Raw genomic sequence first — 56,283 nt, forward strand, 5'->3', positions numbered from 1 at the left:
TCTCCCACGGTCTGTACTGTTACAGCAGTCAGATGCGAACTGTTCGTCCCACCACCCCTTCAAGTCTAACCATACAAGCGAGTTTGCTCGCGAAGACGGCATTTCAGCCACTGAAGACTCAGCGGATATCCCGGCCTCTTCGCGAGCAAGCTCGCTCCCACAATCCGTAGGTCGCCAGATACATCGGCGGAGTTGGTATGTTTGACGAGCGCGCGCTTGCCCGTGAATGCAATCTGCCTGCTGCCATTGATGTCGACTGACTCACCGCGAATCGCGGGCCACCGCGCTCCTGCAGAAGAGTGGCATGCCGCGCGCGCTCATTTGCGATAGTTCAAAATCACCAGCGTCAACACCCCCGCGACGATCCCCCAGAACGCCGAACCGATGGAAAACAGCGTCAGCCCCGACGCGGTGACCATGAAGGTGATCAGCGCGGCTTCGCGCTCTTTCGGCTCGTTCATGGCCACGGTCAGGCCGTTGATGATGGAACCGAACAGCGCCAAGGCGGCGATCGACAGCACCAGTTCCTTCGGAAACGCCGCGAACAGTGCCGCCAAGGTCGCGCCGAACACCCCCGCGATGGCGTAGAAAATCCCGCACCAGATCGCCGCCGTGTAGCGCTTGTCGCGGTCTTCGTGGGCGTGGGGGCCGGTGCAGATGGCAGCGCTGATGGCCGCGAGGTTGATGCCGTGGGCGCCAAAGGGCGCGGTGATCAGCGAGATGATCCCGGTGGCCGTAATCAGGGGCGAGGCGGGGACCTGATAACCGTCGGCGCGCAACACCGCAACGCCCGGCATGTTCTGCGAGGTCATGGCGACGACGAACAGCGGAATGCCGATGCTGATGGTCGCAGCGATGGAGAACGACGGCGTGGTCCACACCGGCATCGCCACTTCCAGGGCGAAGCCGCTGAAATTCAGCAGGCCGAGCATGCCGGACAGCGCGACGCCGACCAGCAAGGTGACCAGCACGGCGTAGCGCGGCGAATAGCGTTTGACGATCAGGTAGGTGAAAAACATGCCCAGCACCAGGCCAGTGCGGTGTTGCGCGGCGACGAAGATTTCGCTGCCGATCTTGAACAGAATGCCCGCCAGCAGTGCGGCCGCCAGTGAGGTGGGCAAGCGCTTGACCAGCCGTTCGAAGCTGCCGGTGACGCCGCAAATGATCACCAGTACCGCGCTGGTGATGAATGCGCCGATGGCTTCCGGATAGGCAACGCCGCCGAGGCTGGTGATCAGCAATGCCGCACCCGGCGTCGACCATGCCACCGTGATGGGCGAGCGATAGCGCAGCGACAGGCCGATGCTGCACACCGCCATGCCCATGAACAGCGCCCAGATCCACGAAGAAATTTGCGCCGAGGTCAGTCCGGCGGCCTGACCGGCCTGAAACATCAGCACCAGCGAACTGGTGACGCCGGTCATCATGGCGATGAAGCCGGCGACGATGGCGGAGGGCGAAGAGTCGGTCAGCGGTCGCAATGGCGCGAGGGGCACGTCAGTCATGCGGGTCTATCCTTGGCGCAGCGGTTGAACAGAGCTGCCAGCCTATACGCAGTGGTCATGCCCCGTTGCAATACAGCCATCGGCGCAATGGTCGGCACAGTTTCGGCCGCGGTCTGCAAACCGGCGGGTCAGCCGCGGGTCATCGTGTTGCCCAACGCCTGATTCACCGCCATCCAGCCATCCACCGCGTCTTGCCCGGCTTCGGCGAACACCCGTTGCAGCAGCTTGACCTGCTCGCGGCGCAGAGACTCTTCAAATTTGCGTCCCTCGGCGGTCAGCTCCAGCAGGCGCTTACGTTTGTCGTCCTCGGGCGCAACGCTCAGTACCAGCTCCATCTCAATCAACTGCCGCAGCGGCGTGTTCAGCGCCTGCTTGCTCACCCCGAGCTTGCCGAGCAATTCCTTCACGCTCAGGCCAGGGTAGCGAGCGATGAAAAACACGATGCGCTGGTGCACCCGACTCAGGCCACGACGGTCGAGCATTTCATCGGCCTTGGCGGTGAACGCCTGGTAGCCGAAGAAAAACGCTTCCATGGCAATTTGCTGGGTGGATGAATTTTTAAGGTCAAGCATATTGACGTATCCGTGTGCGGCATCGTAATTTCGGTCAACCAGTTTGACGTATTCCCCTTTCTTTCCGCCAGCGGTGATCCCATGCCATTTTCCGAACGCGTTACCCGTTTGAAGAGTTCACTGATTCGCGAAATCCTCGCCGCCGCCCAGCGCCCGGAGATGATGTCCTTCGCGGGCGGCTTGCCGGCCGAGGCCATGTTGCCCAAGAGTGAATGGGCTGACATGCCGAGCAGTATCGGCCAGTACGGCATGAGCGAAGGCGAGCCGCAGTTGCGTGAGGCGTTGGCCGCTCAAGCGCGGGCGCTGGGCATCGATTGCGACGCGAGTCAGGTGATGATCGTCAGCGGTTCCCAGCAAACGCTGGACCTGGCCGCCAAGCTGTACATCGACAAGGGCACCGAGATCCTGCTCGAAGCGCCGACCTATCTGGCCGCACTGCAGATCTTCCAGCTGTTCGGCGCCGACTGCCTGACCGTTCCGCTGCTCGCCGAAGGCCCGGACCTCGCAGCGCTGCGTCAGCGCCTGGAACAGCACTCGCCGTCGTTTGCCTACCTGATTCCCACGTTCCAGAACCCGTCGGCGGTGCGCTACAGCGAAACCGCGCGGGATGCCGTGGCGGCGTTGCTCGACGAGTTTGGCGTCACCCTGATCGAAGACGAGCCGTACCGCGAGCTGACGTTTGACGGCGGCAGTGCCCGGCCCATCGTCAGCCGCCTGAAAAAAGCCAGCTGGATCTACACCGGCACCGTGTCGAAAACCCTGATGCCGGGGTTGCGCGTCGGCTACCTGATCGCCACGCTGGACCTGTTCCCGCATTTGCTCAAGCTCAAGCAATCGGCGGATCTGCACACCAATCGAGTCGGCCAGTGGCAGGCGTTGCAGTGGATCGGCAGTGAGCACTACGAGCAGCATCTGCTGGAGTTGCGCAGCTTCTACCGCACCCGTCGCGATGCGTTCGAAGCCGCGCTGCAGCGGCATTTCGCCGATCTGGCGGAATGGAACAGTCCCCAGGGCGGCCTGTTTTTCTGGCTGACGCTCAAGCACAAAATCGACACCCGCACGTTACTCGACAGCGCCCTGGCGCAGAATGTCGCGTTTATGCCGGGCGAGCCGTTCTTTGCCGATCCGGACGCGAACCCGGGTTACCTGCGGCTCAATTTCAGTCACATCGACCCCGAGCGCCTGGACGAAGGCTTGAAACGACTGGCCGCCGTCATTCGGCACACACAGCTTTCACAGGCGGCCTGATACATTACGCACACGCACGACCGGCACGACTGACGGCACACGATTGAGGGGAGAGGGCTGATGTACAAGGTTTACGGCGATTACAACTCGGGCAACTGCTACAAGATCAAGCTGATGCTCAACCTGCTCGGCGCGGAATACGAGTGGGTGCCGGTGGACATCCTCAAGGGCGAGACCGAAACCGAAGCGTTTCTGGCGAAGAACCCGAACGGCAAGATTCCGGTCCTTGAGCTCGAAGACGGCACCTGCCTGTGGGAGTCCAACGCGATTCTCAACTTCCTCGCCGAAGGCACGCCTTACCTGCTGACCGAGCCCCGCCTGCGCACGCAAATGCTGCAATGGCAGTTCTTCGAGCAGTACAGCCATGAGCCGACCCTGGCGGTGGCGCGCTTCATTCAGTTTTACCTGGGGATGCCAGAGGATCGGATGGAGGAATACCACTCTTTGCACCGGCGCGGTAACAAGGCGCTGAAAGTCATGGAGCAACAGCTGCTGCGCACGCCGTTTCTGGTGGGCGAAAACTTCTCCATCGCCGACATCGCGCTGTACGCCTACACCCACGTCGCCGATCAGGGCGGCTTCGACCTGACGCAGTTCCCGGCGATTCAAGCCTGGCTCGCGCGGGTCAAACAGCAACCGGGTTACGTCGGCATGCTGGACTGACTTCAGCGTTGTTCACTTATAAGGAGATGAGACATGCAGTACAGGATGATCGCAGTCGGGATGCTCATGGCGCTGGGCATCGGCTGCTCGGCCCAGGCTCAGGACTGCGACGCCAATCAGGCGTCGATGAACCAGTGCGCGAGCCAGGAATACAAAGCGCTGGACGCCGATTTGAACACCCAATACAACGCGCAGATGGGCTACCTGAAGACCCCGGCGCGCAAGAAAGCCCTGCAGGATGCGCAGAAGAAGTGGATCGCGTTTCGCGACGCCGATTGCCAGTATCAGGCCGGCAAGCGGGAGGACGGCGGGAGCATGTGGCCGCTGACTCAGGCGCAATGCCTGTCAGCGCAGACCAAAGTGCGGGTTGAGCAATTGAAGGCGTATACGGCGTGTCGCCAGGAAGGCTGCCCGAAGTAACTGCTCACTTTTTAGGCTGCCTTTGTGGTTTTGACACCACGTTGGCCCGCCGATGACGCAACTCCTGTAGGAGCGAGCTTGCTCGCGAATATGGCGGTACATTCACTAAATCTTCAGCGATTGAAACGCCGCCTTCGTGAGCAAGCTCACTCCCACAGGTTTTGAGGAATGGCCGAGAGGATGAGTTGACCCCGGATCCCACAGGTTTTGCGGAATGGCTGAGAACTGAGTCGACCCCCGATCCCACAGGTTTTGCGGAATGGCTGAGAACTGAGTCGACCCCCGATCCCGTGGGAGCGAGCTTGCTCGCGAAGAGGCCATTCAACGCACTGAATTTCCATCGGCAGGCACGCCGCCTTCGCGAGCAAGCTCACTCCCACAGGTTTTGCGGGATGGCTGAGAGGGTGAGTTGACCCCGGATCCCACAGGTTTTGCGGGATAGCTGATAGGGTGAGCCGACCCCCGATCCCGTGGGAGTGGACTGCATCAAACCGCCGAGAATCGCTTCTCCAGGTAATCAATGATCACTTTCGATTCATACATCCACACCGTCTGGCCTTCTTCCTCGATCCGCAGGCAAGGCACCTTGATCCGGCCGCCGCCGCTGAGAAGCGCCTGACGATCGGGCTCGTTGTTCTTCGCGTCACGAAGGGCCACAGGCACATTCAAACGGCGCAGCGCCCGGCGGGTCTTCACGCAGAACGGGCAGGCGTGGAACTGATACAGCGTCAGCGCTTGCGCCGACGCATCGACGGCAGCCTGGGCTTCGGGAGAACGCTTCTTTTTGCTCGGCCGCGTCAGGAAATCGCCCGCGATTACGAGCTGGCCGAGACCGACTCTCACTGCTTTCATCAACACGCTAAAACCTCACTCGGCGGCACGAACCGCCAGACAGCCTCAGCCTGATGCTGCGGCCTTCAGGACGCCGGGATCACTTGATCAGGCTGAGAAACTCGGTGCGGGTCGCAGCGTTTTCGCGGAATTCACCCAGCATCACCGAAGTGATCATCGACGAATTCTGCTTCTCGACGCCGCGCATCATCATGCACATATGCTTGGCTTCGATGACCACTGCCACGCCCAGCGCGCCGGTGACCTGCTGAATGGCTTCGGCGATCTGGCGGCTGAGGTTTTCCTGGATCTGCAGGCGACGGGCGTACATGTCGACGATGCGCGCGACCTTCGACAGGCCCAGCACTTTGCCGCTCGGGATATAGGCGACGTGGGCCTTGCCGATGAAGGGCAGCAAATGGTGTTCGCAGAGCGAATACAACTCGATGTCCTTGACCACCACCATTTCGCTGTTGTCGGAGCTGAACAGCGCACCGTTGGTGACTTCTTCGAGGGTTTGCTCATAGCCGCGGCAAAGGTACTGCATGGCTTTGGCTGCGCGTTTCGGGGTGTCGCGCAAGCCTTCGCGGGAGACGTCTTCGCCGAGTTGACCGAGGATGGCGGTGTAGTTCTGTTCCAGAGTCACAGGGGTGTGTTCCGTGTGGGTTCAAAAAACGCAGGGTTGCGGGCCTGCAAAGGCGCACATAGTAGCGTAGCTGGACGCGCAGGGGTACGGCAGGCGGCCGAGACGCCTGCGGCATGGCGCCGCCGTGACTGTGTCAGCCGACCTTTACCCAACCTTTACCGAGGGGATATGTCGGAATGTGTCGGCTTGATGTCTGAAGTAACGGGTGACAGATGCCCGGATGAAGAGAGTGCTTATGATGTTTAGCCGAATCGCGAAAATCGCACTGGTGATTGCCCTGGCGTCGTCGGTTTCGGGGTGTTTTTTCGGACCGGGTTGGGGCCGCCACGGCGGTGGCTGGCATGAACACCGCTATTACGACGGTGGCCCATACGATGGCGGACGGGGCGGTTACGGCCCTGGACCTGGACCTGGTTACTACCGCCGCTGATTTTTACTGATCATTTGACGCATGAAGCACAGGCCGCGAAGGGAAGACCCATCCCTCGCGGCCTTTTTGTTGGGTGCAAGTTTCGTATCAGGCTCGATACCTGATCGGTACCAAACCACGACGCGGATTCGCAGGCTTGTGCTGTCAGAAGCAACAGGTGATGAATACCTGTGATCAAGCCCGCTTTAAGAGAGAAATCGAAATGTTGAGTCGTATAGCGAAAGTCGCGATGGTCATCGCGGTGATGTCGGCCATGTCCGGATGCTGGCCATTCTGGGGCCCGGGCGGGGGAGGCCACGGCGGTCACGGAGGCGGTGGTGGCGGTCACTATGAAGGCGGTGGCCCGGGTGGCGGCGGTGGCGGTGGCGGCGGTCCTGGCCCGCGTTGATCGGATAAGCGCTTAATGAGCGGTGGGAGCGACCGGGGGTGTCGCTCCCACAAGGACTGGTAGGCAGACGCCTGCCTTACTCGTCACGTCCTTCCATCATGGTCCGCTTGAGGATCACGTACACCGCGCCTGCGCCGCCATGCTTGGCGATGCACGAAGCAAATCCCAATACCTGCTGGTGCTGACGCAACCACGTGTTGACGTGGCTCTTGATCATCGGCCGCTTGCCGTCCAGCCGCACCGCCTTGCCGTGGGTAATCCGCACGCAGCGCACTTCCAGCTTGGCCGCCTCGGCGAGAAATTCCCACATCGTCTCGCGCGCCATTTCGACGCTCATGCCATGCAGGTCCAGGCTGCCTTCAAAGCTGATCTGCCCCAGCTTGAGCTTGCGCATCTGGCCTTCCTGCACCCCGTCACGGGCCCAGTACAGCGTGTCTTCAGGGCCGACATCGATCACGAACTGGTCTGACAGACCATCAACGGTAATCGTCGCATCGGAGCGCACGGTGGCCGCCTGACGCAGCTTGGCCAGGTTCTTACGGTCGGTTTTGGGTTTTCCTACGTCCGCATGTTCAGTCTTGATGGGCTTTACGCCGCGAATCTCACTTCTGAACAGGGAAAAATCGTCGTCTTGCATGGTGGTCTCCGCGAAGGGGGCCAGTTTAACCGCGTCACGCCAGAATCGGCGCGACTATCGATGATCAGGGCTTTCGATGATTAAACGGCAGCGGATGACGCGAAGGTCAGTCGTGCTTCTTCATCAGGTGGGGAGACATGTTCAGTTCGCCGGCACGACGGCGGCGGCGGCGACTGCGGCGCCAGAACCAGATGCCGACATACAGCATCAACAAACCGACGATGACTGTGACCGCAGCGCCCGCTGGACTGGCGTTGAGTTCGCCCAGTGCGACGGGGTTGCCGATCAGGCTGGCAACACCGGCCATTGCCAGCAGCACGCCAGCAGTGGCCAGAACGGCCGACATCGCTGCAATAATGCGCATCCGCCAGCTGCCCTGGCCCTTGGGGCGCAGGCGACGGGCATCAAAACCATCGGATATTTTCATTCCGATTTCCTCTATGGGTATCGGCGCTCTGACCCGCACAGCGTGGGGGTGGTTCCCGCCTGGCCAGGTTTCAGGGGCATTACGAATCGATTACGGATAGGCGGTCAGGTGAACAGGGTTAACCCCGCCTGACGACTGCATTTGTACGCCTTTTCTTCAGGAACTGCCGGAAAATGATCCGCGCGAGGGGCATGCGCAGTCAGCTCGTTGCAACAGCTCCTGTCGAGGGAGGATTCAGATCAGGTCTTTGGTCAGCGCCAGTTTGGCGAAGTTGTCGTTCATGATTGCCATCTCCGCCTGCTGCACCAGCTCGGCCTTGATAACGCCGCTCGGCGTCGGCAGATCGCGGGTGGCGCAGGCGTCCTCCACCAGCGTGCAGCGAAACCCGTAGTCCTTGGCCGCGCGCACGGTAGTGCTGACGCTGGAGTGGCTCATGAAACCGCACACCACCAGATCCAGCCGGCCACGGCTCTCCAGCAGGCTGTGCAGCGTGGTGCGGTCGTCGGTGGAGACGGTCCCGTTCAGCGCGTTCGGCAGGCGTTTTTCGATGATGATTTCGTCACCCTGCGGCTGCAGTTCAGGCACGAATTGCCCGCGCTCGCCCTGGGGATCGAACATTCCGCCCACGGTGCCCAGATGACGCACGTGAATGATCGGCGACTTTGCTGCACGGGCGGCAGCGACCAGTTTGACGATGTTGTTGATGGCGTCCTGAACGCCGGTCAGGGCGAGAGGGCCGCTGAGGTATTCCTTCTGCGCATCGATGATGATCAGGGTGGCATTACTTAATGTGGCCGCTGCGTATTCACGGCCACTGAGTTGAAACATGGTCTTGGGACCAGTGTTTGAAACAGACATCGGGGGCTCCTTCGAGTGGGGCTTTTGCCACATTGTCCACTGGCAGAGCGATTCTGTGAATCGCCATGCTCACAGACCTCGCTTTTTTGCCGGGCTTCAAGCCGTCGAGCAGGTCGCGGTTGCTGTCATAGTGCCTGCAAAACGAGGTAAAGACTGTGGAAAGTTTTGCGCGAGGCCGCTGCACCCGGTGCGGGATCGTTTGTTCCGTGGATGGCTGATAGAATCGCCCGTCGTTTTTTCAAGGAGTCTGCCGTGATCACTTCCCGCCTGCGCACCCTGCGCGATCATATCCGTTGGGCTGTCAGCCGTTTCCACGGGGAAGACCTGTTTTTCGGCCATGGCACCGACAACGCGTGGGACGAAGCCCGCCAGTTGGTCCTCGGCGCCCTGCACCTGCCGTGGGAAATTGCCGACAGTTACCTGGACTGCAACCTTGAAGACGAAGAGCTGGTCGCGGTGCAACACCTGATCAAGCGACGCATCGAAGAGCGTGTGCCCACGGCGTATCTGCTGGGTGAAGCGTGGTTCTGCGGGATGTCATTCATCGTTGATGAGCGCGTGCTGATTCCGCGCTCGCCCATCGGCGAACTGATCGAGCAGCGGTTCGCACCCTGGCTGGCCAGCGATCCGGCGCGCATCCTCGACCTCTGCACCGGCTCCGGCTGCATTGGCATCGCCTGCGCCGACGTGTTCCCCGACGCTGAGGTGGTGTTGGCCGACTTGTCGTTCGAGGCGCTGGAAGTGGCGAATCAGAACATCGAGCGCCATGGCGTGGACCAGCGCGTGTACACCGTGCAGGGCGATGGTTTCGACGGCCTGCCGGGCCAGCGTTTTGACCTGATCGTGTCCAACCCGCCGTACGTCGATGCCGAAGATTTCGCCGACATGCCTGACGAATACCAGCACGAACCCGAGCTGGCGCTGGCCTGCGGTGACGACGGCTTGAATCTGGTGCGGCGCATGCTGGCCCAGGCCGCAAACCATCTGAACGAGAAGGGCTTGTTGATCGTGGAAGTCGGCAACAGCCAGGTTCACGTCGAAGCGCTGTACCCGGAAGTGGATTTCGCCTGGCTGGAATTCGAGCGTGGCGGCCACGGCGTGTTCATGCTGACAGCCGAGCAGTGTCGCACTCATCAGGATCTGTTTGCAGCGCGGGTCTAGTCAGGCAATCGGCGGACCTGTTCCCGGCTAAAGCCGGTCCTACTGACCGCGTGCAACCGTAGGACTGGCTTTAGCCGGGAAGGCGTCGGCAGTCACGCCGCAAATTTGATGGCGAGCAGACAGGCCTCTTCCCGGCTGAAGCCGGTCCTACAGACCCTTGCTACGGCGTCTTTCCGACTTGACGCCGGGTCACCGGTGCGTCGCAATCCAGATCAGCAGGCCGGCCTGAAACACGGCGAAGGTGACCAGGCAGGCGATGGTGAAGCGCAAGCCGGCGTCGTCCCGGCGGTATTTGCTGACCTTGTCTTCGGACTTCTTGATCGTGACGTCCTGTTCCTGAATCCTCTGTTCGGCCTGTTGCAACATCTGCGCGGCGTCGAGGATCTGCACGATCTGGATTTTGTCGGCGTTCCAGGTGTTATTGAGGTTGCCGACCTTGGCGTCCTTGATGGTTCCTTTCAGGTGCTGAGCATCGGCGTAGACGACTTCGAAACCCTGGGTCTTGAGGAAGTGATCGCGACGCAGGCGCGTGTCCTCGTTGAGCGCATCCTTATTCGCCAGCGCGACGCCTTCAATCTTGTACGCGGCGCATCGTTTCTGCGCCCAGGCGATGCCCTGGGCCAGCATGAAACGGCCCAGCCCACGGTTCCACGGATCGATCTGCAAGCCGGACGCCGGGCCCACGCGAACGCTGCGATTGGCATGATCCACCCAGATATCCAGACAATTCTGTTCTTTGCGGGTCTTCTGCCCCGGCAACTGATAGGTCATGCGCAGCAGGCTGAACTCCTTGCTGTGGCGCTCGGCCTTGCCGAACTCGACGAAGCGCAGCGGGCGGGCGCCGGTGGCGCGGTCGGTCGGCAGGGGCGCCAGACGCAGCATCGAGAAGTGCTCCGCGTGCACTTCTTCCCACAAGACAGGCGCGGCGACCTCGCCTTCTTTGGCATCGGTCGGCTCGACCGCGTCGGTTTGCATGGTTGCTTCTGTCATCACGGCGATCCTGTTATCGACATTGCCCGGCACATGGCACCGGCACACGATGCCAGCAGACAGCTATCGGCCGTTTCTGACGAAGCTAAAGGGATCGTGCGTCGACTTCCGCGTCGACGAGAAGAGCACCGGCCTCAGGCGGCCGGTACCGAGTCGAGAAATTTCAGGATGCGGTCGGTGACTTCGCTGGCCAATGGCAACTGCGGATCCTTGTAGGACGCCAACTGCCGCTTGATATCCATCGGCACGATGCGCAGCACGTGGTTCATGCCATCGATGATCGCCAGTTGCGAGTCGGGTTTGGCCTTGTGCAGCAGCTCGGCGTCGCCCACGCCCACTTGCATGTCGTTGCGGCCCTGAATGATCAGCGTCGGGATTTTCAATTGCCCGAACGCCGCCGTCGGGTTCTGCCGGAACAACGAAATCAGATAAGGCTGCACGCTTGGGCGGAACACCACCTGAAGGGGTTCGGGCACGTCGTTGTCGGTCTTGCCGGCCTTGATCTCTTCGATCAGTTGCTCACTGCGCGCCAGCAGCGGAGGAGGGAGGCGATCCTGCAGTTGCTCGCGGACCACTTGATCCACCGGGCGACCGGTGCCGGCTACGGAAATCAACGCGACGGCGCCCGCACGTTCTGCCGCCAGGGTGGCGACCAGTGCGCCTTCACTGTGGCCCATCAGAATAAGAGGGCCCAGGCGCGCGTCGGTCTTGAGTTTGGCGGCCCAGGCGACGGCGTCGTCGACGTACTTCTCGATGCTCAGATCGCGCTCGTCCGGGGTGGCAGGGCGACTGGCCGCGACGCCGCGCTTGTCGTAACGCACGCTGGCAATGTTGTGCTTGGCGAGGATCAGGGCGAGACGCTTCATGCTGTCGTTGCGTCCGCCATCGGAATTGTTGCCATCACGGTCGGTCGGCCCTGAGCCGGCGATGATCAACACCACCGGCACCGGTTTCGCCGATTTGGGCAGCAGCAGCGTGCCGAACAGCTCGCCGGTGCCGGTGTCCAGGCTGATGGGACGCTGCAGCACGACGGGCGTTCCGGCGTGGGCGATGGATGACAGCAGGGTCAGGCTCAAGATGATCGCTCGCAGCGGCCAGAAGCCGCGAATCAGGGGTAAGGCGCTTAGCATTGCAGGACCGTCATCAATAAAGTGTCAATTGGACGCGGGCAAATGAATAAGGTTCGAGGATGAACTGCGCCATAAGCCTGCGTATACTGGCGCGCTTGAGTTTTTGAACGTCCTCGGAGCCTCCCGCATGTCCGGCAATACCTACGGCAAGCTGTTCACTGTCACCACTGCCGGCGAAAGCCACGGTCCGGCACTGGTTGCCATCGTTGACGGCTGCCCGCCGGGCATCGAGCTGTCGCTGGAAGACCTGCAGCGTGACCTCGACCGCCGCAAGCCGGGGACCAGTCGCCACACCACCCAGCGTCAGGAGCCCGACGAGGTCGAGATCCTGTCCGGCGTCTTCGAAGGCAAGACCACCGGCGCGTCCATCGGCCTGCTGATTCGCAACACCGATCAGAAGTCCAAGGACTATTCGGCGATCAAGGACCTGTTCCGGCCCGCCCACGCCGATTACACCTACCACCACAAATACGGCATCCGCGACTACCGTGGCGGCGGTCGCAGCTCTGCGCGGGAAACGGCCATGCGCGTCGCCGCCGGGGCCATCGCCAAGAAGTTTCTCGCCACCCAGGGCATTACCGTTCGCGGCTACATGAGCCAGCTCGGCCCGATCGAAATCCCGTTCAAGACCTGGGATTCGGTGGAAGACAACGCCTTCTTCAGCCCTGACCCGAGCAAGGTGCCGGAGCTGGAAGCCTACATGGACCAGCTGCGTCGCGATCAAGACTCGGTGGGCGCGAAGATCACGGTCGTGGCCGACGGCGTGATGCCGGGCCTGGGCGAGCCGATTTTCGACCGTCTCGATGCCGAACTGGCCCATGCGTTGATGAGCATCAACGCGGTCAAGGGCGTCGAGATCGGCGCCGGCTTTGCCTGCGTCGCCCAGCGCGGCACCGAGCATCGTGACGAAATGAGCCCGGAAGGTTTTCTGTCGAACAACGCCGGCGGCATCCTCGGCGGGATTTCGTCCGGCCAGCCGATCGTTGCGCATCTGGCCCTGAAAGCGACCTCCAGCATCACCACGCCGGGGCACTCGATCGACGTCGATGGCAACTCCGTCGAAGTCATCACCAAAGGCCGCCACGACCCTTGCGTCGGCATCCGCGCCACGCCCATTGCCGAGGCGATGATGGCCATCGTCCTGGTTGACCACCTGCTGCGCCACCGCGGGCAAAACGCTGACGTGCGCGTCACCACGCCGATTCTGGGTCAGCTGTAATGCCTGAGCCGCGCGTCGCCGCCGCGGTCATCTGAGCGTGGCGGCGCTTCCTTACTGGCGGCTCGCCAGCTTCTATCTGTTCTATTTCGCCCTGCTCGGGGCCACGGCGCCCTACATGGCGCTGTATTTCAGCCACCTGGGATTTTCCGCCGCGCGCATCGGCGAGCTGGTAGCAATCCCGATGCTGATGCGCTGCGTTGCGCCCAACGTCTGGGGCTGGCTCGGCGATTACACCGGCCGACGCCTGACCATCGTGCGCTTCGGCGCCATTTGCGGACTGGCCTGTTTCAGCCTGATTCTCGTCGACCCGTCCTACGCCTGGCTGGCAATGGTCATGGCCCTCTATGCGTTTTTCTGGCACGCGGTGCTGCCGCAATTCGAAGTCATCACGCTGACGCATTTGCAGGGCCAGACTTCCCGCTACAGCCAGATCCGGCTGTGGGGATCGATTGGCTTCATTCTTTCGGTGGTCGTGTTGGGCCGGATGCTGGAGTGGTTCAGCCTGGATTACTACCCGCAACTGCTGCTGTTGATCCTGCTCGGCATTATCGCCAGCAGTTGGTGGGTGCCGAATGCTCAACCGGTGGTCTCGGGCGTGCGGGTCGCGGGGGAGGGCTTTCTCAGGCAGATGATCAGGCCGGGCGTGCTGGCGTTTTATGTCAGCGTCGCATTGATACAACTGAGCCACGGGCCGTATAACACCTTTCTAACGCTGCACCTGGAACACCTCGGCTACAGCCGCGGGGTGATTGGCCTGCTGTGGGCGCTGGGGGTGATCGCTGAAGTGTTGATGTTCATGGCGATGAGCCGTGTGCTGCAGCGCTTCAGTGTCCGTCAGGTGCTGATCACCAGCTTCGTGATCGCCGCATTGCGCTGGCTTTTGCTGGGTAATCTGGCCGATCATCTGGCGATTCTGATCGTCGCCCAACTGATGCACGCAGCCACCTTCGGCAGCTTTCATGCGTCGGCCGTGCATTACGTGCAACGCAGTTTTGGCCCACGCCAGCAAGGTCAGGGTCAAGCGTTGTACGCCGCCCTTTCCGGCACCGGCGGGGCGATGGGCGCTTTGTATTCCGGTTACAGCTGGAACGCGCTGGGCGCCAGCTGGACCTTTGCCATTGCGAGTCTGGCGGCCGTGGCCGCTGCTGTCCTGACCGCCACATGTATGAAAGAGGAGCGCGTATGAGTCGCGAAGCACTGGCTCGGGAAATCATCGAAGCGGGGCAGTTTCTGTACGCCCGGGGCTGGTCGCCCGCCACCAGCAGCAATTATTCCGTGCGCCTGTCGCCGACCGAAGCGCTGCTGACCGTCTCCGGCAAGCACAAGGGCCAGTTGGGCATCGACGACGTGCTGGCCACCGACCTGGCCGGCAACAGCCTGGAACCGGGCAAAAAGCCGTCGGCCGAAACCCTGCTGCACACACAGCTTTATAGCTGCAAGCCAGCGGTAGGCGCCGTGCTCCACACTCACTCGGTCAACGCCACCGTGCTGTCCCGGCTCACTGCCGGCGACCACCTGGTGTTCGAGGACTACGAGCTGCAAAAAGCCTTCAGCGGCGTTTCCACCCATGAATCAAAAGTGGTGGTGCCTATTTTCGACAACGATCAGGACATTGCCCGGCTCGCGGACAAGGTTCAGCCCTGGCTGGATCAGCACCCTGACTGCGCCGGTTACCTGATTCGCGGTCATGGTTTGTACACCTGGGGCGCGAAGATGAACGATGCCTTGCGCCAGATCGAAGCCTTCGAATTCCTGTTCGAATGCGAGCTCAAGACCCTGTCCGTGCTCAACCGCTGATCGCTGCAGCGTTGATGGTTGCGCGCAGCGTCCCCACTGCCTGAATCAAACGCGTCGGATCGGCCCCAGAGCCGACAGACGCGGACCGAACCGAGGAAGCCCCGCAATGAGCAGTCTGTCCGTTTACCACGTGTCATCCCCCGAACTGCCCAACAAGGTCCTGACCCACCTGGAAGACATTGCTTCGACCCTGGCCGAGCACGGCGTGGCGTTTGACCGCTGGCAGGCGGCAACGCCGATTACCCCCGGCGCCAGCCAGGAGGAGGTCATCGCGGCCTACCGCACCCAGATCGACAGGCTGATGACCGAGCGGGGTTACGTGACCGTCGATGTGATCAGCCTCAACAGTGACCACCCGCAGAAGGCCGAACTGCGCGCCAAGTTCCTCGAGGAGCATCAACATGGCGAAGACGAAGTGCGGTTCTTCGTCGCCGGCCGCGGGCTGTTTACCCTGCACATCGACGACTTCGTCTACGCCGTGCTGTGCGAGAAAAACGACCTGATCTCGGTTCCGGCCGGCACCCGTCACTGGTTCGACATGGGCGAGCATCCGCATTTCGTTGCCATTCGCCTGTTCAACAACCCGGAAGGCTGGGTGGCCAAGTTCACCGGCGAAAGCATCGCCAGCCAGTTCCCGCGCCTGGAAGACTGACCAACATGACCATCAAAGCGATCCTGACTGACATCGAAGGCACCACCAGCGCGGTGAGCTTCGTCTTCGACGTGCTCTTTCCGTACGCCAAGCAGCATCTGCCCGGGTTCGTTCGGCAGCATGCCAGCGAACCCGACGTGGCCGCGCAGTTGCAGGCCGTGCGCAACGACAGTGCTGAACCTGACGCGAGTGTCGATCGGGTCATCGAGATCCTGTTGCAATGGATCGCCGAAGACCGTAAAGCCACGCCGCTCAAGGCATTGCAGGGCATGGTCTGGCAGCAGGGTTACCAGGCCGGGCAGCTCAAGGGACACGTTTACCCGGATGCCGTTGAGGCGCTGAAACGCTGGCATCAGGCAGGGTACGCGTTGTACGTCTACTCCTCGGGCTCGATCCAGGCGCAGAAGTTGATCTTCGGCTGCTCCGAGGCGGGCGATCTGTCCGGGCTGTTCAGCGGCTACTTCGACACCACCTCCGGGCCCAAACGTGCCGAGGCGTCCTATCGATCAATTGCCTCAAGCATCGGGCATCCGGCGGAAGCGATTCTGTTTCTGTCCGACATCGTCGAAGAACTCGATGCCGCGCAACAGGCCGGCATGGCCACCTGCGCACTGGTGCGCGATGGCGGAGAACTGAACGGGCACATCAACGTGAGCAATTTTATGGCGATAGAGCCCAGCGCTTTCTGACGCATCAGGTGTGATGAAAACCGACGGCCGATGTCTCTGACATTGGCCGTTTTTGTATCCAAATGCGGAAAAATGTAAGTTGGTTTTTGTTCGTTTGTGGGAAGTTGCTTGTTTCACGGTCAGGCATGCCTGTTTGTTTTCGACGCTGTGTTTAACCCTCCTCGACTGTGTAACCCTTCGCCTGTCGCACCCTGACAGCTTTTGAATGCGCCTCGTGCGGTCGTGTTGACGACAGCACCTGACGCCGTTTTCAGCTGCCATGCATAAAAAATCCAAGGGGCATCAGGGCTGCGAATTTGATGGTTTTAAACGGGAGGGGAACATGAAAAACGCACAGACAGGGACGCTGAGTCCGTTGATACAACAAATGGTCAGCAGCATCACTGAACAGGACGGCGATGCGGCCATCGCCAACGCACTTGACTGGCTACGGGCCGAATGCCGCAGCGAACGGGCCATGCTTTATCAGTATCGCAACGGCGTGCTGCTTAGTTGCATCACGTCGAACGTCGACAGCTACTGGAAGGATCTTTATTGCCAGGGACGCCTGATGATCGAAGACCCGGTTATCCGTTGCTACCGCCACACCATGGGCTTTCTGAATTGGGAAGAGGCCTTCAAGACCTACCCGCCGTCTGCTGCCTACATGGCTGCCGTTGAGGATTGCGACCTGCTTCCGGCGTTTTCCTATGGCTACAGCAGCCAGACGCGCGCCAATCAGGGCGTCGTCACCATCTGCACGCTCAACGGCATGGAGCGACCGCTGAGCCACAACGATCGCTACCTGCTCACCAGTCTGGTGCCGATGCTTCACGTGGCGGGGAAGGGCCGACAACTGCAGACGCGGGCGCTGTCTCCGAAAGAACTGGAGATCCTCAAATGGGCGCGGGAAGGCAAGACGGCGTGGGAGATCGGGCTGATAAAAGAAGTTTCGGAGGCGACCGTGAAGCATCACTTCAAGAGCATCTACGCCAAGCTCGGGGTCACCAACCGCGCTCAGGCCGTGGGCGAGGCATTGTGTCGGGGGATCATCCAGTAGACGGAGGCCCAATGCGCGCCAGCGTCTAACGTCGCCCTCAGCGAAAAAAAGCCCAAAAAAAAACCGCGATAGCATCGACTATCGCGGGAATCTACAAGGGATGCTTCGATGAGAGTGAAACGTGCTGCTACCGGAACGCCAGGTTCCGGCTTCGTACTTATCGGGTGTGATAAGTAGGCAGATCAAAACGGTGCTGGCTCTGCAACATCGAGATAGCGGGCAGCTCGCTGGCTTGTGCGGCCAAGTCGCGACGAATCGCGCTGATCACCCATTCCAGTTGTACTGGGGTGTGCAGTTGAGCGTAAGACACGCAGCGGCGGATGTTGGTGCCTTCTTCATTGCGCAGAGTCAACAGAACGCCACCGTCCGGACGCGGCTGGGTGGTGACTTCGAAATCGGAAAATACGGATGCGAATTTTTCTTGGATGAAAGTCATGTCTAGAGGCTCCATTGCTCATGGGATAACAGGCTTGGAATGACTAGTGCAGTGACTGTGCCAGCTTTTGACGTTAAATAAATTTCAATAAAATCAAGGGTTTATAGGTTTTTCAAAAATTCTGCTTCGTGCAATTTGCATGAATGCCTCTCGTGCATCCTGCAATTTACCGGAGTGGGGGGTGGTGAAGGGGTGCTGCGGGGCGGGAGTCGGGCTTTGCGGACATAACTGAGACAGCGGTATCCGGGATTTATTTCGTTTTGTTGCGAAATTTTCTCGCCGGGCTGTCAGCTGGCGCTATCGGGCTCATTGAAACTGATCGTTTGGCGCCGGTTGATGAAGCTGGCATCGTTGGTGTCATCTGCGGCGGCGCTATCGACGGTGCGCATGAGCGATGGCGTCATCAGTGGAACTACAGGCTTTGTCCACGGCTCATAGATTGCCTGGCCCGTGAATCGCCGCATCCTTTGATTTTGTCCCGCGCAATGCCTTGCGCTACTGGAGTTAAGAAATGTCAGAAGCCCCCACCACGCCCGGTTCTGCCACGCGCATGACAGACGAAGAGGCACTGGAATTTGCCGAGCAGGTGTTCGACCGGGCTCGTGCTGGTGACGCCCCGATGCTCGACCGGCTGCTGGAAAACGGCTTGACCCCCAATCTTCGCAACCATAAAGGCGACACGCTGTTGATGCTGGCCAGCTACCACGGTCATCAGGACGCAGTGCGGGTGCTGCTCAAGCACAAGGCTGACCCGGAACTGCGCAACGACAACGGCCAGAGCCCGATCGCTGGCGCTGCGTTCAAGGGCGATCTGGAAACCGTGAAGATCCTTGTGGAAGGCGGCGCAGACGTCGAAGGCGCATCAGCCGACGGCCGTACCGCATTGATGATGGCGGCGATGTTCAACCGTACCGCGATCGTCGACTACCTGATCTCCAAAGGTGCCAACCCTCACATCCAGGATGCCAAGGGTGTCACCCCGCTGATGGCCGCGCAGACCATGGGCGCGACCGAGACCGCCGAACAGCTCACACGTCTGGGGGCGTAAGCGATAGAGGCGCGCAGCATTTCCAGCTATCCTGCGCGCCTGTTTTCCAGCCCCCGGACGATCTGCCATGAAAGCTTCACTCATCGAATTCATCAGCAAGATCAGCTCCGGCTGCATGAGCGATGAAGAAATCGAAAAAATCGCCGACGAAGCCGCCCAGGCTTACGCCGACCCCGACGCATTTCTGACCGCCAACCCCGACATCAATTTCGACGACACCTTCCCGATCCCGCTGGGCGAGTGGGTCGTCATCGGCAGCCTGCCTGATACCGTCTTGCTTCAGGCTGATACCTATCCTGATCTGCTCACCGAGATCATGGCGTCGTTCGGCCCCAACGTGCCGTTCAACATCAAGCCCAAACAGCTGACCAAAGCTGAACCCCTGGCCGCGCTTAACCGAATTCAGATTCAGCTTTCCAGCATGAACAAGGACATGGGCGGGTATGTGCTGATGGACATCAGCGAGCCGCTGGACCACGTGTTGCAGACGGTGCTGGTCTACGGCGCTGACGTTGAGCGGGTCATGGCACTCGGCGTCGAGCTCGGCATATTGGTAGAGCCCGCGCTGGAGGCGCTCAAGGCGCAGGTTTGATCTCCGGCACCGCGTTTTGCTGCGCCAAGAAATATCCCTGCCGACCAATGGAACCCTGATTGCAACCCGCCACTCTCAAGTGAGCAAGCCTTCAATTAGGAGCAACACCATGGGTTCTACCTTCAACGGTCTGATTGGCCTGATCATTCTGGCGCTGGATATCTGGGCCATCATCAACGTGCTGAAAAGCGGCGCGGAAACCGGGAAGAAAATCCTCTGGATTTTGCTGATCGTTATCCTGCCGGTGCTGGGCCTGATCATCTGGGCAATCGCTGGCCCGCGTGGCAACGTGCGTATCTAGTATCGCAGCAAGGCTTCAGAACACATGACGCCCGACTGGCCTGGCCCGTCGGGCGTTTTTGTTTTGCCAGATCACCCGCGCCACCACGACATTCGACCTGTCATGCTCCGCGACGTAGAATGCGCGCCTTCTTGTGGGCGGCCTGCCGTCCTGTCATCAGTAGTTATCGGGGACTCCATCCATGAGCGATTATCAAGAAACGTTGTATGAAGGCTATGGCCAGCGCTTTCGCATGGAAAAGATGCTGCATGAAGTGCGCACCGAGCATCAGCATCTGGTGATCTTTCAGAACCCGCGCATGGGCCGGGTCATGGCGCTGGACGGCGTGATTCAGACGACCGAAGCCGACGAATTCATCTATCACGAGATGCTCACCCATGTGCCGATTCTGGCCCACGGCCGCGCCAAACGTGTGCTGATCATCGGCGGTGGCGATGGCGGCATGCTGCGCGAAGTCGCCAAGCACGCGACGGTCGAGCACATCACCATGGTCGAGATTGACGGCACTGTGGTCGAGATGTGCAAGGAATACCTGCCGAACCACTCCAAAGGCGCTTTCGATGATGCGCGTCTGAACCTGGTCATCGACGACGGCATGCGCTTCGTTGCCACCACTCAGGAAAAATTTGACGTCATCATTTCTGATTCGACGGACCCGATCGGGCCGGGTGAAGTGCTGTTTTCGGAAAACTTCTATCAGGCCTGCCATCGCTGCCTCAACGAAGGCGGGATTCTGGTCACGCAGAACGGCACGCCGTTCATGCAACTGAGCGAAGTGCAGACCACGGCAGGGCGCATGAATGGCCTGTTCGCCGACTGGCATTTCTATCAGGCAGCGGTGCCCACCTATATTGGTGGCGCGATGACGTTTGCCTGGGGCTCGACGGATTCCGAGCACCGCAAGATTTCGCTGGATACCCTGCGTCAGCGATTCGCCGGCAGCGGCATCGTCACCCGTTACTACAACCCTGAGGTCCACATCGGCGCCTTTGCATTGCCGCAGTACGTGCTTCAGGCGATCAGCAAGCCCAGCAACTTCTGACGGCTGATGTGTTACGCAAACATGACATTAGCCAGGCGATGTCAGGTTTGCGTAACTTCTCCTTGCTCGCCAGTCATGTCACGTATACATTCCATTGATTGTTTAATGTTATGCAGGCGTGACAAATGGACGCGACGTTATTGCTCGAGCGCTTGGGCAGCCAGATCGAAGAGATGCGCAAATCCCGCGGCCTTACTCAGGTGCAGCTGGCCTACCAGTCGGGCATGACACGGCAAAAGCTTGCAGAAGTCGAAAAAGGCAGCCCGACCGTGGCGGTGAATTTCTACGCCAAGGTGCTGGCCGCGTTGAATGCCGAGATAAAAGTCGTTTCCGCCCGACGCCCGACGTTTGAAGAGCTGCGCGAGGTGTTCCAGTGAAACCGCTGGATCGTGTACGCATTTTTACCCCGGAGGGTGAGAGTGGTGAGCTGTCGGCATCTGAGTCCGGCGACTACCTGTTTCGCTACGGCCTGGACGCCAGCCCGGCGTCGCAGATCAGCCTGACCATGGGCGTTCGCGATGCGGCTTACGTCTCGCGCAGCCTGCATCCCGTCTTCCAGATGAACCTGCCCGAAGGCTTCGTGCTGGAGCAGTTGCGCAATCGCCTCGCCAAAACCACGCCCGTCAACCCCATGCTGCTCATGGCATTGACCGGTAGCGGTTCGCCCGTCGGCCGCGTCGCCGTGGCGTCTCCGATGATCGACGACTTGCTGGGTGGGGCGGGCCCCGTTGCAGGCAAAAGCCTGGGGCAGATACTCAGTTGGGACGGGACGCAGGATCTGTTTGCCGAACTGGTCGATCAATACATTTTGCGCACGGGGATTTCAGGCGTTCAGCCCAAGGTCATCGTGCCCGATTCGGACTTCGTTACGGACCCTAAAGCCACACTGTTGATGCCCGAATTGATCGTCAAGTCGGGGAGGGCGGACTTCCCCGGGCTGGCCGTCAACGAATACGTGTGCATGGACGCGGCGCGCAGAGCCGGCATGCCGGTACCGGAATTTTATCTGTCGGATAACCGTCAGCTGTTCGTCATGCGCCGCTTTGATCGGGACGCTGACCAGCGTGCCATCGGCTTCGAGGACATGGCCGTGCTGATGGGCCTGGGCACGGAACAGAAATATGACTCCAGCTATGAAAACATCGCCAAGGCCATTCGCCTGTTCTGCGCGCCTGAGCACGTGCGTGATTCGCTGGATCAGTTCTTCGACATCGTCGCGCTCAGTTGCATGGTCGGCAACGGCGATGCCCATCTGAAGAACTTCGGGGTGCTGTATCGCGACCCGCTGGGGGCGGACGCTCAATTGGCGCCAGCCTACGACATCGTCAACACCACCGCGTACATAAAGGACGACGCGCTCGCCCTGCGCCTGGATGGCTCGAAGAGCCTGTTCGGCTCGAGGCTCGGCATTCTGACCCTCGCGTCGACCTGCGACATCCGCAAACCGAACGTGCGCATCGAACGGCTGATCGCAGCGGTGCAGGCGTCGCTGCAGGAAAACGCCTCGCTCAACGCCCACGCACCCCATGTTTTCGACGCCATCGAACACGCCGTCGAGCGGTATGCCCAGACGTTCAAGGTGTGAGCGCTATTCAAGGCTTTGTAAGAAAATATGAGTGGCGTCGTTAATGAACGGAATTTTCACCGTTTCTTCGGGAAGATTCGCGCCGTTCCAAGGCTACCCACTGATTGAGATAAATGATTGAGCCGATCCGTCATGAAGAATGCGCGGGATCGGTGGTAAACCGCGAGGGTTCACGTAATATTTGGCCCCCGCAGCCCGGACCGGCATTTCGATGTGGTCGGGCGCACCGCTTTTTGAACCTAAACCTGAATCCAACGGATCCCACAACACATGGCCAAAACGGACGCCCCGGCGCGCGCGCCGCAACCTACCGTCAAATCGCACCTGGCCTATACGCTCCTGAGCGGCCTGGTGCTGATGGTCCTGTACACCCTTTTGCGCGTTGCGCTGCTGGTCTATAACCGCGAAGGCATCGGCGCGACGCCGGCTTCGACGTTTGTCGAGGCGTTCGGCAATGGCCTGCGATTCGATCTGCGTCTGGTCGTGTACATCCTGATTCCCCTTCTGCTGTCCCTGTTCAGCGCGCGCCTGATGGCGGCCCGTGGGGTGTTTCGCTTCTGGCTAACGCTGGTTGCGAGCCTGACCGCGTTCTTCGGCCTGATGGAGATGGACTTCTACCGTGAATTCCACCAGCGCCTGAACGGCCTGGTTTTCCAATACGTCAAAGAAGACCCGAAAACCGTTCTGAGCATGATCTGGTACGGCTACCCGGTGGTTCGTTATCTGTTGGCGTGGGCACTGGTGACCTGGTTGCTGAGCCTTGTCTTCAAAGGCGTCGATCGCGTGACCCGTCCCCGTGGCGGGTTCAACGTCGCCAGCGCCGACAACCGTGTGGTCGCGCCGTTGTACAAACGTGCCGTGGTCTTCCTGCTGTGTCTGGTGGTGGCCGTCATCGCCGCTCGCGGCACCTTGCGCCAGGGCCCGCCGCTGCGTTGGGGCGATGCCTACACCACTGACTCCAACTTCGCCAACACCCTTGGCCTGAACGGCACGCTGACGCTGATCGCGGCGGCGAAGAGCCGCATGTCCGAGGACCGCGACAACATCTGGAAAGCGACCCTGCCTGTGGCTGAAGCCCAGCAGACGGTCCGCGACATGCTGCTGACCGCCAACGACAAGCTGATTGATCCTGAGAAAGCCGCTGTCCGTCGTGATTTCACACCGCCGCCGGCCAACACGCTGCCGATCAAGAACGTCGTCGTGATCCTGATGGAAAGCTTCGCCGGCCATTCGGTGGGTGCGCTGGGTGACGAATCGAACATCACGCCTTACTTCGACAAACTGTCCCAGGAAGGTCTGCTGTTTGATCGATTCTTCTCCAACGGTACGCACACCCATCAGGGCATGTTCGCGACCATGGCGTGCTTCCCGAACCTGCCGGGCTTTGAATACCTGATGCAGACACCGGAAGGCAGCCACAAGCTGTCGGGTCTGCCGCAGCTGCTCAGCGCGCGCAAGTACGACGACGTTTACGTCTACAACGGTGACTTCGCCTGGGACAACCAGTCAGGCTTCTTCAGCAACCAGGGCATGACCAACTTCATTGGCCGCAACGACTTCGTCAACCCGGTGTTCTCGGACCCGACCTGGGGCGTGTCCGATCAGGACATGTTCGACCGTGGCGCCGAGGAGCTGAAAGCCCGCGAGGCCAAAGGCAAGCCGTTCTATGCCTTGCTGCAAACCCTGTCCAACCATACGCCGTACGCACTGCCGGCCAATCTGCCGGTCGAGCGCGTCACCGGGCATGGCACGCTGGATGAACACCTCACCGCCATGCGTTATTCGGACTGGGCGCTGGGGCAGTTCTTCGAGAAGGCCAAGAAAGAGCCGTACTACAAAGACACGCTGTTTGTGGTCGTCGGTGACCACGGCTTCGGCAACAACGAGCAGATCACCGAGATGGACCTGGGCCGCTTCAACGTGCCGATGCTGATGATCGCCCCGGGCCTGCAGGACAAGTTCGGCAAGCGCAGCAGCATCGTCGGTACGCAGATCGACATCGTGCCGACCATCATGGGCCGCCTGGGTGGCGACACCGTGCACCAGTGCTGGGGCCGCGACCTGCTCAATCTGCCGGCGGGAGACGAGGGCTTTGGCGTAATCAAGCCATCGGGCAGCGAGCAGACCGTGGCGCTGGTCACCGGCAACCGGATCCTGATCGAACCCAAGGAAATGGAGCCGAAGGTCTACAGCTACGAGTTGGGCACCAAGCCCCATGCCGAGCTGATGCCGAATGCGCCGGACGTCGCTGAGTTGCGCAAGAAGCTCGACAGCTTCCTGCAGACCGCGACCAAGAGCCTGCTGGACAACACGGCAGGGGTCAAAGACGCCAAGCCACAATGACCGCAGCCTGATGAAAACGCCCCGATACCGGGGCGTTTTTTTTGCCTGCGAATCCTTGGCTTCAGGCTGCCAACGTCAGCTGTGCGCTGACGATTCGGGTTGAACGTCGTTGCGCTGCAAGGGTCAAGATCATCAGGCCGTTGTCAGGCCTTTACTGAGGAGACATTGATGAAAGTGTGGACTATTTCGTTTCTGGACAAAGACGGTGTGCAGCAAACCCTCGATCTTGAATCCGATCACCGTCCCAGTGAAGAAGAGGCTGCGCAGCAACTCCGTCCCATCCTGTTTCCGGTCGCCAGTGATCTTGATCTGAACGACCTCGACGGTCGCACTGCCGAGCCCACCGTGAAGACACTCAAAGAGCAGAACGCGGTACAGATCATCTCCATCATCGAGGCTTCGTAAGAAGCCTGTATTTCCCGCCATCCTGCCAATTGGCAACGCACTGGCAATGGGCGTACTCTGCGATCGAGGTCGGTGATGCATCTACCCGAGTCCGCTTGCGTACGTATGCCCGTTTTGTAAAACGCACCGGCCTTGTCAGCGACATGCTTGAGTCCCGGGCGGCAGATGACCTGCCGCTACACGCCTCGCCATCGAGGGGTGTTTCGGGATAGTTGAAACTCTATCTATCGTTGCATAGGAGGACGTTTCATGAGCACAGCCTATCAAGAAGACATCAGCAGCCATGTTCTGCGCTGCATGAAAGAAGGCGGTTTCGACTTCGCACGCATTCACCCCATCGAGTTCTATGCCACCTTTCCGGATGAGGACCGGGCGCGTCAGGCTGCGGAAAAATTTCGTGGCGAGTCAGTGAATGTCCAGCTCAATGCACTGGAAGACGGTGCGTGGCACCTGGAACTGAGCAAGTTGATGTACGCAACGTACGACGGGATAGGCGACTTCGAGCAGGATTTCCAGACGGCGATTTTCGGTCTGGACGGGGAGGTTGAAGGCTGGGGCGTCAAACAGGAGCTCAAGCGCCTTCATTGAGCTGATCAACCGTCATGCGCCGAAGCGAGGCGCCGATCGTTGAAAATTGTCTCCCGCCTTCACGACCAAGTGTGGAGCGGGAGATGCACCGAGCTGAATCACGGGCAAAAAAAAGCCGCTCTCTTCGGAGCGGCGGAAAGGGAATATCGGGTGGCGTTGCCAATAAGGTTTTGAGCCAATCGCCTTGTGTGATCCGGCGGGTTGATCTGCGGTATGGGGCGATTATGCTCAGCCCCTGAACCGGACGGAAATGAACTGTCGCTATGCCAGCGATAGATTTTCAGAGTGAACGACGCTTCGCCATGAAGCGTCGGGGAACGGGTTAGGGCGCATCGTGCACAGGAATGGTGCGGACGCTCCGGCTGTTTAATTCAACCCATTGATATTAAAGCGTTTATGCCGATGGCACGGGCCTTGCGAAGGCTCTGGTGTCCATGGTGACAAGGAGTACGGCATGATCCGCACCTTTTATGACGAGATGTACGATGCGGGCGGCATAGTTCGTCCGCATTATCGGGAATTCGCCCGCTGGTTGGGTGAAGCGCCGCCTGAGTTGCTCGCTCAGCGTCGGCGTGAGGCCGATTTATTGTTTCATCGCGCCGGGATCACATTCACGCTGTACGGCGACGAGCAGGGCACCGAGCGGTTGATCCCCTTCGACACCATTCCACGGAGCATTCCGGCCAGCGAATGGCGGGTGGTCGAGCGTGGCTGCATTCAGCGCGTCAAGGCGCTGAACATGTTTCTCGCTGACCTCTATCACGATCAGCGCATCATCAAGGCCGGGATCATTCCTGCCGAACAGGTCCTTGCCAACGAGCAATACCAGTTGGCGATGCAAGGCCTGAATCTGCATCGCGACCTGTATTCGCACATCTCCGGCGTCGATCTGGTGCGTGACGGCGACGGCACGTATTACGTGCTCGAAGACAACCTGCGCACGCCAAGCGGCGTGAGCTATATGCTCGAAGACCGCAAGATGATGATGCGGCTGTTCCCCGAGCTGTTCGCCGCGCAACGCATCGCGCCGATCGATCACTACCCGAATCTGTTGCTGGACACCCTGAAGAGCTCTAGCCCGCTGGATAACCCCAGCGTCGTCGTGCTGACCCCCGGGCGCTTCAACAGCGCGTTTTTCGAGCACGCGTTTCTGGCCAGGGAAATGGGCGTCGAACTGGTGGAAGGCGCTGACCTGTTCGTGCGCGATGACCGCGTGTTCATGCGCACCACCGACGGCCCGAAAGCGGTCGACGTGATTTACCGCCGGCTCGACGACGCGTTCCTCGATCCGCTGGCGTTCAATCCGGATTCGATGCTCGGCGTGCCGGGCCTGCTGGCCGCGTACCGGTCGGGCAATGTGGTGCTGGCCAATGCCATTGGCACCGGCGTGGCGGACGACAAGTCGGTCTACCCCTTCGTCACCGACATGATCCGTTTTTACCTCGACGAAGAGCCGATCCTCAAGAACGTGCCGACCTGGCAGTGCCGCAAGCCCGAGGAGCTGTCCCACGTGCTCGCCAATCTGGGCGATCTGGTGGTCAAGGAAACCCAGGGCTCCGGCGGTTACGGCATGCTCGTGGGCCCCGCAGCCACCGCCGCCGAAATCGAGTCGTTCCGGGCGCGGCTCAAAGCCAAGCCCCACGCGTATATCGCGCAACCGACCTTGTGCCTGTCGACCTGTCCGACCTTCGTCGAGAACGGCATCGCCCCGCGCCACATCGACCTCCGCCCGTTCGTCCTGGCTGGCCGCGAAACCCGTGTAGTGCCCGGTGGTCTCACGCGTGTTGCCCTGCGCGAAGGCTCGCTGGTGGTGAACTCGTCGCAGGGTGGCGGAACCAAGGACACCTGGGTGGTCGAGGATTAAGGATGCCTGCCAATGCTAAGTAGAACTGCCTCGGATTTATATTGGATGTCGCGGTACCTGGAGCGCGCCGAGAACCTCGCGCGGATGCTCGACGTCAGTTATTCGCTGTCGCTTATGCCCCAGGACGGACGCGGGGATGGCCTCAATGAAATCGCCATGCCCCTGCTGATCACCGGAACCCTGGACGATTACCTGGAGCGCCACGGCGACCTGCACGCCGAACGCTTGCTGCACTTTTTCGCGCTGGACGCCGAGAACCCGGCAAGCATCTTCAGTTGCCTGGGTGCGGCGCGGGCCAGTGCCCATGCGGTGCGTGGGCGCATTACTGCGGACATGTGGGAAAACATCAACGCCACGTATCTGGAAATTCGCGGCATCGCCGAGCAGGGTTTGAGCCGTTACGGCATGAGCCGGTTCTGTGAGTGGGTCAAGGAGCGTTCGCACCTGTTCCGCGGCGCGACTTACGGCACCATCATGCGCAACGACGCATTCCGTTTTATTCGTCTGGGGACGTTCATCGAGCGCGCCGACAACACCCTGCGCATGCTCGATGCGCGTTATGAAATGCTCGAATTGCGCGGCCCGTCCGCCAACGCGGCGGCAGACAGTTCCGCCGCTGGCTACTATCAATGGAGTGCGCTGTTGCGCGCGTTGTCGTCATTCGAGGCGTACACGGAGGTTTATCGCGATGCACCGGGTGCCCGTCAGGTCGCCGAATTGCTGCTGTTGCGTGCGGACATTCCGCGCTCATTGCGCGCGTGCCTGGAGGAGCTGGACATCATTCTCGCCAGTCTGCCCGGGGCCAATGGCCGTCCCGCCCAGCGTCTGGCCGCCGAGCTGGACGCTCGCTTGCGCTACACCGGCATCGACGAGATCCTCGATGAAGGCCTGCATGAGTGGTTGAACGAATTCATTCCACTTCTGGCCCAACTGGGTAGCGTCATTCACACTTCTTACCTGGAGGCTGCATGAGACTCTCAATTAGCCACGAGACCACCTATCACTACGACGATCAGGTCCGCGCCAGCATCCAGTATTTGCGTCTGACCCCCCACGACAGCGAGCGCCAGCAGGTGTTGAGCTGGCAGTTGGCATTGCCGCGCCCGGTGCGTGCTCAGATCGATCCGTTCGGCAATATTCTCCACGTGCTGACCCTGGACGAACCCCACGAAGCCATCGTCATCGGTGCGCGCGGCCAGGTCGAGATCGACGAGAAGCGCGAGGCGGAACACGAGACGCAGTCGTCGCTGCCGTTTCTGCGCTTTACCCGCCTGACCGAGGCTGACGAAGCGATTCGCGCCTTTGCCATTGCCCAGACCCACAAGCGCACCGACCGCACCGCGCTGATCGATATGATGCACGCGCTCAACGAGCACATCACCTATACGCCAGGCTCGACCGCCGTCGATACCAGCGCCGCCCAAGCGTTCGCCAGCCGTGTTGGCGTCTGTCAGGATCACACCCACGCGTTTCTGGCCTGCGCCCGCAGTCTCGGGGTGCCGGCGCGCTATGTGTCGGGTTATCTCTACAGTGACAGCAGCGAACACCTGTCCAGCCATGCGTGGGCGGAGGCGTGGATTGACGACGCGTGGTACAGCTTTGACGTGACCAATCAGTTGGCGATCCCGGAACGGCATCTGAAGCTGGCGGTTGGCCTGGATTACCTGGACGCCTGCCCGGTGCGCGGCATGCGTCGCGGCGGTGGCTGCGAGCAGATGCACGCCAAGGTGGTCGTGTCGCCCTCATCGCCGATTGCTGTTCCGGCCGCTGCGAAGAAAAAGCCCGTCCCGGCGCCGATGATTCAGGTGCAACGCCAGGGTTGATCAGCCCCTAGCGGTCGGGCGTTCAGCTCGGCCGCCTTCCCACCACTTGCGCGCTAGTCGGTGCGCCAGGCAGCCACTCCCCCCGCCACAGAACAAGCCGACACTCCGCGACATAACGAGCTGATACCCGTGCGGCCGACTTTCACCCTGTATGAGACAGGAAATCAGGCTACGCCGTCGCAGGATGTTGCACGTGCCGAGCGCAGCCTGCTCAGCCAAACAACCGTGTCATGTTCGGCAAGATCAGCAGCAGCGTAGTGGCGAAAACGATGAGTCCGGCCTGACGTATTTTCGAGCGCTTGAACTTGAATTTGAACATGGTAAATGCCTTTTCTTGTTATTCCTGAGCGACAGAAACCCATATGCTTTGGTCGAGACCAAGGCGGGGGTTGGCAAAGGTGAGGCAAAAGAGCAGGTGCCCCGATCAGCAGATCGTGGACGGCGGGCGCTGGGTGAATCGATTTTGTTATGGCGCCACTGCTACTGACTAAACCTTAGAGCCCGCGTGCTGTGCGACTTAGATCATTGAGGATTATCCAGTCGAATTCTTATAACTTCGTTAGGGTTGGCGGATAGCCGTCGCTCAGATATTCGCCTGCTAGACACCTGCGACCAAAACTGCCTGCTTTCAATAGCCCGCTACCGTTCGTCCGAGTCCGAAACTTCTCACAACCAGCTACCCTGTCAATCGATCCGGTGAAAGAGCGCGCTCTGTGATATCGCTTGTGATAGATAGTGCTCCCATGACAGTTCGACTATCGGCCGGACATATAAGAAGACAGATCATCGGTTTAGCGAGGACAGCATGACCGAAGCGTTTATTTACGATGCCTTGCGCACGCCGCGGGGCAGGGGCAAGCCGGATGGCGCGTTGTACAGCGTCAAACCGGTGGATCTGGTGGCAGGGCTGCTGAAAGAACTGCAAGTGCGCAATCACCTCGACACCCACCACGTCGATGACATTGTGCTGGGCTGCGTTACGCCCGTCGGCGATCAGGGGGCCGACATCGCCAAAACCGCAGCGCTGGTCGCCGATTGGGCCGTCAGCGTGGCCGGGTTTCAGATCAACCGGTTCTGCGCGTCGGGGCTTGAAGCGGTGAATCTGGGAGCGATGAAGCTCCGTTCCGGGTTCGAGGATCTGGTGGTGGTCGGCGGGGTCGAGTCAATGTCGCGCGTGCCGATGGGCAGTGACGGCGGCGCCTGGGTACTTGATCCGCAAACCAACCTGCACACCCACTTCACGCCTCAGGGGATCGGCGCCGATCTTATCGCCACCCTCGAAGGCTTCAGCCGCGATGACGTGGACCTGTTCGCCCTGCAATCCCAGCACAAGGCGGCGCTGGCCCGGGAGCGGGGTGCGTTTCGCCGTTCGCTGGTGCCGGTCAGGGACCAGAACGGCCTGCTTTTGCTCGACCATGACGAGTTCATCCGCCCCGACACCACGCTGGAGGCGCTGGGCAACCTGCGCCCGAGTTTCGAGGCCATCGGCAAAATGGGCTATGACGCCACGGCGCTGCGGGTCTACAGCCATGTCGAACGCATCGAGCATGTGCACACGCCGGGCAACAGCTCCGGCATCGTCGATGGCGCCGCGTTGATGCTACTCGGCACCGCGCAAAAAGGTCAGGCCCTGGGACTGCGACCACGGGCGCGCATCGTGGTCACGGCGGTGACCAGCACCGATCCGACCATCATGCTCACAGGACCTGCGCCCGCCACGCGCAAAGCCCTGGCGCGGGCGGGGCTGACCATTGATGACATCGACCTGTTCGAGGTCAACGAAGCCTTCGCCTCGGTGGTGCTCAAGTTCATCAAGGACATGGGTGTCGACCCCGACAAGGTGAACGTCAACGGCGGCTCGATTGCCCTCGGCCATCCACTTGGCGCCACGGGCTGCATCATTCTCGGCACGCTGCTCGACGAGCTGGAAGCCCGGCAGTTGCGTTACGGTTTGGCGACCCTGTGCGTCGGCGGCGGCATGGGCATCGCGACGATCATCGAGCGGGTATGAACGTGGAGCACGATAACCGCTACGCCGACCGCCTTTACCCGATAACCGTTTCAGGAAGAACGACCGCATGAGCGATGCCATCCGCTACGAAACCGGCACGGATCAGATCGTTACGCTGACCCTCGACATGCCCGGCCAGCAGGCCAATACCATGAGCGCGGCGTATCGCCAGGCCATGGCCGAGACGCTCGAGCGCCTGCAGGCGGACAAAGAGGCCATCGCCGGTGTGATCATCCGCTCGGCGAAGAAGACCTTCTTTGCCGGCGGCGACCTCAACGAGCTGAGTCAGGTCGACGCCACCCGCGCCGCCGCCTTCTACCAGATGACCATGGACCTCAAGGCCCAGCTTCGCGCGCTGGAAACATTTGGCAAGCCGGTGGTGGCTGCCATTGAAGGCTCGGCATTGGGCGGCGGCCTGGAGCTGTGCCTGGCCTGTCACCATCGCATCGCAATCAATGGCGGCCAGGTCAGATTGGGCTTGCCGGAAGTCACCCTCGGTTTGCTTCCGGGCGGGGGCGGCACCGTGCGGCTGGTGCGCATGTTGGGGCTGGAGAAAGCGCTGCCGTTGCTGATGGAAGGCCGGACAATGGGCGTCGAGCAGGCCTTGAAAACAGGTGTGATCGATCAACTGGCCAGCGATGCCGATGACCTGATGGCCAAGGCGCGCGAATGGATTCTGGCCAATCCGGCGCCGATCAAAGCGTGGGATCAACCGGGGTTTCAATTGCCCGGCGGCACGCCTGCGCACCCGAAAGTGGCGCAGATGCTGGCCATCGCGCCGTCAATGTTGCGCAGCAAAACCTGGGGTTGCTATCCGGCGCCGGAGAAGATCCTGGCCGCAGCCGTGGAAGGCGCCCAGGTGGATTTCCATACAGCGGAGAAAATCGAGGCGCGTTACTTCACCGAGCTCGCCACGGGACCTGTCGCGAAGAATATGATCGGCAGCTGGTTTCAGCTCAACCGGGTCAAGGCCGCAGAGGCGCGGCCCAAGGCGCCGCCGGTGTTCAACATGCGCAAGGTCGGCATCCTCGGGGCCGGGCTGATGGGCAGCGGCATTGCCTATGTCACGGCGGTGGCGGGCGTCAGCGTGGTCCTCAAGGACATCAATCTGGCCGCGGCACAGAAGGGCAAGGATTACTCGGCGCGACTGCTGAACAAGCAGCTTGCCAGAGGCCGCATCACCGAGGCTCAGCGCGATGCCGTGCTGGGCCGTATCAAGCCGACAGGCCGCGACAGCGACCTTGAAGGCTGCGACCTGATCATCGAGGCGGTGTTCGAGAACCGCGAGTTGAAAGCTCAGGTCAGCGCCGCCGCCGAGCAAGTGGTCGTGCCCAATGCGGTGATTGCGTCCAATACCTCGACGCTGCCAATCACAGGCCTTGCCAGCGCCATCAGCCGGCAGGAGCGCTTCATTGGTCTGCATTTCTTCAGCCCGGTGGAGAAGATGCGCCTGGTGGAAATCATCAAGGGCGCGCGCACCAACGACATGACCCTGGCGCGGGCCTTCGACTTCGTTCGCCAGATCGGCAAGACCGCGATTCTGGTCAATGACACGCGCGGCTTCTTCACCTCGCGGGTGTTCGCCACCTACGCCGACGAAGGCATTGCCATGCTCGGCGAGGGCGTCAGTGCGCCGATGATCGAGACCGAGGCGCGCAAGGCCGGGATGCCGGTGGGGCCGCTCGCGGTGTCCGATGAAGTATCGTTGCGGCTGATGAGCCAGATTCGCCAGCAGACGCGCAAGGACCTGGCCGAGCAGGGCGTTGAGCTGGCCGGGCATCCGGCCGACGCGGTCATCGAGCAGCTGTTGCATGAATTCGATCGCGCAGGGAAAACCTCCGGCGGCGGTTTTTACGACTACCCCGACGGCGGACCCAAGCACTTGTGGCCGGAGTTGAAAACCCGGTTTGAGAAGCCCGACGCACAGATCAGCGGCCAGGATATTCGCGACCGCCTGCTGTTCATTCAGGCCCTTGAAACCGTTCGTTGCATGGAGGGTGTGCTGCGATCGACGGCGGACGCCAACGTGGGTTCGATGCTTGGCATCGGCTTTCCGGCCTGGACTGGCGGGGCGTTGCAATTCGTCAATCAATACGGGCTGAAGCCGTTTATCACCCGTGCCCGGGCCTTGGCCGAGCGCTATGGCGAACGTTTTCAGCCGCCTGCGTTGCTATTGGAGAAAGCCGAAGAGGGGACGCTGTTCTAGCGAAGACTCTTCGCTGTGCCATATCAAGGGTTGGGACAGCGAGGGTCCAGTTGACGACAGCGGGCGGCCACAACTGGGCCTTGCCTTGCCCCGGCCTTCAAGGCAGGCTTGAGCCCACGCATTTTCGCTTTGTCGCTTCAGGAATTTTTATGTCGTTACGCATCTGCATTCTGGAAACCGACGTACTTCGCCCGGAGCTGGTCGATCAATACCAGGGTTACGGGCGGATGTTCGAAAAACTCTTTGCTCAACAGCCGGTGCCTGCGGAGTTCGTCGTCTACAACGTCATGCACGGCGATTACCCGCCGGATGACGAGCAATTCGACGCCTATCTGATCACGGGCTCCAAGGCCGATTCCTTCGGCACCGATCCATGGATCGAAACCCTCAAGACGTATCTGCTCGAACGCTACAAGCGCGGCGACAAATTGCTGGGCGTATGTTTCGGCCATCAATTGCTGGCGCTGCTGCTGGGCGGCAAGACCGAGCGCGCATCCCAAGGCTGGGGCGTCGGCATTCATCACTACAACCTCTCACCGACCCAGCCATGGATGACGCCGGCGCTGGACAAACTCACGCTGCTGATCAGCCATCAGGATCAGGTCACGGCGTTGCCCGAAGGCGCAACGGTCATTGCCACCAGTGAGTTCTGCCCATTCGCCGCGTATCACATCAACGATCAGGTGCTGTGCTTCCAGGGTCATCCGGAGTTCATCCACGACTACTCGCGCACCTTGCTCGACATCCGTCAGGACGCGCTGGGTGAGCAGGTCTACGGGAAGGGCATCGCCAGCCTGGAAGAAGACCACCACGGCACGGCGGTGGCGGAATGGATGATGCGGTTTGTGGCGAACAAGCGGCCGGTGAACTGACATCGCGGTTGCGCTCATTTTGCAACCACGCAGGTGCATCTGCCGAACGATCAATTGTGGGAGCGAGCTTGCTCGCGAAGAGGCTGGAGCATCCGCTACATCTACGGCGGCTGAAACGCCGTCTTCGCGAGCAAGCTCGCTCCCACAGATTAAGAGTTCGTCAGTCCCCACGCCGAGCCCCGTGGGAACACCCGGTGAGTCATTGAAGATTCAATACCATGGCGCGCCAACCCGTCAAAGCCAACCCGACCGCTTGAAGCTCGCGAACAAAATCCCGCACCCGCCGACGATCACGCCCAACACCATGTAATACCCGTAATGCCAGGTCAGCTCCGGCATGTTCTGGAAATTCATCCCGTAGATCCCGGCGATGGCGGTGGGGAAAGCCAGAATCGCGGCCCAGGCGGCAAATTTGCGCTGGGTCAGGCTCTGCCGCGAGGACTCCAGCAACAGGCTGATTTCGATGGTCTGGCTGGCGATGTCGCGCAGGTTGGAGAGGTCTTCCATCTGCCGTTTGACGTGGATCTCCACGTCGCGGAAGTACGGTCGCATGTTCTTGTCGATGAAGGGAAAGCTCAGCTTCTGCAGCTCTTCACCAATCTCCACCATCGGCGCCACGTAACGGCGCAGGCGCAGCAGGTCACGACGCAGGGCGTGGATGCGGTGGATGTCGGCTTCGTTGAGGTCCTTGCGCAGCACGTTGTGCTCAAGCTCTTCCAGCTCGCAGTGAATCGATTCGGTGACCGGCTGATAGTTCTCGGTGACGAAATCCAGCAGCGCATACAGGACGAAGTCTTCCCCGTGCTCCAGCAGCAATGGCCGAGCCTCGCAGCGCTGACGTACCACCCCGTAGGACTTCGAATCGCCGTTGCGCGAGGTGATGACGTAGCCCTTGCCCGCGAAGATGTGGGTTTCGATGAAGATCAGCTTGCCGTTCTCGCGGATCGGCGCGTAGGTCACGATGAACAGCGCGTCGCCGAAGGTCTCCAGTTTCGGCCGGCTGTGGACTTCCAGCGCGTCTTCGATGGCCAGTTCGTGCAGATTGAACTGCCGCTGCAGCGTGGTCAGTTGTTCGAGGTCTGGCTGCTCAAGGCCGATCCAGACGAAATGCCCAGGCTTCGCCGCCCAGGCCGCGCCTTCGTCGAGGGAGATGTTGGTGACTTTCTTTCCGGCACTGTAAACGGCAGCGGCAACCACTCGACCCATAATGTCTGCTTCTTCTTTTAGGGAGAACTGACGCGCAGCTTAGCGCGCTCCCTGATCAGAGTCGGCGGATTTAAACGAGTTGCAGGTTTTTTCAGTGCTGTTCAGCGTCTGTTCGGATGGCAGCAGCGGACCCGCGGACCTGCGCGTCCATGCTGGCGATGCAGGTCTGCATCTGGCCGTGACAGAGCCCGATGAGCTGCGGAATGTCTTCGCTGGTCAGGCCCGCTGTCGGGATCGCGGGCAGCGTGCGGATGATCACTTCGCCACTGTTCCATCGATTCAAATTCATGCTGCGCACGTAGGTGCTTACGCAGACGGGCACGATGGGCACACCGGCCTCGATCGCCATCTGAAAAGCCCCGCGTTTGAACGGCAGTAATTCCGCGCCTTCGTTGCGTGTGCCTTCGGGGAACACCCAGATTGAAGTGTCTTTGTGCTGCAGGGTTTCGGTGGTCTGGAGAATGGCGCGGCGTGCCCGCTGCGGGTTGCCGCGATCAATCAGCACATTGCCCGCCAGCCAGAACAGCTGGCCAAAGAACGGCACCCACTTGAGGCTCTTCTTGCCGATGCAGACCGTGCGCGGCGGCACGATGTTGCCGAGGACAAACAGATCGTAATTGGACTGGTGATTACAGATGATCACGCAAGGCCTGGCGTGCTCGAACTGCGGGCTGAGCTGCGCATTCAGGCGCAGCCCGAGAATTCCCATGGCGGGGAGGGCGTAGAGGCGAGCACACAGGCGGCTGTTGTCAGGGTTGAACGGGCGGCACAAGCCAAGCAAAAGACCCAGCGCGCCAGCGACAAGAAAGTGCAGGCCCATCAACAACATACGCAATACGAACAGCATGCAAAACCCACCCGGTAGGCGAAAAGCCGCGCAGTGTACGGATGTGCACTGGAATCGGCAATCGGCCACGGGCCGGGCGGAGGATCAGGAATTTAACGGGATGTTTCAGGGGGAACGCGCCGCAGGGAATGCAGCGCGTTGTCGCGGATCCCTTAGAGCGGGATCTGACGATCCAGCTCGATGGCCCGGTCGAGGGTCTCGAGGAATTCCTTGCGCACTTTCAGCTTGGTCTGCTTGTGGGCGCGCATGTTGATCTTCTTCATCTGTAGCGCCACGGTGCGCGCGGCTTCGGTGAGTTCTTCCGGGGCGACCACTTTGTCGAAGAAGCCGGCTTGCAGCGCGCCCTTTGGGTCGAACATTTCGCCGCAGATCACCGAGCGGCCGAAGGCACTTTTACGCAGGCGGTCACGGGCCAGTTCGATGCCGGCGTGGTGCATGGTCATGCCGATTTGCACCTCGTTCAGACCAATGCTGAATGGACCCTCGACGCCGATGCGGTAATCCGCCGACAGCAGCAGGAAGGCGCCTTTCGCGACAGCATGGCCGCCGCACGCGACCACCACGGGGAACGGGAACGAAAGCATGCGCCGCGCCAGCGTGGAGCCTTCGGCGACCAGGGCCATGGCGGCTTCCGGCGACGAGGTCATGATTTTCAGATCGTACCCGCCCGAGAGAATCCCCGGCTGGCCGGTGATGATCACCACGGCGCGGTCCTGCTCGGCGCGGTCGAGTGCGGCATTGAACGCGGCGACCACCTCGTTGCTGATGGCGTTGACCTTGCCGTTGGCCAGGGTCAGCGTCGCAACGCCGTCATCCAGTTGATAGGCGACCAAATCACTCATGGAGCGAGTCCTTTTTTGTTTTGAAGTGGCGCAGACGTTACCCACCCGGCAGGGCAAGGTAAAGCGCAAAGGATGACTGGCAAGTCAGGGGGCGGGTCGCCAGGCCTGGCGACCCTGAGATCGAGCGGAGAGGGCGCGGTTAAGCCTCGACTTCGTTCAGTTCGCAGTACTCTTCCCAGTCCATATCCAGTGCCTCGGCCGCTTCCTTGTGTGCAGCAAGGCGCAACTCCTTCAACTGCTCGGGGGTTTCGGCAATGAAAGTCAGCGCCAGCTCCCAGGTCGGGATCCCCAGATTTTCGGCTTCGTCTTCGAAGGCCCAGAGGGTCTGCTGTTGCTGCTCTTTCGGGCTCAAATCCTGGATTTCAGCCTGCAACATCGGATTGGTCACGATGTACTTCGCCAAGGCAGCTTCGGTCCAGTCGTTTGCGTTCATGCGGGGGTGATCTCCTGTGGGTCGAGCTGACGTGTTGCTGTGGGTGGATGCTGAGGTGAGGGGCGATTGTGCGTGATGTAAATCACTGGCGCCAGCGGCACACGCCCCGTCGGTCGGGGTAGCCCCGCGCGCAGGCCGCCGAACAAAAAGGGCCCGCTTTGCAGCGAGCCCTCGGTCAACGGCGTCGGAATATCAACCGATCGCCATCGGCTTCTTCACATTGCGGTGTGCGTTATCACCTGACAGCGGGTGAGGGCCGTGGGGCCCATACACGCCGACCGGTTCCGGAAAGGTGCGCAGCAAGGTGATGTACAGCAGCGCCGCCAGGCCAAGGGTGATCGGCAGGCTGATGTCGATGCCGCCCGCCAGATTGCCTAACGGACCGACAAACTGCCCCGGCAAGTTGACGAAGCACAGGCCTACCGCCGCGCTCGGAAGCCACGCGCCCAGGCCGCGCCAGTTCCAGCCGTGTTCGAACCAGTAATGGCCACCGCTCTGACCCCGCGTAAACACTTGCAGGTCCGCCGGGTGATAGAAGCCACGGCGAACGATCAGGCCGAGCACCATGATGACGATCCACGGCGAGGTGCAGGTGACGATCAGCACCGCGAAGGTCGAGACGCTTTGCACCAGATTGAACGCGAAACGGCCGATGAAGATGAAGGCGATGGCCGCGATGCCGATCAGAATTGTCGCCTGGGCACGATTGAGCAGGCGTGGAAACATGCTCGACATGTCCAGCCCGGTGCCATAGAGCGACGTCGTGCCGGTCGACATCCCGCCGATGATCGCGATCAGGCACAACGGCAGAAAGAACCAGCTGGGCGAGACCGCCAGCAGGCCGCCGACGTAGTTGTTGTCGGTGATGTACTGCGGCGCCTGGGTGGCCACGATGGTCGCGGTGCACAGGCCGAACAGAAACGGAATCAGCGTGCAGATCTGGGCTAGGAACACCGACGCCATGATGCGTTTTTTCGATGTCTGGCGTGGGATGTAGCGCGACCAGTCACCGAGAAATGCGCCGAACGACACCGGATTGCTCATCGCCAGAAGCGCCGCTCCGATGAATGCCGCCCAGAAGCCCTCGCTGCCACGATTGACCGTGCCGGCGAAGCCCGCATCGAAGCCGCCACTAAACGCAAAGAGGCCGAGCATGAACAACAGGCTTGAAGCGAACACCGCGATCTTGTTGACCCACAGCATGAAGCGGAAACCGTAGATGCACACCACCAGCACCAGCACGGCGAAAACGCCGTAGGCCAACGCCAGAGTGAAGTCGTTTTCCGGCAGGCCGACCATGCGTTTGGCGCCGCCGATCAACGCATCGCCCGAGCTCCAGACCGACAGCGAGAAGAACGCCACCGCCGTTAGCAGTGACAGAAACGAGCCGACAATGCGCCCGTGAACGCCAAAGTGCGCGCCGGAAGAAACCGCATTGTTGGTGCCGTTGAGGGCGCCGAACAGACCCATCGGTGCAAGGATGATCGACCCGAGCACGACCCCCAGCAGGATTGACCAGACGCCGGCCTGGAACGACAGGCCGAACAGCACCGGAAAGCTGCCCAGCACTGCCGTGGCGAAAGTGTTGGCGCCGCCGAAGGTCAGACGAAACAGGTCGAGGGGCGCAGCGTCGCGCTGATGGTCAGGGATCTGTTCGACCCCGAAGGTTTCGATCGTGGTGGTGGGGTGAGCCATGGGATGTTCCTGCGCGCTGTCGTGTTGTTATAAGGCCGGCGCACAAGCGCTGGCCCGTTATCTCGACCGGTGAACCCGATCGTGGCATTGGCAGTGGGCGGCATTGCGACCATGAAGCAGGTAAAGCAGTGGGTTGTGCGGGCGGCAGCCTCTCAGGGCCACTCGCCATTTGATGGCACGTCCGGGCTAGCCCGTTTTCACCGACAGGTGTTCGTGGCAGGCCAGCCAGCGCGCGCCATAGTGCCGAAAGACAATGGTTTCGCGCTCGCTGAAATGGCTTTCTTCATAGCCGAAGCGGACGTGGGTGTCGACGTCGTGCATGAAAATCGCCACATCACCCTCGACGCTGATGTGCGCGTTGCGCGATTGGCAACCGAGCACCGCAAAGCCGTCGGCCTGCCAGCCCGCCCACACATCGCGGTAAGCGGCGCGTGACAGCAGGGGGGCAGGGAGGGTGTGAAAGAGGAAGGTGGCGTCGTCAGCGAATGCGGCGAAATAGGCCTCGGTGTCGTTGCGGGCGAACGCGTCGATCAGCGCTTGTGCGGCGTGTTGAACGGCGTCGTGGCGGGTGTCGGTGGAGGTCATGGCCGGCTCGTTTTTGTGATTTTGGCGATGGGGCCCGACTGTAAGCAGCTCTCACGGGGCGTCACATCGGCGCCGGTAAAAACTTAGTTCAGAAAATTGAGAAGTAATGGTGAGCGGCAAGCCTTAAGCGACAAGCCGCAAGCCGCGATTCGCGTGTGAGCAGTAAGCAGGCGGCGCAGTCAGTTTCCTGAGGACTTCATCAGGCCGCTTTTGACGGGCTGACGAACACGGCCGCCGGAAGGATCGAAGCAGGCGCTTTCATAGCGAGGGGCGACGCACGTCGAGGGCAGGCCAGGGGGAGGCGGGCGGATGCTTTGCAGCCGGTCAGCAATTTCACGCTCGTTGGTGATGATCAGCTTTCTGCGCCGGCTGACTTGCAAAATCTCGGTAGCGTTCTTGTTCAGGCGATAGGGGAAGTCGGTCTCCTCCCATTCGCTGGAAAGTCGAGACGGAGGCGGGCGCAGAGCTGTGGATTCGCCCACGTAGGTCGGGCAAGGGCTTTGGGCGAAACTGATCGCGCCGTTGGCGGCGACGCACTTGAATACGTCGGCGTGCGTCACGTCGCACAAGAGCAACGTGATGATCGCTGCGGACAATGCTGGAAATCGGATCATCGAAACCTCCCTGGATGGCGCAAGGCTACCATCCGAGAGGTGCAGTTGTCAGTGACCCTGATCGGGATCAGTGGGTTTCGTGGGCGGCTTTCTGGACTTTCGCCAACGCCAGGGCCGCGAACATGTCAGCGTCGCCCTGCAACACCTTCAGGTGATCTTCGACATGATCGGCGCTCGAGCGCGGCGCTTCGGAGTCAACCAGTCGGGTCACTTCGCACAACGCATTCGCCGTGATCCACAGGCTCTGGCGCAATTGGCTGATGATTTTCACCATGCTTTCCGAGCTGTCGAGATCGGCTTCACTCTCCGACTCCTCATGGGTCTGCATCGTCGAAAACGAGGGCAATTCAACGCGGGCCGAGGCCTCTACTCCCGTGACGACGCGGGTAATGTCCACGCCGGCGGCGGCGATCTTGAACAGATAATCCGCCCTGGGCAGTCGCTGCCCGCTTTCGTAATGCCCCTGAGCGTTGGCTTCCACGCCACCGATGGCGCCCAGTGCGCTTTGTGTCAATTTCAGACGTTTTCTTTCTTGGCGCAAACGTTTACCGATGCCATTCATCACCTTCTCCTGCGAATTCGCACCCTGCGTGTGTCTCTCGCGGGTGCGCAATGGGGGCCGGAATACGGACTGTTTTTTTGGGTGTAGCGCTAGTCGTGTACGGGAATTGAATTCATTCACACATTACGACGGGTAGACCTTAGCTGCTCAGACACCCAAATGGCGATTTTTCCGACGCTTTGCGTGGAAAAATCAACGCGGGACGATTCTAGTTATTCCGGTGGGTGGGGTCACGTGGTCGTTTGCTGGGTGGGGTGGCGCGGGGCAAGAGCAGACACATCACTGGTCTACCAGTCGATGCAGGAACTGGGGGGGGGGGCGAGCTTGCTCGCGAAGAGAAGTTTTGGCCGGAGAAGATGTGGCGGTCGACATGCCGCCTTCGTGAGCAAGCTCACTCCCACATAGACGAAATGTGTCGAGAGACACAAACAAAAATCCCCGCACGCCATAAGCGCTGCGGGGATCTTTTTAATGTGGCGGTGAAGGAGAGATTCGAACTCTCGATACAATTTCTTGTATACACACTTTCCAGGCGTGCTCCTTAAGCCACTCGGACACTTCACCGTATCTCTTCAGACGTTCAGTCTGTCGAGGCGCGCTAATGTAGTCGAAAGCTTTGGCGAAGGCAAAACTTTTTTTCAGAATTTTCATGCGGTTAAGCAAAAAGCGCGCAGCCCCTGGTGCTCATAAAGATCCGGGGCTTTGCGTTGAAGGCGAGAGCGCCGGGATCAGGCGCCGAAGCCGCCGTCGATGGTCAGGCTGGCGCCGGTGACGTAGCCCGCTTCGGGGCCGGCGAGGTAGGCGACCATGGCGGCGATTTCTTCGGACTTGCCGTAGCGAGGGACGGCCATCAAGCCCATCAGTGTTTCGGCGAAGTCGCTGTCCGCCGGGTTCATGTCGGTGTCGACCGGGCCGGGCTGGACGTTGTTGATGGTGATGCCGCGCGGGCCGAGGTCGCGGGCCAGGCCTTTGGTCAGGCCGACCAGCGCCGATTTGCTCATGGCGTATACGCCGCCACCGGCGAAGGGCATGCGGTCGGCGTTGGTGCTGCCGATGTTGATGATGCGACCGCCTTCTTTCATATGCCGCGCCGCCTCCTGACTGGCGATGAACACGCTGCGTACGTTGATGGCCAGGGTTCGGTCGAAATCTTCGAGGGTGAACGCTTCGAGCGGCGCAATGGCCAGCACACCGGCGTTGTTGACGAGGATGTCGAGGCCGCCGAACGTTCCAACGGTCTTGGCGACGGCGCTGCGGATGTCTTCGGCGTTGGCGCTGTCGGCCTTGATGGCCAGGGCTTTGCCGCCGGCTGCGATGATGCTGTCCTGCAACTCCTGCGCCTTGGCTTCCGAGCTGACGAAGGTGAAGGCCACTGCTGCGCCTTGTTTGACCAGCCGTTTGACGATCGCAGCGCCGATGCCGCGTGAGCCGCCTTGGACCAGTGCTGTTTTGCCGATCAAATTGGTGGGATGCGTCATGTCGATCTCCGATGAATGTGAGGAGTGGGTGGATGGACACAAGTATCTGTCGACGATTACCCGCGCGGTAGCCGGTAATCAAGATAGTCTGTGTAAACCGGAAGTTGTGAGTGAGTGCGATGGAGAACTTCAACAGCATCGAATGCTTCGTGCGCAGTGCCGAGGTCGGCAGCTTTGCCGAGGCGGCGCGCCGCCTGAGCCTGACGCCTGCCGCCGTGGGCAAGAGTGTCGCCAAGCTTGAGGCGAAGCTGGGCGTGAGACTGTTCCAGCGTAGCACGCGCAAGTTGACGCTGACCGAAGCGGGCCAGCGGTTTCTCGGCGAAGTCAGCGCCAGTCTCAACACCATCCAGAACGCTGTCGCCAACCTGGCCAGCGCCGAGGGCAGTCCCGCCGGCACGTTGAAAGTCAGCGTCGGCACCATGTTCGGCTGCCTATATGTGGTGCCGCTGCTGGCCGATTTTCTGCTGCGTTACCCAGCCATCACCCCCGACTGGCATTTCGATAACCGGCAGGTGGACCTGATCGGCCAAGGCTTTGACGCCGCCATCGGCGGTGGATTCGATCTGCCCCAGGGCGTTGTCGCGCGCAACCTGGCGCCCGCTCACCGCGTGCTGGTGGCGTCGCCGGAATGGGTGGACGCCCACGAAGGCATCACTCACCCGGACGATTTGCACGACTGCGACGGCATTCTGATCCGTTCGCCGCAAACCGGGCGGATCCGCTCCTGGCCGTTGAGCCATCGCAGCCATGAGCAGAGCCCGCTGCGCATAAAGGTGCGCATGACCCTGAGTGATTCCGAGGCTGCCTGCCGCGCGGCGAGTCAGGGTCTCGGCGTTGCGCTGGTGAGCATGCCGTTTGCCCTGCCGTACCTGCGCAGCGGTGCGCTGCAACGGGTGCTCCCGGAGTGGTATGTCGAGGACGGCAACATTTCCATCTATTACAGTGGGCACAAGCTACTGCCGGGCAAGACCCGTGCATTCGTCGACTTCATCATCGAGCAGTTCGCCGAACAGCAATGGGCGCAGCATTTCAGTGCCGTTTAATTAGGCAAACAATAGCTGCTGACGCAGCCCCGTAGGAGTGAGCTTGCTCGCGATTGCGGTCAGTGAGCGACAAAATATCTGTAGGTGCGCGCTTGCCCGCGAAGAGGTTCTTTCAGCAGACATTGATGTTGCTGAAAAAATGGAATCGCGAGAAAGCTCACTTCTACAGAGAGTGCGGTCACAGTGAATTCAGCGTCAAACGATCAGCAAAGCGGGGTACGCCCCTCCAGTCATGAAAGGAAGAGCAGTGGACATCCAACCGAAAGCCGCGCTGGTCCTCATCGACATGCAGCAGGGCATCAACCACCCCAAGCTGGGGCGACGCAACAACCCTGACGCCGAGCAGCGGATGCTGGAACTGCTGAGCGCCTGGCGCGACAGCGGGCGCACGGTGATTCATGTGCGGCATTTCTCCCGCTCACCGGAGTCGGTGTTCTGGCCGCAGCAATCAGGTGTCGAGTTTCAACCGGCGTTTATGCCGTGGGACGACGAAGGCGAGCTGCACAAACAGGTGCCCGATGCGTTCTGCCATTCGGCGCTGGAAGGTTGGTTGCGTGCGGACGGGATCAATCAGGTGGTGATTGTCGGCGTGGTGACCAACAACTCCGTGGAGTCGACCGCGCGCACCGGCGGCAATCTCGGTTTCGAGGTCATCGTGCCCCATGACGCCTGCTTCACCTTCGACGGCGCGGACTTCTTCGGTCAGCCACGCACTGCCGAGGACATCCACGCCATGTCGCTGGCCAACCTGCACGGTGAGTACGCGCAGGTGGTGGCGACCGAGGCTATTTTGCGCGCCTGCGCACCGTGACCGTGTTCAGAGACGGAAGCGCGCCATCTGCGCTCCAAGGTGTTCGGCCTGTTCCGACAGCTTCAGGCAATCTTCCCGACAGGCTTTGACATCGCTGACCGTTGATTGCGCCAGGTCGGCAATGCCTTGCACGTTGCGGTTGATCTCTTCCGTCACGGTGCTCTGTTCCTCGGTGGCGGCGGCGACCTGCTGGTTGCGATCGGTGAGTTCTTCGACATGGCCGGCAATCGCATCCAGCGAATTACCGGTGCGACGGCTGGCTTCGACGCCGGTGCCGGTCGCGGCTTGTCCGGCGCGCATCGAGGTGACAGCCTGGTCGGCGCCGCTCTTGAGCTCGCCCATCATTTGCTGGATCTCCGAGGTAGCGCTCTGGGTACGGCCGGCGAGGGTGCGAACTTCATCGGCGACCACGGCGAAGCCCCGGCCCATCTCGCCGGCACGGGCCGCTTCAATGGCCGCGTTCAGCGCCAGCAGGTTGGTCTGCTCGGAGATGCTGCGAATGACACTGAGCACCTGATCGATGGTGGAAATCTGCGTCGCCAGGGTTTCCACCGCGCCAGCCGCCGTGCCGACGCCGTCGGACATGCTCTGAATATGCCCGAGGGATTCACCCACCACCTTTTTCGCGGACATCGCTTCCTGATGGGTACTACGCGAGACGTCGGCAGCGGCGCCCGCATTTCGCGCGATTTCCTGCACGGTCAGGCCCATTTCATGAACAGCGGTGGCGACCATGTCAGTCATCTGCTGTTGCTGCATCGCACGGGTGGACGTGCTGTCGACCACGCGGGTGACGTCCACCACGCTGTGGCGCAATTGCTCGCTGGTCCTGAGCGCATCGCCGATCAGCAAACGCAGGCTTTCGATGAATCGATTGAAGCCACGGGCCAGATCGCCCAGCTCGTTCGCACGGCTCTCATCCAGACGTCGGGTCAGGTCTCCCTGGCCGCCGCCGATGTCCACCAGCGCCGTCGTCACCTGCTGGATCGGACGGACAATGCCGCGGGCAATCCAGGCGACGAAGCCGAGGAAGCACAACACCACCGCCAGACTGATCGCCGAAATGGTCCGCAACGCATCCCTGGCCGGGCCATAGACTTCGGCCAGTGGCACCTCGCTCACCAGCGTCCACCCCAGCGAGGCGACGGGTTTGGCGACCGCCACGTAGGCCTCGCCATTGCGTTCGAATTCCAGCGCCTGACCGTTTCCGTTACCTGCCAGCAGGTTGCGCGCTGCAGCGTCGCCCACCAATTGGGTGAGGGATTGGCGATCGTTCAGCTCGGCGTTCGGGTGGACCTTGACCTGTCCGTCCTGGCTGACCAGATAGACCTGGCCGTGCTCGCCGAAGTGGAAGTCACGGACCATCTGCGACAGCGCGCTCATGCTGAAACCCAGTCCGGCCACGCCGACCACGGTGCCGTTGTGCTCGATGCGCTGGTTAATGAACAGCGTCGGCACCTTGGTCGTGGCATCGATATCGATGTCCAGCGAGCGCTGCTTGTTGCTGTCGAGAAACCCGTAGAACCAGCTGTTCTCCGCCGGGCCGCGCTGGAGGGTGCGATCGGCGCCTTTGTTGGTGATGTAGTGGCCGCTGTCCTTGGCGACGATGAAGGTCGTCAGCGCGTTGTGCTGTTGCTGCACCTTCGCCAGATAACGAATGAATGCAGGCTGCTGGGCGGCATCCTCGCCGTTGGCGAGCCATTCGGAGACCAGCGTGTTGTCACCGATGTCGCTGGCTGCCGTCAGAGGCGCCGCCAGTAACCGTTCGAGATCGTTGCGGATCGCGTCGACGCTGGCTGGCATCGCCTGCTGCAACAGGTAGCGGTCGGTCAGTTTGTTCAGCGCGAAGGCGTAGATGGCGATCACGATCAGGCTGCTGATCACCAAAGCGGCCCCCATGCTCAATGTCAGCTGCCACTGAATACTCTTTCGCCAGACAGGCATAGAAAACTCCGCAAAACCAAAGCGCACAACCAGAACGGAACAGTGCTGATGGCTTGCCCGGAGCAATTACCGGGCCACGGAGCTGATCAAGTGGTCAAGTTGCCCCGGGCGGCTGGCCTTGCGCCACTTGGGGCCTGAATGTGAGGGCGTTGCGGATGATTATGAAAAGACTATGCGGCGGGTTGTGTACAAGAAGTGAGTCTTTTTGGAACAAATGCTTGGCCGGTGCGCAGAAAAGTGGCGATCCCTCGTCGCTGGATGAGCCCTGCGCCAGTTACCTGACGCGCAGTGCCGAGCCTTCAGGCCCTGCGCCGCCCATCATTCGGCGGGTGACTCGCCTCAAGCGTGCTGCACGCCCGCGCGCTTGAGCAGTTTTTTGCAACGCTCCGACAGATGCACCACGCGCAGGTGCTTGCCCGCCTTTTGATACCGCTCGCGCAGGGTTTTCAGCGCGGCGATCGCCGAATAGTCCACGAAGATCAGATGTCGGCAATCCAGCGTGACCTGCTGCGGATCGTTGAGGTGATCGAACTGATCGAGGAATGGCGTGGTGGAGGCGAAGAACAGCGTGCCGTGGAGGTGATACATCTTGCTGCCGTCGGGCTCGATGTGGCTGTCGGCGTACAGCTCGCGGGCCTGTTGCCAGGCGAAGTTCAGCGCCGCGATGAGGATGCCGAACAGCACGGCCGTGGCCAAGTCGGTGAGGACAGTCACGATGGTCACGGCGATGATTGCGAAGACATCGTTCAGCGGCACTTTGCGCAGCACCCGCAGGGAGGCCCAGGCGAAAGTCTGCTGAGCGACCACGAACATCACGCCGACCAGCGCCGCCAGCGGAATGCGCTCGATGAGGGGCGAGAGGAACAGCACGAACATCAGGATCATCACGCCGGCGACGATGCCGGACAGACGACCGCGGCCGCCGGAGCTGAGGTTGATCACGGTCTGGCCGATCATTGCGCAGCCGCCCATGCCGCCGCACAGGCCGGACGCCAGGTTCGCCACGCCGAGGGCGACGCATTCGCGGTCGGGGTAGCCGCGGCTTTCGGTGATTTCATCGGTGAGGTTCAGGGTCAGCAGGGTTTCCAGAAGGCCGACCAGCGCCATCAGGATCGCGTAGGGCGCGATGATGCGCAGGGTGTCCAGATTCCACGGCACGTCCGGCAGCGACAGGGCCGGCAGACCGCCGGCGATGTGCGCCATGTCGCCGAGGGTGCGCGTCGGCAGGTCGAACAGATACACCAGCAGACCGACGCCGAGGATGGCGACCAGCGCCGGCGGCACCGATCGGGTCAGGCGCGGCAGCAGGTACACCACCGCCATGGTCATCGCCACCAGGCCAATCATCAGGTACAGCGGCGTACCACTGAGCCAGGTTTCGCCGCTTTTGAAATGCTCCAGCTGCGCCATGGCGATGACGATCGCGAGGCCGTTGACGAACCCGAGCATGACCGGATACGGCACCATCCGCACCAGTTTGCCCAGGCGCAGCAGCCCGAACGCGATCATCACCAACCCGCCCAGCAACACCGTCGCCAGCAGGTACTGCACGCCGTGCTGCACCACCAGCGCCACGATGACCACGGCCATCGAACCCGCCGCACCCGAGACCATGCCGGGACGCCCGCCGAACAGCGCGGTCAGCGTGCAGATGATAAAGGCCCCATACAGGCCCATCAGTGGATTGAGGTGCGCGACCAGCGCGAAGGCGATGCACTCGGGCACCAGGGCGAAAGAGGTGGTGAGTCCGGCGAGGACATCGGCGCGAAGACGGGCGGGTTTCATTTGGTACCTAGCGGGCGGCGTGCAAAAGGAGGGGATGTTACGGAATGTGAACGCAGACGGCCAGTTGGGGAAATGCCGCACCCTGCCAGGTCCACTCATTCTTCAGGTGTCCTGTCGCGGCCGATTGTGTAACGATGTTTGACTCAAACAGCTCGCCGAGTCCTGTGATCAAGGCTCGGCACGTCATCAAGGACAGAACACGGATGCTCGCTGCGCTCAGACACTACCCGGCTTCAGTCAATCTCCTGCTTTCGTCCTCGCTTTTTCTGACGCTGGGCAGGGCGATCACCCTGCCGTACTTGGTGATTTACCTGTCTTCGAATTTCGTCTTGAGCATGAGCGACATCGGCATGGTCGTCGGCGGGGCGCTGATTGTCGGCTCGTTGCTGAGCCTCTATGGCGGCTACCTCACCGACAAACTGTCCAGCTACCGGTTGATTCTGTGCTTCACCGGGTTCTTCGTCGCCGGCTTCATCGGCATGTGCGTGACCAGCAAGCTGTGGCTGTTTTTCCTGTTTCTGGTGTCGTTCAATTTCGCGTATTCGGTCATCGATATCGTGGTCAAGGCGGCGTTCGGCAAGCTGTTGCCGGTGGCCGATCAGAGCAAAGTGTTCTCGGTGCGCTACACGCTGATCAACATCGGCTATGCGGTCGGGCCGTTCATTGGCGCCGGGTTGGCCCACTGGAACATGAAGCTGCCGTTTGTGATGTCGGCGGCGCTGGGCCTGGGCTTCTTGCTGGTCTACGCAATGTACGGGGACCGCAAGCTGAGTTCAGCGGACCCGGCCAATGCGCCAGTTTCCTTCATCGCCGTCGGACGCATCCTGCTCAAGGACTACCGGCTGGTGTGCTTCACCGTCGGCGGCGTGCTCAGCGCGGTGGTGTTCGGGCAGTTCACCGCGTACCTGTCGCAATACCTGGTCACCACCAGCACGCCGGAATTCACCTATCAGGTCATCAGCTCGGTGGTCGCGGTGAACGCCGCGGTGGTGATCTGCTTGCAGTACCTGGTCGGCAAACGCATCAGCCATCAGTACCTGAACCAGTGGCTGACCGCAGGTTTCAGCCTGTTCCTGATGGGCGTGGTCGGGTTTGCCTTGTCGACGACGGTGCTGCACTGGTCGCTGGCGGTGGCGGTGTTCACCCTCGGCGAGATCATCGTGTTCCCGGCCGAGTACATGTTCATCGACCGCATCGCGCCGACCCATTTGCGCGGCATGTATTACGGCGCGCAGAACCTCTCCAACCTCGGCGGCGCACTGGGGCCGGTACTGTGCGGTTTCGCCCTGGCGACCCAGTCGGCGCATTTCATGTTTTACATGCTGGCGGCGTTCATCATTGCCGGCGGCTGTTTCTATCTGCTGGGCGCCTCTTATTCCAGACGCCACGATCAATCTTCCACTGCCGAATGAAGCGTTTCGATGACCGTTCTGTCTCCACTTGAGGCCTGGCAGCAGGCCGTTGATGCCCGGGATTTTCAGCCGGACGAGGCGCAGCGCAATGCCGCGCTGCACTTGCAGGCGTGCTGGCAGGCGCTGGATGACGGCAAGCGCGGCGTCGCGGTCAAAGGCGTTTACCTGTGGGGCCCGGTGGGGCGCGGCAAGACTTGGCTCATGGACCGTTTTTACGACAGCCTGCAGGTCCCGGCCCGCCGCCAGCATTTTCATCATTTCATGCGATGGGTGCATCAGCGCCTGTTCCAGCTCACTGGCGTGGCCAAACCGCTGCAGGTGCTGGCCCGGGAGCTGGCCCAGGACGTGCGCGTGTTGTGTTTCGACGAGTTGTTCGTCAACGACATCGGCGACGCGGTGATTCTCGGCGGCCTGCTGCGCGCAATGTTCGACGAGGGCGTGGTGCTGGTGTGCACCTCCAATCAATTGCCCGAACAGCTGTACGCCACGGGTCATAACCGCGAGCGTTTCGTGCCCGCGATCACGGCGATCAACCAGTTCATGGAGGTGGTCTCGGTCGACGGTGGCGAGGACCACCGGCTGCGTCCCGGTCAGGCGCGGCAGCGCTACTGGGTGAAGGCGGAGCAGGGGCCGAGCGCGTTGGTGGAGGTATTCGAAGCGCTGAGCAGCGGTGAGTCGGTGTCGATTCAGCCGGTGCCGCTGGGTCGTCGCCATGTGCCGGTGGTGCGCAGCAGTCGAACGGTGGTCTGGTGCCGCTATGCCGACGTGTGCGAGCAACCGCTGGCGGCGATGGATTTCATTGAGCTGTGCGATCGCTACAAGGCCGTTTTGTTGAGTGAGGTGCCGGCGCTGAGCGCACCCCAGCGCGAGGGGCGCATTGCCCGTGGTACCGAGGATGGCGTTGAACAGGTCACCGCGGGGGACCGCGAACTGCCGCAGCTGTCGCCCTATGACGATGGCGTGCGGCGTTTCATTGCGCTGGTGGACGAGTGCTATGACCGCAAGGTGCCGCTGTACATCGAAGCCGCGATGCCGATGGCCGAGCTGTACACCGAAGGCTATCTGGCGTTCGCGTTTCGGCGCACGCTGAGCCGCTTGCAGGAGATGCAGCTGGCGCGGTTCGGTCATTAACGCTCCTAAGGCGCAAACTTCAATTCACACGCTGTTGCGTCGGCGCTGAGCCAACACATGCTTGGCGCCTTCCCCCACCAGGACCATGACCGCCAGCCAGATGGGCATGTAGGTCATCCATTCGTCGCGGCCGATGGATTCGCCCAGCAGCAGGGCGACACCGACCAGCAGCACCGGCTCGACGTAGCTCAGCAGCCCGAACACGCTGAACGCCAGCAGGCGGCTGGCGAGAATGTAGCTGACCAGGGCCGACGCACTGATCGCCCCCAACACCGGAATCAGCACATAGAAGCGTGGGAATTGTTCCACCACCGACGGGTTGCCCTGGCAGATGAACAGCACGGCGACGGGCAGGATCAGCAGCATGTCCCACCACAGACCGCCGAGGTTGTCGGTCTTGAGCTTGCGCCGCAGCACGAAGTACAGCGGATAACCCAGGCAGACGACCAGGGTTTCCCAGGAAAAACTGCCCAGGCGCAGCAGCTCGTTGCCCACACCAACCAGCGCGCAGCAGGCGGCGATTTTCTGCAGGTGCGACAGGTGCTCGCCGTACACCACGCGTCCGGTGAGGATCATGGTCAGCGGCAGGAGAAAATACCCCAACGACACCTCCAGACTGCGGCCGTGCAGCGGCGCCCACATGAACAGCAACAGCTGCGCGCCCATCAACGTCGCCGACAGCGCCATCCCCGCCAGCAATGCAGGCGTCTGGCGCACCCGGACGCCGAGGGCGCGGGCCAGTTTCCAGTCGCCGCTGGAGAGCATGAACAGGGTCACGCAGGGCAGGGTCAGCAGCATGCGCCAACCGAAGATTTCTTCACCGCTCAACGGCGTGAGGAGTGAGGTGTAGTAGTACATGACCGCGAACAGGCAGGAGGCCATGACCGATAACGCAACGCCCTTGTACACGGGGGCTCCTTGTTTTCGATGCATCAGGTGTGGGGTTTGCAGGAATGCTTTGATCGGCGGGCTCTGACGGCGCGCTTTGAGGGCACTTTTTAAAGCGCTTTTTGAGGCGTAGCGCACTGCAACGGCGCAGAGTTTATCCGAGGTCAGGCGGGCGGTCCGCAGCAATCTGGTAAACCGCAGGTGGGCTGGCAGTAAACGATGCACGTTTGGCAGAGAACGAGACCGCGCGCCGATTGAGCCGGTATGCGCCATCGCCCAGACTTCTCTTGAACGCGCCACACCGGTGCGGCCGCTGGAGAGACTTCCCATGACTCAATCAATTGCTGGCATCAAGATCCCCGACAGCGCGCTGGCCCGCGCTACGACCGAGTACATCCGCGAGCAGGAGGACGATTTGCTGTTTCATCACTCGCGCCGGGTGTTTTTGTGGGGGGCGCTGACGGGGGAGCGTAAGGGGCTGAAATATGACGCCGAGCAGCTTTACGTCGGCGCGATGTTTCATGACGTGGGTCTGGTGGAGCGGCATCGCAGTGCGGACCTGCGTTTCGAGGTGGATTCGGCCAATGCGGCGCGGGCGTTCATGCAGCCGTTTGGGTTGTCCGAGGGGGATGTGGAGCAGGTCTGGTTGTCGATTGCGCTGCACACGACGCCGGGCGTGCCGGAGCATTTGCGGCCGAACGTGGCGCTGGTGACGGCGGGCGTGGAGATGGATGTGTTGGGGATCAACTACGGGCAGTTCAGTGATGAGCAGCGTGAGGTGGTGACCCATGCTCACCCGCGCGGGGAGGATTTCAAGGGGTGCATTTTGTGTGCGTTTGCTGATGGGTTTCGGCATAAGCCTGATACGACGTTCGGGACGGTGAATGCGGATGTGTTGGTGGATGAGGATCCGACGTTCAAGCCGCTGAATTTTGTGGAGATTATTCGGCGGTCGCCTTGGAAGGCGTGATCCTTCATCAAGATCAAGATCAAGATCAAGATCAAGATCAAGATCAAGATCAAGGGCGTCGGCCTAACGGCCTCGGGTTTCGCCTTCGGCGAGTTACTTGGAAAAGCACCCCAAGTAACCAAGGGTGCTTGCTCCTGGTTGGGTTCCTCCTTCGTCGGAATACCCTCACTCCGACGACGCTCCGTGGGCCCGCGCCGAACGGACATCCATGTCCTGACGGCGCTCTCGCCGCATCCATGCGGCTCGGCCCACTGCGCGTCGTCTGCGTTCGGCCTGCACCAAAGTCGCGATTGGTGTCGTCTGGGCCTTTTGTGTTTGAAGATCAAGATCAAGATCAGATCAAAAGCAGATCAAGGGCTTCCCGGCTAAAGCCGGTCCCACTGAAGCAATCGATCGTTCCCACGCTCCGCGTGGGAATGCATCCTTTGACGCTCCGCGTCGATGTCTTCGAGGGCGAGTGAGGCGTTCCTGAGGCCACTGCCTGCAACATCCCTTCTTCGGCATTGTTTCAAGCTTTGTTAGGCTGGTCCCGAGCGGGCCATGCCGGGCCGCTGTTTTCAACGGAGCGGCAATGACTTCCATCAGCACCGCAGCGCCTGTGGTACCGGGGCGGCTGGAGCAGTTTTCGACGCGGATCGCTTTTTTTGTCACCGGGTTCAGTATGTCGGCCTGGGCGCCGCTGGTGCCTTATGCGAAAAGCCGTCTGGGTCTGGACGACGCCGGCCTCGGGTTGTTGCTGTTGTGTCTGGGCATTGGCTCGATCGTTTCCATGCCGTTGGCCGGGGCGATGACGGTGCGTTATGGCTGTCGGCGTTTGATCGTGATGACGGGCGTGATCGCCTGTGTGTGTCTGCCTCTATTGGCCACCCTCAGCTCGGTGCCGCTGATGGTCGCCACGCTGTTTGTCTACGGCGCGAGCATGGGTGCGCTGGGGTGTGTGACCAACATTCAGGCGATCATCGTCGAGCGGGCCAGCGGCAAGACCATGATGTCCGGGTTTCACGGGCTGTTCAGTTGCGGCGGGATTCTGGGCGCGGCGGGGGTGTCGGCGTTGTTGAGCGTCGGCGTCTGGCCGTGGCTGGCAATGGCCGTCGTTGCGTTGTTCATTGCGATTGCGCTGTACAAAGCCGCGCCTCACTTGTTGCCGTACGGCAGTGAACCGGGCGGCCCGGCATTTGCGATTCCCCGGGGCGTGGTGCTGTTCATCGGCTTGATGTGCTTCACGGTGTTCCTCACCGAAGGCGCGATGCTCGACTGGAGTGCGGTGTTCCTCAGCGCCCAGCGCGGCGTCGAACCGTCCTACGCTGGATTCGGTTATGCGGTATTCGCGTTGGCCATGGCGATCGGGCGTCTGTGCGGCGATCCGATTGTCCGGCGCTTGGGCGTGCACAAAATCATCCTGTTTGGCGGGCTGTGCGCGGCCGCCGGGATGACCGTCGCGACGTTGATCCCGGTCTGGCAAGCGGCGCTGTGCGGCTACGCGCTGGTGGGAATCGGCTGTTCCAACATCGTGCCGGTGTTTTACAGCGCGGTCGGTCGGCAGAAGACCATGCCGGAGAACGTGGCGGTGCCGGCGATCACGACGCTGGGCTACATCGGCATTCTGATGGGGCCGGCTGGCATCGGGTTCGTCGCCCACCTCAGCAGCCTCGGCGCGGCGTTCATGATCATCGCCGTGATGCTGTTGGGTGTGGCGATCAGCGGACGGTTTTTGCGGGTGTGAGGCCAATAACGGGAATCAGCTCGGCATCATCGCAAACCCCACGCCGAAGCGATTCCAGGCGTTGATGGTGGCGGCGGCCAAGGTAATGTTGACCACGTCGGCTTCGCTGTAATGCTTGAGCAACGCTTCGTACTGATGTTGCGGCGCACGGTGCACAGGCAGCAGGGTGAGGCTTTCAAGCCAGGCGAGTACGACTTTTTCCTTCTCGGTGAAGAATTCGGTTTCTTCCCACACGCTGAGGGTTTGCAGACGAGCCTCGGTTTCGCCGGCCTTGCGTGCGTCATTGGCGTGCATGTTCACGCAATATGCACAGCCGTTGAGCTGCGACGCCCGCAGACGGATCAGCTCCAGCAGCGAATGATCCAGCCCGGATTTACTCAGCGCTGTCTCCAGGCCGACCATGGCTTTGTAGGCTTCCGGCGATTTCTGGGCCCAGTTGATTCGGTTGTTCATGTCAGTGCTCTCTTTCAAAGGTTGCCGGCGATAGCCGCTGGACGTGGCGAAATCTTACGTCGGCACCGTCGCACGCCGAATAGCCAATGAAGGAGGTTTAGGGGAGACCAATTGTGCCGCTATCGATCAGCAGCGCATGGCTGGGGACGGGCGAGCAGACGCTCGCGGACACCGTCGTAGGCCAGGTTGAACAGCATCGTATACGGCAGATACAAGAGCACAAGACCGATGTCCAGCAGGAAGGCTTCCAGCAATGTGACCGACAACCACCACGCCACCATCGGCACCACCAGGAAAATCAGCCCCACTTCAAAGCCGATGGCATGCAGCGCCCGCGCCTTGAAATTCAGGACGAAACCCAACCGTGCGCGCAGACGGTCGAACCCGGCGTTGAAGACCATGTTCCAGAGCATGGCGACCGTGGAAATCATCACCGTCATCGCGCCCATCTTGCCGATGGACTGGCCGAGCACCCAGGCCAGCCCGGGCGCGAACATCAGCACGCCGATGAGCTCGAACAGCAGCGCATGCAGGGCGCGTTCTTTGACGGATTTCGGCGCAACGACCGGCTTCGCGGTCTTGGGGGGCGTGAGGGTGTGCAGAGGCATGGCGGTGATCACTTTGTCGCGGGCAGGTGTGCATTGTCGGGGCGCGATGGGCTAGAGTGAAAATCGGTCCCATCGGAAAAACCGATGGCGACGTCGCATGCTCTTCAGAGGTATCCACCCGTGAGCTATTCCCCCGAAGCACTTGAAGCGTTTGCCCAGACCATCGCGCTGGGTTCGTTCAGCGCCGCCGCCCGGCGCCTGGGCAAGAGCCAGTCGACCATCAGCGAGGCCATTTCGCGGCTGGAGATCGATCTGGGCCTGGAACTGTTTGACCGCTCGACCCGCCATCCCGCGTTGACTGAAGCGGGCAGGGCGCTGGAAGGGCGCATCGAGGACGTGCTCGCGGCGTCCGATACGCTGCGTCGCGCGGCGGGGCGTCTGGCCGAGGGCATGGAGCCGCGCTTGACGCTGGTGCTGTCCGACGCCAACCAGTTCGCTGAATTTCAGACGCGCATGACCGAACTTGATCAGCGCTTTCCGGAGCTGGAACTGGAGTGCGTGTTTGCCGAACACGGTGACGCGATCAACTTGATCCAGACGGGCCGTGCGTCGTTGGGTCTGCTGTCCGCCCAGGCGTCGTACCCGCCGGAAGTGGGCTACGCGACCATCGTCGAGCGCGCGGACTTCGGCATCTTCGTGTCCCACAACCACCCGCTGGCCGCTGAAGAAGCCGTCGATTACCGCCATCTTGCGCAGCATCGGGCGTTGCGGCTGAACACCATCGTCGACGAGAGCGTGCCCACCGACGACCTGCCCAGCGGCGCGCGGCGTAGCTGGTCAGCTCCCAATTACCTGCTGTTGATGGACATGGCGATCTTCGGATTCGGCTGGTCGG

57 protein-coding genes, 1 tRNA gene and 1 pseudogene (1 of these 59 only partly in view) are annotated in these 56,283 nt (G+C 61.1%); 33 read left to right on the forward strand and 26 right to left on the reverse strand.

Annotated elements, in window-relative coordinates; all coding sequences use genetic code 11:
* Positions 1–317: 317 nt before the first annotated feature.
* Together IFT47_RS26200 and IFT47_RS26205 are read right to left on the reverse strand one after the other, a co-directional pair.
* On the reverse strand, positions 318–1,505 hold the full coding sequence (locus IFT47_RS26200) for a benzoate/H(+) symporter BenE family transporter (protein ID WP_192175055.1): 1,188 nt from the start codon (positions 1,503–1,505) through the stop codon (positions 318–320).
* A 128-nt stretch (positions 1,506–1,633) separates the two neighbouring features.
* The gene (locus IFT47_RS26205) at positions 1,634–2,077 is read right to left on the reverse strand and encodes a MarR family transcriptional regulator (RefSeq protein ID WP_192175054.1); all 444 of its coding nucleotides are present in this window, start codon (positions 2,075–2,077) and stop codon (positions 1,634–1,636) included.
* A gap of 81 nt (positions 2,078–2,158) precedes the next feature.
* Here IFT47_RS26205 and IFT47_RS26210 point away from each other — a divergent pair, with 81 nt between their 5' ends.
* The 3 genes from IFT47_RS26210 to IFT47_RS26220 are packed head-to-tail and all read left to right on the forward strand — an operon-like array spanning position 2,159 to position 4,408.
* A complete protein-coding gene (locus tag IFT47_RS26210; RefSeq protein ID WP_192175053.1) occupies positions 2,159–3,325 on the forward strand; it encodes an aminotransferase-like domain-containing protein in 1,167 nt (388 codons plus the stop codon).
* A 60-nt stretch (positions 3,326–3,385) separates the two neighbouring features.
* A complete protein-coding gene (locus IFT47_RS26215) occupies positions 3,386–3,988 on the forward strand; it encodes a glutathione S-transferase family protein (RefSeq protein WP_192175052.1) in 603 nt (200 codons plus the stop codon).
* 33 nt (positions 3,989–4,021) lie between these two features.
* A complete protein-coding gene (locus IFT47_RS26220) occupies positions 4,022–4,408 on the forward strand; it encodes a lysozyme inhibitor LprI family protein (protein ID WP_192175051.1) in 387 nt (128 codons plus the stop codon).
* Positions 4,409–4,894: 486 nt separating this feature from the next.
* Here IFT47_RS26220 and IFT47_RS26225 read toward each other — a convergent pair whose 3' ends face one another.
* Positions 4,895–5,260, reverse strand: coding sequence for a glutathione S-transferase N-terminal domain-containing protein (locus IFT47_RS26225; protein WP_192175050.1), 366 nt, complete (start codon positions 5,258–5,260; stop codon positions 4,895–4,897).
* A gap of 79 nt (positions 5,261–5,339) precedes the next feature.
* Positions 5,340–5,885 carry a GTP cyclohydrolase I FolE gene (folE, locus tag IFT47_RS26230; protein ID WP_065989346.1) on the reverse strand — a complete coding sequence of 182 codons (546 nt, stop codon included), beginning with the start codon at positions 5,883–5,885 and terminating at the stop codon, positions 5,340–5,342.
* A 632-nt stretch (positions 5,886–6,517) separates the two neighbouring features.
* Between folE and IFT47_RS26235 the strand changes: the two genes are divergently transcribed.
* A complete protein-coding gene (locus tag IFT47_RS26235) occupies positions 6,518–6,703 on the forward strand; it encodes a hypothetical protein (RefSeq protein WP_192175049.1) in 186 nt (61 codons plus the stop codon).
* Positions 6,704–6,779: 76 nt separating this feature from the next.
* Here the strand turns inward: IFT47_RS26235 and IFT47_RS26240 are convergent, their stop codons facing one another.
* The 3 genes from IFT47_RS26240 to IFT47_RS26250 form a co-directional block, all read right to left on the reverse strand.
* Entirely contained in the window at positions 6,780–7,340 is a 561-nt protein-coding gene (locus IFT47_RS26240) for a Smr/MutS family protein (RefSeq protein WP_065989376.1), read from the reverse strand.
* A gap of 106 nt (positions 7,341–7,446) precedes the next feature.
* Complete coding sequence (locus tag IFT47_RS26245; protein WP_192175048.1) at positions 7,447–7,767, reverse strand: hypothetical protein; 321 nt, start codon at positions 7,765–7,767, stop codon at positions 7,447–7,449.
* A 234-nt stretch (positions 7,768–8,001) separates the two neighbouring features.
* Complete coding sequence (locus IFT47_RS26250) at positions 8,002–8,625, reverse strand: cysteine hydrolase family protein (RefSeq protein ID WP_192175047.1); 624 nt, start codon at positions 8,623–8,625, stop codon at positions 8,002–8,004.
* Between the two features lie 252 nt (positions 8,626–8,877).
* Here IFT47_RS26250 and prmB point away from each other — a divergent pair, with 252 nt between their 5' ends.
* The gene (prmB, locus tag IFT47_RS26255; protein ID WP_192175046.1) at positions 8,878–9,786 is read left to right on the forward strand and encodes a 50S ribosomal protein L3 N(5)-glutamine methyltransferase; all 909 of its coding nucleotides are present in this window, start codon (positions 8,878–8,880) and stop codon (positions 9,784–9,786) included.
* 189 nt (positions 9,787–9,975) lie between these two features.
* On the opposite strand, the gene IFT47_RS26260 is transcribed toward prmB, so the two are convergent.
* Complete coding sequence (locus tag IFT47_RS26260) at positions 9,976–10,776, reverse strand: hypothetical protein (protein WP_192175045.1); 801 nt, start codon at positions 10,774–10,776, stop codon at positions 9,976–9,978.
* 134 nt (positions 10,777–10,910) lie between these two features.
* Entirely contained in the window at positions 10,911–11,906 is a 996-nt protein-coding gene (locus tag IFT47_RS26265; RefSeq protein WP_192175044.1) for an alpha/beta hydrolase, read from the reverse strand.
* A 127-nt stretch (positions 11,907–12,033) separates the two neighbouring features.
* Between IFT47_RS26265 and aroC the strand changes: the two genes are divergently transcribed.
* The 6 genes from aroC to IFT47_RS26295 all read left to right on the forward strand — a co-directional run bounded on the left by aroC (position 12,034) and on the right by IFT47_RS26295 (position 17,302).
* Entirely contained in the window at positions 12,034–13,125 is a 1,092-nt protein-coding gene (aroC, locus tag IFT47_RS26270) for a chorismate synthase (protein ID WP_192175043.1), read from the forward strand.
* 31 nt (positions 13,126–13,156) lie between these two features.
* Positions 13,157–14,311 (forward strand): MFS transporter, encoded by a 1,155-nt coding sequence (locus IFT47_RS26275; protein WP_192175058.1) that lies wholly within the window; start codon positions 13,157–13,159, stop codon positions 14,309–14,311.
* Positions 14,308–14,922, forward strand: a complete 615-nt coding sequence (locus IFT47_RS26280; protein WP_192175042.1) for a methylthioribulose 1-phosphate dehydratase — start codon at positions 14,308–14,310, stop codon at positions 14,920–14,922. Before IFT47_RS26275 ends, IFT47_RS26280 begins: the two co-directional genes overlap by 4 nt.
* 106 nt (positions 14,923–15,028) lie before the next feature.
* A complete protein-coding gene (locus IFT47_RS26285; protein ID WP_074891918.1) occupies positions 15,029–15,574 on the forward strand; it encodes a 1,2-dihydroxy-3-keto-5-methylthiopentene dioxygenase in 546 nt (181 codons plus the stop codon).
* A gap of 5 nt (positions 15,575–15,579) precedes the next feature.
* Entirely contained in the window at positions 15,580–16,263 is a 684-nt protein-coding gene (gene mtnC, locus IFT47_RS26290) for an acireductone synthase (protein ID WP_192175041.1), read from the forward strand.
* Between the two features lie 322 nt (positions 16,264–16,585).
* On the forward strand, positions 16,586–17,302 hold the full coding sequence (locus tag IFT47_RS26295; RefSeq protein ID WP_192175040.1) for a helix-turn-helix transcriptional regulator: 717 nt from the start codon (positions 16,586–16,588) through the stop codon (positions 17,300–17,302).
* Positions 17,303–17,459: 157 nt separating this feature from the next.
* On the opposite strand, the gene IFT47_RS26300 is transcribed toward IFT47_RS26295, so the two are convergent.
* Complete coding sequence (locus tag IFT47_RS26300; protein WP_074891912.1) at positions 17,460–17,738, reverse strand: DUF3509 domain-containing protein; 279 nt, start codon at positions 17,736–17,738, stop codon at positions 17,460–17,462.
* 511 nt (positions 17,739–18,249) lie between these two features.
* On the opposite strand from IFT47_RS26300, the gene IFT47_RS26305 reads away from it, so the two are divergent.
* From IFT47_RS26305 to IFT47_RS26375, 15 genes are all read left to right on the forward strand, one after another.
* On the forward strand, positions 18,250–18,786 hold the full coding sequence (locus IFT47_RS26305) for an ankyrin repeat domain-containing protein (RefSeq protein WP_122624151.1): 537 nt from the start codon (positions 18,250–18,252) through the stop codon (positions 18,784–18,786).
* A gap of 67 nt (positions 18,787–18,853) precedes the next feature.
* Entirely contained in the window at positions 18,854–19,378 is a 525-nt protein-coding gene (locus IFT47_RS26310; protein ID WP_192175039.1) for a hypothetical protein, read from the forward strand.
* A gap of 109 nt (positions 19,379–19,487) precedes the next feature.
* Entirely contained in the window at positions 19,488–19,679 is a 192-nt protein-coding gene (locus IFT47_RS26315) for a PLDc N-terminal domain-containing protein (protein ID WP_037009073.1), read from the forward strand.
* A gap of 181 nt (positions 19,680–19,860) precedes the next feature.
* Complete coding sequence (gene speE, locus IFT47_RS26320; RefSeq protein ID WP_192175038.1) at positions 19,861–20,721, forward strand: polyamine aminopropyltransferase; 861 nt, start codon at positions 19,861–19,863, stop codon at positions 20,719–20,721.
* 125 nt (positions 20,722–20,846) lie between these two features.
* Entirely contained in the window at positions 20,847–21,098 is a 252-nt protein-coding gene (locus tag IFT47_RS26325; protein ID WP_192175037.1) for a helix-turn-helix domain-containing protein, read from the forward strand.
* Between the two features lie 5 nt (positions 21,099–21,103).
* Positions 21,104–22,306 carry a type II toxin-antitoxin system HipA family toxin gene (locus tag IFT47_RS26330; protein ID WP_192175057.1) on the forward strand — a complete coding sequence of 401 codons (1,203 nt, stop codon included), beginning with the start codon at positions 21,104–21,106 and terminating at the stop codon, positions 22,304–22,306.
* Between the two features lie 270 nt (positions 22,307–22,576).
* Complete coding sequence (locus tag IFT47_RS26335) at positions 22,577–24,649, forward strand: LTA synthase family protein (RefSeq protein WP_192175036.1); 2,073 nt, start codon at positions 22,577–22,579, stop codon at positions 24,647–24,649.
* A gap of 168 nt (positions 24,650–24,817) precedes the next feature.
* On the forward strand, positions 24,818–25,054 hold the full coding sequence (locus IFT47_RS26340; protein ID WP_192175035.1) for a hypothetical protein: 237 nt from the start codon (positions 24,818–24,820) through the stop codon (positions 25,052–25,054).
* 249 nt (positions 25,055–25,303) lie between these two features.
* The gene (locus IFT47_RS26345; protein WP_192175034.1) at positions 25,304–25,642 is read left to right on the forward strand and encodes a ribonuclease E inhibitor RraB; all 339 of its coding nucleotides are present in this window, start codon (positions 25,304–25,306) and stop codon (positions 25,640–25,642) included.
* Positions 25,643–26,096: 454 nt separating this feature from the next.
* Positions 26,097–27,506 carry a circularly permuted type 2 ATP-grasp protein gene (locus IFT47_RS26350; protein ID WP_074891898.1) on the forward strand — a complete coding sequence of 470 codons (1,410 nt, stop codon included), beginning with the start codon at positions 26,097–26,099 and terminating at the stop codon, positions 27,504–27,506.
* A 12-nt stretch (positions 27,507–27,518) separates the two neighbouring features.
* Positions 27,519–28,478 (forward strand): alpha-E domain-containing protein, encoded by a 960-nt coding sequence (locus IFT47_RS26355; protein ID WP_065989404.1) that lies wholly within the window; start codon positions 27,519–27,521, stop codon positions 28,476–28,478.
* Positions 28,475–29,329 carry a transglutaminase family protein gene (locus tag IFT47_RS26360; RefSeq protein ID WP_192175033.1) on the forward strand — a complete coding sequence of 285 codons (855 nt, stop codon included), beginning with the start codon at positions 28,475–28,477 and terminating at the stop codon, positions 29,327–29,329. Before IFT47_RS26355 ends, IFT47_RS26360 begins: the two co-directional genes overlap by 4 nt.
* 805 nt (positions 29,330–30,134) lie before the next feature.
* Positions 30,135–31,340 (forward strand): acetyl-CoA C-acetyltransferase, encoded by a 1,206-nt coding sequence (locus tag IFT47_RS26365; RefSeq protein WP_192175032.1) that lies wholly within the window; start codon positions 30,135–30,137, stop codon positions 31,338–31,340.
* Positions 31,341–31,407: 67 nt separating this feature from the next.
* Positions 31,408–33,546: a 3-hydroxyacyl-CoA dehydrogenase NAD-binding domain-containing protein gene (locus IFT47_RS26370; protein WP_192175031.1), complete on the forward strand. Its 2,139-nt coding sequence runs from the start codon at positions 31,408–31,410 to the stop codon at positions 33,544–33,546.
* Positions 33,547–33,695: 149 nt separating this feature from the next.
* A complete protein-coding gene (locus IFT47_RS26375; protein WP_192175030.1) occupies positions 33,696–34,418 on the forward strand; it encodes an amidotransferase in 723 nt (240 codons plus the stop codon).
* A gap of 234 nt (positions 34,419–34,652) precedes the next feature.
* Here IFT47_RS26375 and IFT47_RS26380 read toward each other — a convergent pair whose 3' ends face one another.
* The 10 genes from IFT47_RS26380 to IFT47_RS26425 all read right to left on the reverse strand — a co-directional run bounded on the left by IFT47_RS26380 (position 34,653) and on the right by IFT47_RS26425 (position 42,680).
* Complete coding sequence (locus tag IFT47_RS26380; protein WP_192175029.1) at positions 34,653–35,624, reverse strand: magnesium and cobalt transport protein CorA; 972 nt, start codon at positions 35,622–35,624, stop codon at positions 34,653–34,655.
* A 91-nt stretch (positions 35,625–35,715) separates the two neighbouring features.
* Positions 35,716–36,471: a lysophospholipid acyltransferase family protein gene (locus IFT47_RS26385; RefSeq protein WP_192175028.1), complete on the reverse strand. Its 756-nt coding sequence runs from the start codon at positions 36,469–36,471 to the stop codon at positions 35,716–35,718.
* A gap of 152 nt (positions 36,472–36,623) precedes the next feature.
* Complete coding sequence (locus tag IFT47_RS26390; protein WP_122537869.1) at positions 36,624–37,313, reverse strand: crotonase/enoyl-CoA hydratase family protein; 690 nt, start codon at positions 37,311–37,313, stop codon at positions 36,624–36,626.
* A 139-nt stretch (positions 37,314–37,452) separates the two neighbouring features.
* Positions 37,453–37,746, reverse strand: a complete 294-nt coding sequence (locus IFT47_RS26395; protein WP_192175027.1) for a DUF6388 family protein — start codon at positions 37,744–37,746, stop codon at positions 37,453–37,455.
* Between the two features lie 192 nt (positions 37,747–37,938).
* Complete coding sequence (locus IFT47_RS26400) at positions 37,939–39,441, reverse strand: purine-cytosine permease family protein (protein ID WP_192175026.1); 1,503 nt, start codon at positions 39,439–39,441, stop codon at positions 37,939–37,941.
* Between the two features lie 186 nt (positions 39,442–39,627).
* Positions 39,628–40,026 (reverse strand): YybH family protein, encoded by a 399-nt coding sequence (locus tag IFT47_RS26405; RefSeq protein WP_192175025.1) that lies wholly within the window; start codon positions 40,024–40,026, stop codon positions 39,628–39,630.
* A gap of 179 nt (positions 40,027–40,205) precedes the next feature.
* Positions 40,206–40,640, reverse strand: a complete 435-nt coding sequence (locus IFT47_RS26410; RefSeq protein WP_192175024.1) for a DUF4124 domain-containing protein — start codon at positions 40,638–40,640, stop codon at positions 40,206–40,208.
* Positions 40,641–40,707: 67 nt separating this feature from the next.
* Entirely contained in the window at positions 40,708–41,202 is a 495-nt protein-coding gene (locus tag IFT47_RS26415) for a helix-turn-helix domain-containing protein (protein ID WP_192175023.1), read from the reverse strand.
* A 474-nt stretch (positions 41,203–41,676) separates the two neighbouring features.
* A tRNA-Ser gene (locus IFT47_RS26420) sits at positions 41,677–41,766 on the reverse strand.
* A gap of 164 nt (positions 41,767–41,930) precedes the next feature.
* On the reverse strand, positions 41,931–42,680 hold the full coding sequence (locus tag IFT47_RS26425) for a 3-oxoacyl-ACP reductase family protein (RefSeq protein ID WP_192175022.1): 750 nt from the start codon (positions 42,678–42,680) through the stop codon (positions 41,931–41,933).
* Between the two features lie 119 nt (positions 42,681–42,799).
* Here IFT47_RS26425 and IFT47_RS26430 point away from each other — a divergent pair, with 119 nt between their 5' ends.
* Positions 42,800–43,723 (forward strand): LysR family transcriptional regulator, encoded by a 924-nt coding sequence (locus tag IFT47_RS26430; RefSeq protein WP_192175056.1) that lies wholly within the window; start codon positions 42,800–42,802, stop codon positions 43,721–43,723.
* Between the two features lie 247 nt (positions 43,724–43,970).
* On the forward strand, positions 43,971–44,534 hold the full coding sequence (locus IFT47_RS26435) for an isochorismatase family protein (protein ID WP_192175021.1): 564 nt from the start codon (positions 43,971–43,973) through the stop codon (positions 44,532–44,534).
* A 6-nt stretch (positions 44,535–44,540) separates the two neighbouring features.
* Here the strand turns inward: IFT47_RS26435 and IFT47_RS28375 are convergent, their stop codons facing one another.
* The 3 genes and pseudogenes from IFT47_RS28375 to IFT47_RS26445 all read right to left on the reverse strand — a co-directional run bounded on the left by IFT47_RS28375 (position 44,541) and on the right by IFT47_RS26445 (position 48,263).
* On the reverse strand, positions 44,541–45,293 hold the full coding sequence (locus IFT47_RS28375) for a methyl-accepting chemotaxis protein (protein WP_442969493.1): 753 nt from the start codon (positions 45,291–45,293) through the stop codon (positions 44,541–44,543).
* Between the two features lie 105 nt (positions 45,294–45,398).
* Positions 45,399–46,478: pseudogene (locus tag IFT47_RS28380) on the reverse strand (cache domain-containing protein); the annotation flags it as partial.
* 339 nt (positions 46,479–46,817) lie between these two features.
* Positions 46,818–48,263, reverse strand: a complete 1,446-nt coding sequence (locus IFT47_RS26445) for a SulP family inorganic anion transporter (protein WP_192175019.1) — start codon at positions 48,261–48,263, stop codon at positions 46,818–46,820.
* A gap of 203 nt (positions 48,264–48,466) precedes the next feature.
* Here IFT47_RS26445 and IFT47_RS26450 point away from each other — a divergent pair, with 203 nt between their 5' ends.
* Together IFT47_RS26450 and zapE are read left to right on the forward strand one after the other, a co-directional pair.
* Positions 48,467–49,675: an MFS transporter gene (locus tag IFT47_RS26450; protein WP_192175018.1), complete on the forward strand. Its 1,209-nt coding sequence runs from the start codon at positions 48,467–48,469 to the stop codon at positions 49,673–49,675.
* 9 nt (positions 49,676–49,684) lie between these two features.
* The gene (zapE, locus tag IFT47_RS26455; RefSeq protein WP_192175017.1) at positions 49,685–50,806 is read left to right on the forward strand and encodes a cell division protein ZapE; all 1,122 of its coding nucleotides are present in this window, start codon (positions 49,685–49,687) and stop codon (positions 50,804–50,806) included.
* 24 nt (positions 50,807–50,830) lie between these two features.
* Here zapE and rarD read toward each other — a convergent pair whose 3' ends face one another.
* Entirely contained in the window at positions 50,831–51,715 is an 885-nt protein-coding gene (gene rarD, locus IFT47_RS26460; protein ID WP_192175016.1) for an EamA family transporter RarD, read from the reverse strand.
* Positions 51,716–52,022: 307 nt separating this feature from the next.
* Between rarD and IFT47_RS26465 the strand changes: the two genes are divergently transcribed.
* Positions 52,023–52,664, forward strand: a complete 642-nt coding sequence (locus IFT47_RS26465) for an HD domain-containing protein (protein WP_192175015.1) — start codon at positions 52,023–52,025, stop codon at positions 52,662–52,664.
* A 571-nt stretch (positions 52,665–53,235) separates the two neighbouring features.
* Positions 53,236–54,387, forward strand: coding sequence for an MFS transporter (locus IFT47_RS26470; protein WP_192175014.1), 1,152 nt, complete (start codon positions 53,236–53,238; stop codon positions 54,385–54,387).
* A 15-nt stretch (positions 54,388–54,402) separates the two neighbouring features.
* Here the strand turns inward: IFT47_RS26470 and IFT47_RS26475 are convergent, their stop codons facing one another.
* Together IFT47_RS26475 and IFT47_RS26480 are read right to left on the reverse strand one after the other, a co-directional pair.
* Positions 54,403–54,840 (reverse strand): carboxymuconolactone decarboxylase family protein, encoded by a 438-nt coding sequence (locus tag IFT47_RS26475; protein WP_192175013.1) that lies wholly within the window; start codon positions 54,838–54,840, stop codon positions 54,403–54,405.
* Between the two features lie 119 nt (positions 54,841–54,959).
* Positions 54,960–55,448, reverse strand: a complete 489-nt coding sequence (locus IFT47_RS26480; RefSeq protein ID WP_192175012.1) for a multidrug/biocide efflux PACE transporter — start codon at positions 55,446–55,448, stop codon at positions 54,960–54,962.
* A gap of 120 nt (positions 55,449–55,568) precedes the next feature.
* On the opposite strand from IFT47_RS26480, the gene IFT47_RS26485 reads away from it, so the two are divergent.
* Positions 55,569–56,283 carry the 5' portion of a LysR substrate-binding domain-containing protein gene (locus tag IFT47_RS26485; RefSeq protein WP_192175011.1) on the forward strand. It continues 173 nt past the right edge of the window, so only the first 715 of its 888 coding nucleotides appear in the window; it begins with the start codon at positions 55,569–55,571; its stop codon lies beyond the right edge, outside the window.

Source organism: Pseudomonas sp. CFBP 13711 (assembly GCF_014842265.1).
Taxonomy (GTDB): Bacteria; Pseudomonadota; Gammaproteobacteria; order Pseudomonadales; family Pseudomonadaceae; genus Aquipseudomonas.

Bases quoted from the DNA above. Each gene is read 5' to 3' on its own strand.
- IFT47_RS26200 (WP_192175055.1), bottom strand. From the start codon at position 1,505: ATGACTGACGTGCCCCTCGCGCCATTGCGACCGCTGACCGACTCTTCG.
- IFT47_RS26205 (WP_192175054.1), bottom strand. From the start codon at position 2,077: ATGCTTGACCTTAAAAATTCATCCACCCAGCAAATTGCCATGGAAGCG.
- IFT47_RS26210 (WP_192175053.1), top strand. From the start codon at position 2,159: ATGCCATTTTCCGAACGCGTTACCCGTTTGAAGAGTTCACTGATTCGC.
- IFT47_RS26215 (WP_192175052.1), top strand. From the start codon at position 3,386: ATGTACAAGGTTTACGGCGATTACAACTCGGGCAACTGCTACAAGATC.
- IFT47_RS26220 (WP_192175051.1), top strand. From the start codon at position 4,022: ATGCAGTACAGGATGATCGCAGTCGGGATGCTCATGGCGCTGGGCATC.
- IFT47_RS26225 (WP_192175050.1), bottom strand. From the start codon at position 5,260: ATGAAAGCAGTGAGAGTCGGTCTCGGCCAGCTCGTAATCGCGGGCGAT.
- IFT47_RS26235 (WP_192175049.1), top strand. From the start codon at position 6,518: ATGTTGAGTCGTATAGCGAAAGTCGCGATGGTCATCGCGGTGATGTCG.
- IFT47_RS26240 (WP_065989376.1), bottom strand. From the start codon at position 7,340: ATGCAAGACGACGATTTTTCCCTGTTCAGAAGTGAGATTCGCGGCGTA.
- IFT47_RS26245 (WP_192175048.1), bottom strand. From the start codon at position 7,767: ATGAAAATATCCGATGGTTTTGATGCCCGTCGCCTGCGCCCCAAGGGC.
- IFT47_RS26250 (WP_192175047.1), bottom strand. From the start codon at position 8,625: ATGTCTGTTTCAAACACTGGTCCCAAGACCATGTTTCAACTCAGTGGC.
- IFT47_RS26260 (WP_192175045.1), bottom strand. From the start codon at position 10,776: ATGACAGAAGCAACCATGCAAACCGACGCGGTCGAGCCGACCGATGCC.
- IFT47_RS26265 (WP_192175044.1), bottom strand. From the start codon at position 11,906: ATGCTAAGCGCCTTACCCCTGATTCGCGGCTTCTGGCCGCTGCGAGCG.
- aroC (WP_192175043.1), top strand. From the start codon at position 12,034: ATGTCCGGCAATACCTACGGCAAGCTGTTCACTGTCACCACTGCCGGC.
- IFT47_RS26280 (WP_192175042.1), top strand. From the start codon at position 14,308: ATGAGTCGCGAAGCACTGGCTCGGGAAATCATCGAAGCGGGGCAGTTT.
- IFT47_RS26285 (WP_074891918.1), top strand. From the start codon at position 15,029: ATGAGCAGTCTGTCCGTTTACCACGTGTCATCCCCCGAACTGCCCAAC.
- mtnC (WP_192175041.1), top strand. From the start codon at position 15,580: ATGACCATCAAAGCGATCCTGACTGACATCGAAGGCACCACCAGCGCG.
- IFT47_RS26295 (WP_192175040.1), top strand. From the start codon at position 16,586: ATGAAAAACGCACAGACAGGGACGCTGAGTCCGTTGATACAACAAATG.
- IFT47_RS26300 (WP_074891912.1), bottom strand. From the start codon at position 17,738: ATGACTTTCATCCAAGAAAAATTCGCATCCGTATTTTCCGATTTCGAA.
- IFT47_RS26305 (WP_122624151.1), top strand. From the start codon at position 18,250: ATGTCAGAAGCCCCCACCACGCCCGGTTCTGCCACGCGCATGACAGAC.
- IFT47_RS26310 (WP_192175039.1), top strand. From the start codon at position 18,854: ATGAAAGCTTCACTCATCGAATTCATCAGCAAGATCAGCTCCGGCTGC.
- IFT47_RS26315 (WP_037009073.1), top strand. From the start codon at position 19,488: ATGGGTTCTACCTTCAACGGTCTGATTGGCCTGATCATTCTGGCGCTG.
- speE (WP_192175038.1), top strand. From the start codon at position 19,861: ATGAGCGATTATCAAGAAACGTTGTATGAAGGCTATGGCCAGCGCTTT.
- IFT47_RS26325 (WP_192175037.1), top strand. From the start codon at position 20,847: ATGGACGCGACGTTATTGCTCGAGCGCTTGGGCAGCCAGATCGAAGAG.
- IFT47_RS26335 (WP_192175036.1), top strand. From the start codon at position 22,577: ATGGCCAAAACGGACGCCCCGGCGCGCGCGCCGCAACCTACCGTCAAA.
- IFT47_RS26340 (WP_192175035.1), top strand. From the start codon at position 24,818: ATGAAAGTGTGGACTATTTCGTTTCTGGACAAAGACGGTGTGCAGCAA.
- IFT47_RS26345 (WP_192175034.1), top strand. From the start codon at position 25,304: ATGAGCACAGCCTATCAAGAAGACATCAGCAGCCATGTTCTGCGCTGC.
- IFT47_RS26350 (WP_074891898.1), top strand. From the start codon at position 26,097: ATGATCCGCACCTTTTATGACGAGATGTACGATGCGGGCGGCATAGTT.
- IFT47_RS26355 (WP_065989404.1), top strand. From the start codon at position 27,519: ATGCTAAGTAGAACTGCCTCGGATTTATATTGGATGTCGCGGTACCTG.
- IFT47_RS26360 (WP_192175033.1), top strand. From the start codon at position 28,475: ATGAGACTCTCAATTAGCCACGAGACCACCTATCACTACGACGATCAG.
- IFT47_RS26365 (WP_192175032.1), top strand. From the start codon at position 30,135: ATGACCGAAGCGTTTATTTACGATGCCTTGCGCACGCCGCGGGGCAGG.
- IFT47_RS26370 (WP_192175031.1), top strand. From the start codon at position 31,408: ATGAGCGATGCCATCCGCTACGAAACCGGCACGGATCAGATCGTTACG.
- IFT47_RS26375 (WP_192175030.1), top strand. From the start codon at position 33,696: ATGTCGTTACGCATCTGCATTCTGGAAACCGACGTACTTCGCCCGGAG.
- IFT47_RS26380 (WP_192175029.1), bottom strand. From the start codon at position 35,624: ATGGGTCGAGTGGTTGCCGCTGCCGTTTACAGTGCCGGAAAGAAAGTC.
- IFT47_RS26385 (WP_192175028.1), bottom strand. From the start codon at position 36,471: ATGCTGTTCGTATTGCGTATGTTGTTGATGGGCCTGCACTTTCTTGTC.
- IFT47_RS26390 (WP_122537869.1), bottom strand. From the start codon at position 37,313: ATGAGTGATTTGGTCGCCTATCAACTGGATGACGGCGTTGCGACGCTG.
- IFT47_RS26395 (WP_192175027.1), bottom strand. From the start codon at position 37,746: ATGAACGCAAACGACTGGACCGAAGCTGCCTTGGCGAAGTACATCGTG.
- IFT47_RS26400 (WP_192175026.1), bottom strand. From the start codon at position 39,441: ATGGCTCACCCCACCACCACGATCGAAACCTTCGGGGTCGAACAGATC.
- IFT47_RS26405 (WP_192175025.1), bottom strand. From the start codon at position 40,026: ATGACCTCCACCGACACCCGCCACGACGCCGTTCAACACGCCGCACAA.
- IFT47_RS26410 (WP_192175024.1), bottom strand. From the start codon at position 40,640: ATGATCCGATTTCCAGCATTGTCCGCAGCGATCATCACGTTGCTCTTG.
- IFT47_RS26415 (WP_192175023.1), bottom strand. From the start codon at position 41,202: ATGAATGGCATCGGTAAACGTTTGCGCCAAGAAAGAAAACGTCTGAAA.
- IFT47_RS26425 (WP_192175022.1), bottom strand. From the start codon at position 42,680: ATGACGCATCCCACCAATTTGATCGGCAAAACAGCACTGGTCCAAGGC.
- IFT47_RS26430 (WP_192175056.1), top strand. From the start codon at position 42,800: ATGGAGAACTTCAACAGCATCGAATGCTTCGTGCGCAGTGCCGAGGTC.
- IFT47_RS28375 (WP_442969493.1), bottom strand. From the start codon at position 45,293: ATGCAGCAACAGCAGATGACTGACATGGTCGCCACCGCTGTTCATGAA.
- IFT47_RS26445 (WP_192175019.1), bottom strand. From the start codon at position 48,263: ATGAAACCCGCCCGTCTTCGCGCCGATGTCCTCGCCGGACTCACCACC.
- IFT47_RS26450 (WP_192175018.1), top strand. From the start codon at position 48,467: ATGCTCGCTGCGCTCAGACACTACCCGGCTTCAGTCAATCTCCTGCTT.
- zapE (WP_192175017.1), top strand. From the start codon at position 49,685: ATGACCGTTCTGTCTCCACTTGAGGCCTGGCAGCAGGCCGTTGATGCC.
- IFT47_RS26465 (WP_192175015.1), top strand. From the start codon at position 52,023: ATGACTCAATCAATTGCTGGCATCAAGATCCCCGACAGCGCGCTGGCC.
- IFT47_RS26470 (WP_192175014.1), top strand. From the start codon at position 53,236: ATGACTTCCATCAGCACCGCAGCGCCTGTGGTACCGGGGCGGCTGGAG.
- IFT47_RS26475 (WP_192175013.1), bottom strand. From the start codon at position 54,840: ATGAACAACCGAATCAACTGGGCCCAGAAATCGCCGGAAGCCTACAAA.
- IFT47_RS26480 (WP_192175012.1), bottom strand. From the start codon at position 55,448: ATGCCTCTGCACACCCTCACGCCCCCCAAGACCGCGAAGCCGGTCGTT.